The 57,137-nt window shown below is 55.6% G+C and carries 60 protein-coding genes, 1 pseudogene and 1 other annotated feature (1 of these 62 running past the window's edge); of the genes and pseudogenes, 4 read left to right on the forward strand and 57 right to left on the reverse strand.

Going from position 1 to position 57,137, the window contains the following annotated elements:
* The 46 genes and pseudogenes from AP057_RS04575 to AP057_RS04795 all read right to left on the reverse strand — a co-directional run.
* Positions 1–329: pseudogene (locus AP057_RS04575) on the reverse strand (IS701 family transposase); the annotation flags it as partial.
* 491 nt (positions 330–820) lie between these two features.
* Positions 821–1,444 (reverse strand): orotate phosphoribosyltransferase, encoded by a 624-nt coding sequence (pyrE, locus tag AP057_RS04580; protein WP_033016098.1) that lies wholly within the window; start codon positions 1,442–1,444, stop codon positions 821–823.
* Positions 1,441–2,160, reverse strand: coding sequence for an orotidine-5'-phosphate decarboxylase (gene pyrF / locus AP057_RS04585; protein WP_055358165.1), 720 nt, complete (start codon positions 2,158–2,160; stop codon positions 1,441–1,443). The genes pyrE and pyrF overlap by 4 nt, the downstream gene beginning before the upstream one ends.
* Positions 2,132–3,073 (reverse strand): dihydroorotate dehydrogenase, encoded by a 942-nt coding sequence (locus tag AP057_RS04590; protein ID WP_033016100.1) that lies wholly within the window; start codon positions 3,071–3,073, stop codon positions 2,132–2,134. Before AP057_RS04590 ends, pyrF begins: the two co-directional genes overlap by 29 nt.
* The gene (locus AP057_RS04595) at positions 3,070–3,843 is read right to left on the reverse strand and encodes a dihydroorotate dehydrogenase electron transfer subunit (protein WP_049624358.1); all 774 of its coding nucleotides are present in this window, start codon (positions 3,841–3,843) and stop codon (positions 3,070–3,072) included. Before AP057_RS04595 ends, AP057_RS04590 begins: the two co-directional genes overlap by 4 nt.
* The gene (carB, locus tag AP057_RS04600) at positions 3,840–7,037 is read right to left on the reverse strand and encodes a carbamoyl-phosphate synthase large subunit (RefSeq protein ID WP_055358166.1); all 3,198 of its coding nucleotides are present in this window, start codon (positions 7,035–7,037) and stop codon (positions 3,840–3,842) included. Before carB ends, AP057_RS04595 begins: the two co-directional genes overlap by 4 nt.
* On the reverse strand, positions 7,030–8,124 hold the full coding sequence (locus AP057_RS04605) for a carbamoyl phosphate synthase small subunit (RefSeq protein ID WP_055358167.1): 1,095 nt from the start codon (positions 8,122–8,124) through the stop codon (positions 7,030–7,032). Before AP057_RS04605 ends, carB begins: the two co-directional genes overlap by 8 nt.
* A gap of 1 nt (position 8,125) precedes the next feature.
* A complete protein-coding gene (locus AP057_RS04610) occupies positions 8,126–9,412 on the reverse strand; it encodes a dihydroorotase (RefSeq protein ID WP_055358168.1) in 1,287 nt (428 codons plus the stop codon).
* A complete protein-coding gene (locus AP057_RS04615; protein WP_055358169.1) occupies positions 9,375–10,301 on the reverse strand; it encodes an aspartate carbamoyltransferase catalytic subunit in 927 nt (308 codons plus the stop codon). Before AP057_RS04615 ends, AP057_RS04610 begins: the two co-directional genes overlap by 38 nt.
* Positions 10,302–10,471: 170 nt before the next feature.
* A complete protein-coding gene (locus tag AP057_RS04620) occupies positions 10,472–11,773 on the reverse strand; it encodes a solute carrier family 23 protein (RefSeq protein WP_055358170.1) in 1,302 nt (433 codons plus the stop codon).
* A 157-nt stretch (positions 11,774–11,930) separates the two neighbouring features.
* Positions 11,931–12,470, reverse strand: coding sequence for a bifunctional pyr operon transcriptional regulator/uracil phosphoribosyltransferase PyrR (gene pyrR / locus AP057_RS04625; protein WP_055358171.1), 540 nt, complete (start codon positions 12,468–12,470; stop codon positions 11,931–11,933).
* Positions 12,471–12,722: 252 nt separating this feature from the next.
* Entirely contained in the window at positions 12,723–13,637 is a 915-nt protein-coding gene (locus AP057_RS04630; protein WP_055358172.1) for an RluA family pseudouridine synthase, read from the reverse strand.
* Positions 13,638–14,129, reverse strand: coding sequence for a signal peptidase II (gene lspA / locus AP057_RS04635; protein WP_081106623.1), 492 nt, complete (start codon positions 14,127–14,129; stop codon positions 13,638–13,640). It lies immediately after the preceding gene.
* 85 nt (positions 14,130–14,214) lie between these two features.
* Positions 14,215–16,989 (reverse strand): isoleucine--tRNA ligase, encoded by a 2,775-nt coding sequence (gene ileS / locus AP057_RS04640; protein WP_055358174.1) that lies wholly within the window; start codon positions 16,987–16,989, stop codon positions 14,215–14,217.
* 52 nt (positions 16,990–17,041) lie between these two features.
* Positions 17,042–17,262 (reverse strand) — a binding site (T-box leader).
* A 97-nt stretch (positions 17,263–17,359) separates the two neighbouring features.
* On the reverse strand, positions 17,360–17,872 hold the full coding sequence (locus tag AP057_RS04645; protein ID WP_145956599.1) for a DivIVA domain-containing protein: 513 nt from the start codon (positions 17,870–17,872) through the stop codon (positions 17,360–17,362).
* Positions 17,873–17,948: 76 nt separating this feature from the next.
* Positions 17,949–18,722 carry an RNA-binding protein gene (locus tag AP057_RS04650; RefSeq protein WP_044742646.1) on the reverse strand — a complete coding sequence of 258 codons (774 nt, stop codon included), beginning with the start codon at positions 18,720–18,722 and terminating at the stop codon, positions 17,949–17,951.
* A 102-nt stretch (positions 18,723–18,824) separates the two neighbouring features.
* Positions 18,825–19,097, reverse strand: a complete 273-nt coding sequence (locus tag AP057_RS04655) for a YggT family protein (RefSeq protein ID WP_033011295.1) — start codon at positions 19,095–19,097, stop codon at positions 18,825–18,827.
* Between the two features lie 3 nt (positions 19,098–19,100).
* The gene (locus AP057_RS04660) at positions 19,101–19,532 is read right to left on the reverse strand and encodes a cell division protein SepF (RefSeq protein ID WP_033011296.1); all 432 of its coding nucleotides are present in this window, start codon (positions 19,530–19,532) and stop codon (positions 19,101–19,103) included.
* Between the two features lie 12 nt (positions 19,533–19,544).
* On the reverse strand, positions 19,545–20,219 hold the full coding sequence (locus AP057_RS04665) for a YggS family pyridoxal phosphate-dependent enzyme (protein ID WP_033011299.1): 675 nt from the start codon (positions 20,217–20,219) through the stop codon (positions 19,545–19,547).
* A complete protein-coding gene (pgeF, locus tag AP057_RS04670) occupies positions 20,216–21,040 on the reverse strand; it encodes a peptidoglycan editing factor PgeF (RefSeq protein WP_033016140.1) in 825 nt (274 codons plus the stop codon). Before pgeF ends, AP057_RS04665 begins: the two co-directional genes overlap by 4 nt.
* A gap of 151 nt (positions 21,041–21,191) precedes the next feature.
* Positions 21,192–21,434: a YlmC/YmxH family sporulation protein gene (locus AP057_RS04675; RefSeq protein WP_033011301.1), complete on the reverse strand. Its 243-nt coding sequence runs from the start codon at positions 21,432–21,434 to the stop codon at positions 21,192–21,194.
* 94 nt (positions 21,435–21,528) lie between these two features.
* Positions 21,529–22,308, reverse strand: a complete 780-nt coding sequence (sigG, locus tag AP057_RS04680) for an RNA polymerase sporulation sigma factor SigG (protein WP_033016141.1) — start codon at positions 22,306–22,308, stop codon at positions 21,529–21,531.
* A gap of 121 nt (positions 22,309–22,429) precedes the next feature.
* Positions 22,430–23,149, reverse strand: coding sequence for an RNA polymerase sporulation sigma factor SigE (gene sigE, locus AP057_RS04685; protein WP_055358175.1), 720 nt, complete (start codon positions 23,147–23,149; stop codon positions 22,430–22,432).
* A gap of 50 nt (positions 23,150–23,199) precedes the next feature.
* Positions 23,200–24,111 (reverse strand): sigma-E processing peptidase SpoIIGA, encoded by a 912-nt coding sequence (gene spoIIGA / locus AP057_RS04690; protein WP_055358176.1) that lies wholly within the window; start codon positions 24,109–24,111, stop codon positions 23,200–23,202.
* Between the two features lie 211 nt (positions 24,112–24,322).
* Positions 24,323–25,456 (reverse strand): cell division protein FtsZ, encoded by a 1,134-nt coding sequence (ftsZ, locus tag AP057_RS04695; RefSeq protein WP_033011308.1) that lies wholly within the window; start codon positions 25,454–25,456, stop codon positions 24,323–24,325.
* A gap of 26 nt (positions 25,457–25,482) precedes the next feature.
* The gene (gene ftsA / locus AP057_RS04700; protein WP_055358231.1) at positions 25,483–26,751 is read right to left on the reverse strand and encodes a cell division protein FtsA; all 1,269 of its coding nucleotides are present in this window, start codon (positions 26,749–26,751) and stop codon (positions 25,483–25,485) included.
* Positions 26,752–26,942: 191 nt separating this feature from the next.
* The gene (locus tag AP057_RS04705; RefSeq protein ID WP_055358177.1) at positions 26,943–27,305 is read right to left on the reverse strand and encodes a small basic family protein; all 363 of its coding nucleotides are present in this window, start codon (positions 27,303–27,305) and stop codon (positions 26,943–26,945) included.
* A gap of 1 nt (position 27,306) precedes the next feature.
* Positions 27,307–28,023 (reverse strand): DUF881 domain-containing protein, encoded by a 717-nt coding sequence (locus tag AP057_RS04710; protein ID WP_055358178.1) that lies wholly within the window; start codon positions 28,021–28,023, stop codon positions 27,307–27,309.
* Between the two features lie 28 nt (positions 28,024–28,051).
* Positions 28,052–28,756 (reverse strand): DUF881 domain-containing protein, encoded by a 705-nt coding sequence (locus AP057_RS04715; RefSeq protein WP_033011314.1) that lies wholly within the window; start codon positions 28,754–28,756, stop codon positions 28,052–28,054.
* Positions 28,737–29,522 carry a cell division protein DivIB gene (gene divIB / locus AP057_RS04720; RefSeq protein ID WP_033011316.1) on the reverse strand — a complete coding sequence of 262 codons (786 nt, stop codon included), beginning with the start codon at positions 29,520–29,522 and terminating at the stop codon, positions 28,737–28,739. Before divIB ends, AP057_RS04715 begins: the two co-directional genes overlap by 20 nt.
* A gap of 208 nt (positions 29,523–29,730) precedes the next feature.
* On the reverse strand, positions 29,731–30,831 hold the full coding sequence (gene spoVE / locus AP057_RS04725; protein WP_033016150.1) for a stage V sporulation protein E: 1,101 nt from the start codon (positions 30,829–30,831) through the stop codon (positions 29,731–29,733).
* Between the two features lie 52 nt (positions 30,832–30,883).
* Entirely contained in the window at positions 30,884–32,239 is a 1,356-nt protein-coding gene (gene murD, locus AP057_RS04730) for a UDP-N-acetylmuramoyl-L-alanine--D-glutamate ligase (protein WP_033016151.1), read from the reverse strand.
* A complete protein-coding gene (gene mraY / locus AP057_RS04735; protein ID WP_033016152.1) occupies positions 32,240–33,214 on the reverse strand; it encodes a phospho-N-acetylmuramoyl-pentapeptide-transferase in 975 nt (324 codons plus the stop codon).
* Positions 33,199–33,660, reverse strand: coding sequence for a hypothetical protein (locus AP057_RS04740; RefSeq protein WP_055358179.1), 462 nt, complete (start codon positions 33,658–33,660; stop codon positions 33,199–33,201). The genes mraY and AP057_RS04740 overlap by 16 nt, the downstream gene beginning before the upstream one ends.
* Positions 33,657–35,126, reverse strand: coding sequence for a UDP-N-acetylmuramoyl-L-alanyl-D-glutamate--2,6-diaminopimelate ligase (locus AP057_RS04745; RefSeq protein ID WP_033011329.1), 1,470 nt, complete (start codon positions 35,124–35,126; stop codon positions 33,657–33,659). Before AP057_RS04745 ends, AP057_RS04740 begins: the two co-directional genes overlap by 4 nt.
* A 110-nt stretch (positions 35,127–35,236) precedes the next feature.
* Positions 35,237–37,171 carry a stage V sporulation protein D gene (locus AP057_RS04750; RefSeq protein ID WP_055358180.1) on the reverse strand — a complete coding sequence of 645 codons (1,935 nt, stop codon included), beginning with the start codon at positions 37,169–37,171 and terminating at the stop codon, positions 35,237–35,239.
* A 72-nt stretch (positions 37,172–37,243) separates the two neighbouring features.
* A complete protein-coding gene (locus AP057_RS04755) occupies positions 37,244–39,439 on the reverse strand; it encodes a penicillin-binding protein (RefSeq protein WP_055358181.1) in 2,196 nt (731 codons plus the stop codon).
* Positions 39,440–39,445: 6 nt separating this feature from the next.
* Positions 39,446–39,802: a cell division protein FtsL gene (gene ftsL / locus AP057_RS04760; protein ID WP_033011332.1), complete on the reverse strand. Its 357-nt coding sequence runs from the start codon at positions 39,800–39,802 to the stop codon at positions 39,446–39,448.
* 34 nt (positions 39,803–39,836) lie between these two features.
* Positions 39,837–40,778 carry a 16S rRNA (cytosine(1402)-N(4))-methyltransferase RsmH gene (rsmH, locus tag AP057_RS04765; RefSeq protein WP_033016164.1) on the reverse strand — a complete coding sequence of 314 codons (942 nt, stop codon included), beginning with the start codon at positions 40,776–40,778 and terminating at the stop codon, positions 39,837–39,839.
* Between the two features lie 260 nt (positions 40,779–41,038).
* The gene (gene bshC, locus AP057_RS04770) at positions 41,039–42,667 is read right to left on the reverse strand and encodes a bacillithiol biosynthesis cysteine-adding enzyme BshC (protein ID WP_055358182.1); all 1,629 of its coding nucleotides are present in this window, start codon (positions 42,665–42,667) and stop codon (positions 41,039–41,041) included.
* 73 nt (positions 42,668–42,740) lie between these two features.
* Complete coding sequence (locus AP057_RS04775; protein WP_033010250.1) at positions 42,741–43,127, reverse strand: DUF3397 domain-containing protein; 387 nt, start codon at positions 43,125–43,127, stop codon at positions 42,741–42,743.
* The gene (locus AP057_RS04780; RefSeq protein ID WP_055358183.1) at positions 43,120–44,010 is read right to left on the reverse strand and encodes a 2-dehydropantoate 2-reductase; all 891 of its coding nucleotides are present in this window, start codon (positions 44,008–44,010) and stop codon (positions 43,120–43,122) included. Before AP057_RS04780 ends, AP057_RS04775 begins: the two co-directional genes overlap by 8 nt.
* Positions 44,011–44,107: 97 nt before the next feature.
* Complete coding sequence (locus AP057_RS04785) at positions 44,108–44,683, reverse strand: RsfA family transcriptional regulator (RefSeq protein ID WP_055358184.1); 576 nt, start codon at positions 44,681–44,683, stop codon at positions 44,108–44,110.
* Positions 44,684–44,753: 70 nt separating this feature from the next.
* Positions 44,754–45,509: an enoyl-CoA hydratase/isomerase family protein gene (locus tag AP057_RS04790; protein WP_055358185.1), complete on the reverse strand. Its 756-nt coding sequence runs from the start codon at positions 45,507–45,509 to the stop codon at positions 44,754–44,756.
* 147 nt (positions 45,510–45,656) lie between these two features.
* Positions 45,657–45,830: a 50S ribosomal protein L32 gene (rpmF, locus tag AP057_RS16040; RefSeq protein WP_011230605.1), complete on the reverse strand. Its 174-nt coding sequence runs from the start codon at positions 45,828–45,830 to the stop codon at positions 45,657–45,659.
* A 138-nt stretch (positions 45,831–45,968) separates the two neighbouring features.
* Positions 45,969–46,517 carry a DUF177 domain-containing protein gene (locus AP057_RS04795; protein ID WP_033010255.1) on the reverse strand — a complete coding sequence of 183 codons (549 nt, stop codon included), beginning with the start codon at positions 46,515–46,517 and terminating at the stop codon, positions 45,969–45,971.
* 327 nt (positions 46,518–46,844) lie between these two features.
* Here AP057_RS04795 and AP057_RS04800 point away from each other — a divergent pair, with 327 nt between their 5' ends.
* Entirely contained in the window at positions 46,845–48,065 is a 1,221-nt protein-coding gene (locus AP057_RS04800; RefSeq protein WP_047818092.1) for a nucleotidyltransferase, read from the forward strand.
* Here AP057_RS04800 and AP057_RS04805 read toward each other — a convergent pair.
* Positions 48,038–49,057, reverse strand: a complete 1,020-nt coding sequence (locus AP057_RS04805; RefSeq protein ID WP_055358186.1) for a SepM family pheromone-processing serine protease — start codon at positions 49,055–49,057, stop codon at positions 48,038–48,040. The genes AP057_RS04800 and AP057_RS04805 overlap by 28 nt on opposite strands.
* A complete protein-coding gene (locus AP057_RS04810; protein WP_055358187.1) occupies positions 49,054–49,842 on the reverse strand; it encodes a patatin-like phospholipase family protein in 789 nt (262 codons plus the stop codon). Before AP057_RS04810 ends, AP057_RS04805 begins: the two co-directional genes overlap by 4 nt.
* A gap of 132 nt (positions 49,843–49,974) precedes the next feature.
* On the opposite strand from AP057_RS04810, the gene ylbJ reads away from it, so the two are divergent.
* Positions 49,975–51,210 carry a sporulation integral membrane protein YlbJ gene (gene ylbJ, locus AP057_RS04815; RefSeq protein ID WP_055358188.1) on the forward strand — a complete coding sequence of 412 codons (1,236 nt, stop codon included), beginning with the start codon at positions 49,975–49,977 and terminating at the stop codon, positions 51,208–51,210.
* Between the two features lie 139 nt (positions 51,211–51,349).
* Here the strand turns inward: ylbJ and coaD are convergent, their stop codons facing one another.
* Entirely contained in the window at positions 51,350–51,844 is a 495-nt protein-coding gene (gene coaD, locus AP057_RS04820) for a pantetheine-phosphate adenylyltransferase (RefSeq protein ID WP_055358189.1), read from the reverse strand.
* The gene (gene rsmD / locus AP057_RS04825; protein WP_055358190.1) at positions 51,810–52,418 is read right to left on the reverse strand and encodes a 16S rRNA (guanine(966)-N(2))-methyltransferase RsmD; all 609 of its coding nucleotides are present in this window, start codon (positions 52,416–52,418) and stop codon (positions 51,810–51,812) included. Before rsmD ends, coaD begins: the two co-directional genes overlap by 35 nt.
* Before the next feature lie 358 nt (positions 52,419–52,776).
* Between rsmD and AP057_RS04830 the strand changes: the two genes are divergently transcribed.
* Positions 52,777–53,166: a hypothetical protein gene (locus tag AP057_RS04830; protein WP_055358191.1), complete on the forward strand. Its 390-nt coding sequence runs from the start codon at positions 52,777–52,779 to the stop codon at positions 53,164–53,166.
* A gap of 37 nt (positions 53,167–53,203) precedes the next feature.
* Here AP057_RS04830 and AP057_RS04835 read toward each other — a convergent pair whose 3' ends face one another.
* The 7 genes from AP057_RS04835 to AP057_RS04865 all read right to left on the reverse strand — a co-directional run bounded on the left by AP057_RS04835 (position 53,204) and on the right by AP057_RS04865 (position 56,764).
* Positions 53,204–53,473: a YlbG family protein gene (locus tag AP057_RS04835; protein ID WP_050368475.1), complete on the reverse strand. Its 270-nt coding sequence runs from the start codon at positions 53,471–53,473 to the stop codon at positions 53,204–53,206.
* A 17-nt stretch (positions 53,474–53,490) separates the two neighbouring features.
* Positions 53,491–53,937, reverse strand: a complete 447-nt coding sequence (locus AP057_RS04840; RefSeq protein WP_055358192.1) for a YlbF family regulator — start codon at positions 53,935–53,937, stop codon at positions 53,491–53,493.
* 145 nt (positions 53,938–54,082) lie between these two features.
* A complete protein-coding gene (locus tag AP057_RS04845) occupies positions 54,083–54,454 on the reverse strand; it encodes a hypothetical protein (RefSeq protein WP_033010268.1) in 372 nt (123 codons plus the stop codon).
* Positions 54,455–54,494: 40 nt separating this feature from the next.
* Positions 54,495–54,728: a YlbE-like family protein gene (locus AP057_RS04850; RefSeq protein ID WP_033010269.1), complete on the reverse strand. Its 234-nt coding sequence runs from the start codon at positions 54,726–54,728 to the stop codon at positions 54,495–54,497.
* Between the two features lie 12 nt (positions 54,729–54,740).
* Entirely contained in the window at positions 54,741–55,124 is a 384-nt protein-coding gene (locus AP057_RS04855; RefSeq protein ID WP_055358193.1) for a YlbD family protein, read from the reverse strand.
* Positions 55,125–55,205: 81 nt separating this feature from the next.
* The gene (locus AP057_RS04860) at positions 55,206–56,213 is read right to left on the reverse strand and encodes a CAP domain-containing protein (RefSeq protein ID WP_055358194.1); all 1,008 of its coding nucleotides are present in this window, start codon (positions 56,211–56,213) and stop codon (positions 55,206–55,208) included.
* A 125-nt stretch (positions 56,214–56,338) separates the two neighbouring features.
* Complete coding sequence (locus AP057_RS04865) at positions 56,339–56,764, reverse strand: CBS domain-containing protein (protein ID WP_033010272.1); 426 nt, start codon at positions 56,762–56,764, stop codon at positions 56,339–56,341.
* A gap of 175 nt (positions 56,765–56,939) precedes the next feature.
* On the opposite strand from AP057_RS04865, the gene AP057_RS04870 reads away from it, so the two are divergent.
* Positions 56,940–57,137: the 5' portion of a YugN family protein gene (locus AP057_RS04870; RefSeq protein ID WP_055358195.1), read on the forward strand. Its footprint extends 162 nt past the window's final position; only the first 198 of its 360 coding nucleotides appear in the window; it begins with the start codon at positions 56,940–56,942; the stop codon falls past the right edge of the window.

Here is a 57,137-nt window from a genome sequence, read left to right on the forward strand (position 1 = left end):
AGCGTCAGAGTTGTATAAGAGACAGCCAAAAGGGGTTGATTCTTCCGTTTGGCCAGTCGTTCGACCTGGGAAAGGATCCACTCTTGAAGCTTCCCAAGCAGCCTTTCCTCGTTCCAAGGGCTTTTCGTGAAAAAGTGACGGAGCGTCGTTCGATGATTCGGATGAAAGCTCCAGTAATGAATATCAGTCAATGTTCCCGAGAATCCCTTGGTGGTCAAGGCATCGACAATATGAATGAGATGCTTGATGACCGGTTTGGAAAGCTGCAGCGTCAACCCCAGCGTGAAGAAAAACTTGTGGATTCCTTGGTGATGTGCTAATCTATTCATGAGACATGAACCTCCTTGTGGATAGTTGGTGGTACATCTATTCTAACCAAGGAATCGGGTTCATGTCTCCTTTTTTGTTTAGTTGTCAATTTATGTCAGTGAATTTGCTCATCTACAGTAAATTAAACATTATTCGTAACCTTGTCATTCGCGTCATATTCATAGTTGACGGAAGTGCCGTTTGCTAACAACAGCTGTTTGAAGCGATCCGATAAATCATTGTTCCACTCCAATTCGCTGTGGTTCCTTCAAAGCTGCTATTTACAGCTGGGGTGTAGGTGGAAGAAACCTGTGATTGGCTGCTTCATTAAAGATACACTGAATTTTACGGCCATTCGGAACAGACAAAGTTCGACATGTTTTTCCATTTTCTTGTAGAAGCTTGCATGAGTAAAAGATTTGTCGTCAAAATGGAGAAAGAATCCTAGTACTTCGGTGAACTTTCATCAAAAAGGGGCTTTTGCGTCAGCCCCTTTTCGCTTGCGTTGATTTTATTTCCCCCACTCCTCCGGATTCTCCCGCCATTTTCGCAATGTCGCCAGATCGTGTTCGCTGACGGCGCCAAGGCGAACGGCCGTTTCGATGAGGGTGTTGTAGTCCGTAAGCGTGTAGGCAGGCAAATTCTCTTCGGCAAACGCCTGTTTCGCTTTTTCGAGCCCGTATGTGAAAATGGCGGCGACGCCCAGCACCTCGCAGCCCGCCTCTTTCAAGGCGCGGACGGCCGCAAGCGAGCTGCCGCCCGTCGAGATCAAGTCTTCGATAACGACCACGCGCTGGCCCGGTTCGGCTTGGCCTTCAATTTGTTTTCCTTTGCCGTGCGCTTTCGCCTGGCTGCGGACGTAGCACATCGGCAGCTCAAGCCGCTCGCTCACCCAGGCGGCGTGCGGGATGCCGGCGGTTGCGGTGCCGGCGATGAGGTCCGCTTTAGGGAAATGGGTGCGGATGAGTTCGGCGAGGCCGTCGGCGATCGTGCGGCGCACGTCGGGGTAAGCGAGCGTCAGGCGGTTGTCGCAATAAATCGGCGATTTCAAGCCCGAAGACCATGTAAACGGCTCGTTCGGCTGCAGGGCGACGGCCCCGATTTGAAGCAGTTTGGCGGCGATGTCGTGTTTCATTCTCTCTCTCCTCCGTTCCATTCGTGTTGCAGGCGGGCATACGCCCCGAGCGGATCGGCGGCGCGGGTGAGGCTGCGGCCGATGACGATGTAGTCAGAACCAAGCGCACGCGCTTTCCTTGGGGTGACGACGCGCACTTGGTCGTGCGCTGCCTCATCGGCAAAGCGGATGCCCGGGGTGACGGCGAGGAACGAGGCGCCGCACCGTTCTTTGATGAGCGGCGCTTCGTTCGCCGAGCAGACGACGCCGTCAAGGCCGCTTTCGTTCGCCAAGGCGGCGTAATGGGCGACTGTTTCCACAAGCGGGCGGGAAATCCACAGCTCCTCATGAAGCATTCGCTCGTCCGTGCTTGTCAGTTGGGTGACGGCGATGCAGCGCGGTCGGGCGGCGCCGCTTGGCGTGCCGGCGTCAAGCCCCTCGATCGCCGCTTCCATCATGCGCCGGCCGCCGGCGGCGTGGACGTTCACCAAATCGACGCCGACACGGGCGAGCCCTTTCATCGCCTGTTTCACCGTATTTGGGATGTCGTGCAGTTTTAAGTCTAAAAAGACGGCATGTCCTTGTTCTTTGAGAAACGCGACGATGGCTGGACCTTCCTGATAGTACAGCTCCATGCCGACTTTGACGAACAGCGGCGTTCCGGCAAACGGCCGCAAAAACCGCTCCACCTCTTGTTTTGATGGGAAATCAAGCGCGACAATGAACGGCGTGTGCACCGGTCTTCCAGCTCCTTCCTATGCATTCGGAAATGTGGCCGATCCCGAGGTCGTCCAACAGCGCCGGCAGGTCGTTGATGATCGTCGGGCAGACGAACGGATCGACGAAGTTGGCTGTGCCGACCGCAACCGCGCTCGCGCCGGCGTAGAAAAACTCGAGCACGTCTTCCGCCGTTTGCACACCGCCCATGCCGATGATCGGAATCGACACCGCTTGGCTCACTTCATAAATCATGCGAATGGCGATTGGCTTGACCGCCGGGCCAGATAAGCCGCCGGTGCCGTTGGCCAAAACGGGCCGGCCTGTTTTCACGTCGATGCGCATGCCAACGAGCGTGTTGATCATCGTCAAGCCATCGGCGCCCGCTTGTTCAATGGCTTTCGCCATCGCGACGATGTCGGTGACGTTCGGAGACAGCTTCACGTAAACCGGCACGGCGGACACTTCTTTGACAAGCCGCGTCAGTTCCGCTGCCACGTCCGGCACGGTGCCGAACGCAATCCCGCCTTTTTTCACGTTTGGGCAGGAAATGTTGAGCTCTAACGCATGGACATTGGGCGCTTTGGAAATCGCTTCGGCTACCTCGACGTACTCTTCCACCGTCGAGCCAGCGATGTTGGCGATGATCGGTACGTCAAACTGTTCAAGCCACGGCAGTTCTTCTTCGAGCACTTTGTCAAGGCCGGGGTTTTGCAGGCCGATGGCGTTTAACATCCCGCCCGGCGTTTCTGCCACCCTTGGTGTCGGGTTGCCAAAGCGCGGCTCTTTTGTCGTCGCCTTGATCATAATGGCGCCTAACACGCTTAAATCGTAAAACCGGGCGTACTCGCGGCCAAATCCAAAACAGCCGGACGCCGGCATGATCGGGTTTTTGAGCGAAAGACCCGGCAGTTCGACCGCAAGCCGGTTCATAGCACCACCTCCCCGGCCCGAAACACCGGGCCGTCGCTGCATACTTTTTTATACGCCGTCTCGCTCCCTGGCACATGGCAGACGCAGGCGAAACACGCCCCGACGCCGCAGCCCATCCGCTCCTCGAGCGACACGTACACCGGCCGGTTCGGAAACCGTTCCGCCAGCGCCCGAAGCATCGGCTTCGGACCGCAGGCGTACAAGACGTCAAACTCAAGCGAACGCGCTTCGATCACATCGGTGACGCGCCCGGCCGTTCCGTGCGAGCCGTCATCGGTCGCGACATGCGTCTCGCCGAACGCGGCAAATTCCTCTTCGTAAAAGACCGCCGCTTTCGTTTGAAACCCGAGCACGCTCACCACTTTGACGCCGCGCTTTGTGAGCTGTTTCGCCAGTTCATAGAGCGGCGGGACGCCGATGCCGCCGCCGACCAGCAGCGCGCGGCCGCCCGCCGGCGCGGCCTCGAGCGGAAAGCCGTTGCCGAGCGGGCCGAGCACATCGACCGCATCGCCCGGCTGTTTTTGCGCCAACAGCGCGGTGCCTTTTCCTTCCTGGCGGTAGATGATCGTGCACTGTCCGCGCTCCCGATCGATATGGCAAAGGCTGAGCGGGCGGCGCAAAAGCGGATCGGCCGTTGCCGCTACCTTCACATGGACGAACTGGCCCGGCTGTTTCATCTGTTGCACGAGGCGACCAGCAAGCGTCAATTCATACGTCCGCTCGGCGATCCGCCGCTGGCTTGCGACCGTCATTCGTTCGCGGCCGATCATGAGCGCACCAGCCCTTCCGTCATCGCTGTCGTTGAAAACGTCATCGATTCGAGCACTTGCAGCATCGCCCGGGCCGTATCGAGCGACGTCAAGCACGGGATGCCGTTTTCGACCGCTTCGCGGCGGATGCGGAAGCCGTCGCTTTCCGGCTGCTTCCCTTTCGTCAGCGTGTTGATGACGACTTGCGCCTTCCCTTGGCGGATGACATCCAAAATGTTCGGTGACGCCGAGTGGATTTTATTGACGACCGTCACCGGAATGCCGGCCGCTTTCAACGTTTCCGCCGTGCCGTTCGTCGCCAACAGCTGGTAGCCGATGTCGGCAAAGCGGCGCGCCAGCTCGACGGCTTCTTCTTTGTCTTTGTCGGCCACCGTCAACAACACCGCCCCATGCGGCTGGATCTGGATGCCGGAGGCGACGAGCCCCTTATAGAGCGCTTTTTCAAACGTCACGTCTTTGCCGATCACTTCGCCGGTCGATTTCATTTCCGGGCCGAGCGAAATGTCGACGTTGCGCAATTTCGCAAACGAGAACACCGGCACTTTCACGTACACGCCGGGGCGCACCGGGCAGACGCCCGTCTCATAACCCATGTCGGCGAGCTTCGCCCCTAAAATGGCTTTCGTGGCGAGATTCGCCATCGGCACGCCGGTGATTTTGCTTAAAAACGGCACCGTGCGGCTTGAGCGCGGGTTCACTTCCAAGACGTAGACGTCGCTGCCTGCGACGACGAACTGGATGTTCAACAGCCCGACAATATGCAGCCCGCGCGCCAGTTTCACCGTATAGTCGGTAATTTTTGCGATGACGTCATCGCTTAACGTTTGCGGCGGATAGACGGCGATCGAGTCGCCGGAATGGACGCCGGCCCGTTCGATATGTTCCATGATCCCCGGAATGACGACCGTCTCGCCGTCGGCGATGGCGTCGACTTCGACTTCCTTGCCAGTGATGTAGCGGTCGACAAGCACTGGGTGCTGCGGATTGACGCGCACGGCATGTTCCATGTAATGAAGCAGCTCTTCGCGGTTGTAGACAATTTCCATCGCCCGGCCGCCGAGCACGTACGATGGGCGGACGAGCACCGGATAGCCGATTTCTTCGGCGATGGCAACCGCTTCTTCGACCGAAACAGCCGTTTTGCCGGCCGGTTTCGGAATGCCAAGCTCTGAGAGCGCCTGTTCAAATTTGTCGCGGTCTTCGGCACGGTCCAAATCTTCAAGCGTCGTCCCAAGCAAGCGGACGCCGCGCGCTTCGAGTTCCGCCGCCAAGTTGATGGCCGTCTGACCGCCGAATTGGACGATGACGCCGACCGGCTGTTCGAGGTCGATGACATGCATCACATCTTCAGCCGTCAACGGTTCGAAATACAGTTTGTCCGATGTGCTGAAATCGGTCGAGACCGTTTCCGGGTTGTTGTTGATGATGATCGCCTCGTAGCCGGCTTGTTTGATCGCAAAGACGCAATGGACGGTCGCGTAGTCAAACTCAATCCCTTGGCCGATGCGGATCGGGCCGGAACCAAGCACGATGACACTCGGTTTTTCCGTCACGATCGATTCATTTTCTTCCTCGTACGTGCTGTAGTAGTACGGCGTTTCCGACGTGAACTCGGCCGCGCACGTATCGACCATTTTGTACACCGGCACGATGCCTTCCTGGCGGCGCAGCGCGTAAACGTCGCGCTCCGTTTTGTTCCATAATGCCGCTATCGCCGCATCGGAGAAGCCGAGCCCCTTCGCTTTTTTTAACACGTCAAGGTCGTCCGGGTGGTTTTTCAAGACCGTTTCCATCTCAATAATGTTTTGAATCTTATGCAGGAAAAAGCGGTCAATTTGGCTCCATTCATGCAGCGTCTCCACTGTCACCCCGCGGCGGAGCGCCTCGGCGATGTAAAAGAGCCGCTCATCGCCCGCCTTGCGGATCCGTTTTTCCATCACGTCGTCGGCGGCCGTTTTCGCCTCGTTCAATTCCAGATGATGCACCCCGATCTCGAGCGAACGAACGGCTTTTAACAGTGATTCTTCGAACGTCCGGCCGATCGCCATCACTTCGCCGGTCGCTTTCATTTGCGTGCCAAGGCGGCGGTTCGCCGATTCAAATTTGTCAAACGGAAAGCGCGGAATTTTCGTCACCACATAGTCGAGCGCCGGCTCGAAGCAGGCGTACGTTTTCCCGGTGACCGGGTTGATCATTTCATCAAGCGTCAACCCGACGGCGATTTTCGCCGCCAGTTTCGCGATCGGATATCCCGTTGCTTTGGACGCCAGCGCCGACGAGCGGCTGACGCGCGGGTTCACTTCAATGACGTAATAGCGGAAGCTGTCCGGGTCAAGCGCCAGCTGGACGTTGCAGCCGCCTTCGATGCCAAGCGCGCGGATGATCTTAAGCGACGCGTTGCGGAGCAGCTGATACTCGCGGTCGCTTAACGTCTGGCTCGGGGCGACGACGATCGAATCACCCGTATGAATGCCGACCGGATCGATGTTTTCCATGTTGCAGACGACGATCGCGTTGTCGTTGGCGTCGCGCATCACTTCGTATTCAATCTCCTTGTAGCCGGCGATGCTCCGCTCGAGCAAGCATTGGTGCACCGGACTCAGCTTCAGGCCGGTTGACACAATCTCGACAAGCTCTTCTTCGTTCGTGCAAATGCCGCCGCCCGTGCCGCCGAGCGTGAACGCGGGGCGGACGATGACCGGATAGCCGATTTGTTCGACAAAGGCGTACGCTTCCTCCAAGCTGTGAATAATCGCGCTTTCCGGCACCGGCTCGCCAAGCTCGTTCATGAGGGCGCGGAACTGTTCGCGGTCTTCCGCTTTTTCGATTGCTTCAAGCTTCGTGCCGAGAATTTCGACGCCGCACTCCTCGAGCACCCCGGCTTTGGCCAGTTCCACCGCCAAGTTAAGGCCCGTTTGGCCGCCAAGCGTCGGCAAAATCGCGTCCGGCCGCTCTTTGCGGATGATGCGGGCGACAAAATCGAGCGTCAGCGGCTCCATATAGACTTTATCGGCGATTTCCGTATCGGTCATGATCGTCGCCGGGTTTGAGTTCACCAAAATGACTTTGTATCCTTCTTCTTTTAGGGCTAAGCACGCTTGCGTCCCTGCGTAGTCGAACTCGGCCGCCTGGCCGATGACGATCGGCCCCGAGCCGATGACTAAAATCGTTTCAATGTCGCGGCGTTTAGGCATGGATGACTTCTCCTTTCTTGTTGAACTGGCGGATGAGCGCCAAAAACTCGTCAAACAGCGGATTGGCATCTTCTGGCCCCGGCGACGCTTCCGGATGATACTGCACCGTAAACGCCGGGAAATCGAGATGGCGCAGCCCTTCGACTGTGCCGTCATTTAAGGCGACGTGCGTCACTTCAAGACGCGTGCCGGCAAGCGATTCATGCGTGACCGTATAACCATGGTTTTGCGACGTGATGGCGACTTTGCCGGTGCGCAAGTCTTTGACCGGATGGTTCGAGCCGCGATGGCCGAATTTCATCTTCTCCGTATTCGCCCCGCATGCCAAGGCGAACAGCTGATGGCCGAGGCAGATGCCAAAGAGCGGCGCTTTGCCCAAGATCCCGCGGATCATCTCGATCGCTTCCGGCACGTCTTTCGGGTCGCCCGGTCCATTGGAAAGCATGACCCCATCCGGATGCCAGCTCAATACGTCTTCCGCCGTCGCATTGTACGGCAACACGATGACATCGCAGTTTCGCTTGTTCAGTTCGCGCAAAATGCCGTGCTTCATCCCAAAGTCGATCAAGACGACACGCTCGCCGCGCCCCGGGCTTGGGTAGGCGCTTTTTGTTGAGACGCGCCGCACTTGGTCGCGCGGCCACTCCATCGCCCGCAGCTTGGCCGCCGCTTCCGCCGGATGGACATCCAGCCCGCAAATCATTCCTTTCAGCGTTCCGTGCTGGCGGATGACCCGTGTCAGTTTGCGCGTGTCAATGCCCGCGAGTCCCGGAATGTCTTTTTCTTTTAAATACTCATCCAGCGTCAGTTCGCCGCGCCAGTTGGACGGCATGAGGCACGCTTCTTTGACGATGAATCCGTGCACGTACGGGCGGATCGCTTCAAAGTCGTCGCGGTTAATACCGTAGTTGCCGATCAATGGATACGTCATCGTCACAATTTGCCCGCAATACGACGGGTCGGTCAAAATTTCTTGATACCCGGTCATGCCGGTGTTAAAGACGACTTCGCCGGTCGTCTCTTTCGTGCTGCCAAACGCTTCGCCGACAAAAAACGAACCGTCTTCCAAAATGAGCTGCCGTTTCATGTCATTCTCTTCCTTTCTTCCATACGAGTGTTCCGCCGACAAACGTCATCACCGGCCAGCCTTGGCATTTCCAGCCGGCAAACGGCGTATTTTTCCCTTTTGAGGCAAACGTCTCGGGATCAATCGCTTCTTCCGTTTCCAAATCGATGACCGCAATGTCCGCCGGCGCCCCGACGGCAAGCCGTCCGGCCTTAAGGCCAAAACATTGCGCCGGCTTGATCGTCAGCCAGTCGACAAGCTGCTTTAATGTAAACACGCCTGTTTTGACGAAATGGGTATATAAGAGCGGAAACGCCGTCTCGAGCCCGACGATGCCAAACGGCGCCGCCTCGATGCCTTTCGCTTTTTCCGCTGCTGTATGCGGCGCATGATCCGTAGCGATAAAATCGATCGTGCCATCGAGCAGGCCCTCAATGAGCGCCTCGCGGTCCGCGCGGCTGCGCAGCGGCGGGTTCATTTTGTAGTTTGCATCCAACCCTGGAATGTCTTCGTCGCACAAGAGCAAATGGTGCGGCGTCACTTCGGCCGTGACGCGGATGCCCGCCCGCTTCGCGTCGCGGACGGCGCGCACCGACTCTTTCGTACTGATATGGCAGACGTGATAATGGCATCCGGCTGCTTCCGCGAGCAGGACGTCGCGGGCGATGTGCACCGCTTCGCAGACGGATGGAATGCCGGCGAGCCCATGCCGGCGGGCGAACTCGCCGTCATGCACCGCTCCGCCGTTTGTCAGCGTGTCGTCCTCGCAATGGGCAACGATCGCCATATCGAGCGCCGCCGCCTGTTTCATCGCTTCAAACATCATCCCGGCCGACTGGACGCCGACGCCGTCATCGGTAAAGGCGAACGCCCCTGCTTCTTTTAGCGCCGCAAAATCGGTCATCTCCTCCCCTTTTTGCCCAATCGTGATCGCCGCGTACGGAAGCACGTTGACGCGCGCCGTTTCGCGGATGCGGGCTTGCAGCCATTCCATCTGTTCTTTCCGGTCCGGCACCGGATTTGTGTTCGGCATGGCGGCAACCGTCGTAAAACCGCCTTTCGCCGCGGCGAGCGTGCCCGTTTCAATCGTTTCTTTCGCCTCGCCGCCTGGTTCGCGCAAATGAACGTGCAAGTCGATCAAGCCGGGAGCGATGAGACGGCCGCCGACGTCGATCACGTCCTCCCCATCCGCTTCGAGCGGCTGTTCATACAGGATCGCCGCAATGGTTCCGTGTTCCATTTTGAGATGTGTCCGCACCAATTTCCCATCTTCATTGAACGACATGCCATTTTTCAGCCATACGTCCATGCTCCATTCTCCCTTCCATTGCCCGTTTTAAGACAGCCATCCGGACGTAGACGCCGTTTTCCATTTGTTTAAAAATGCGCGATGCCTTCGCTTCGACAAGTTCGCTGGCGATTTCGACCCCGCGGTTGACCGGCGCCGGGTGCAAGATGATGGCGCCCGATTTCATCCGCCGCGCCCGCTCAAGCGTCAGCCCGTACCGCGCATGGTACTCTTCTTTTGTCAGCCCCATCGTTTCCGCATGGCGTTCATGTTGGATGCGTAACAGCATCACGACATCGGCGCGGGCGATGGCCTCGTCGACTTCGACATACGTCCCGTACGGATTCGTTTCATCTTTCCACTCCGCTGGTCCGGAAAACAGGACGTTCGCGCCCAATCGTGTCAACACTTCCGCATTGGAGCGGGCGACGCGGCTATGACGGATGTCGCCGATGATCGCCACCGTCAAGCCAGTGAAGGCGCCAAACTCTTGGCGGATCGTCAATAAATCCAAGAGCGACTGGGTCGGATGGTGCCCGCAGCCGTCACCGGCGTTGATGATCGGAATGCCGACCGTATGGCGGAGCGCTTCGAAATACGCATCTTCGTGATGGCGGATGACAACCGCATCGACGCCGATCGCCTCAAGCGTCCGTACGGTATCGTACAGTGTCTCCCCTTTTTGCACGCTCGAGCGTTCCGGGTCAAATGGAATGACATGAAGCCCAAGCTTCCGTTCCGCCATCTCGAAGCTGCATTTCGTGCGCGTGCTCGGTTCGAAAAACAAGTTGGCGACGTACATCGGCGCCGCCGGGCGCCAAGCGCGGCCGCGGCGGAACGCTTCCGCTTCATCAAGCAGCCGGGTGATGTCGGAAAGCGGCAGTTCGCTCAATGTAAAAAGATGGGTCATTGGCCTCTCTCCCTTTCTTTTTTTTGCAAAAAAACACCTTGCCGGCTGGGCAAGGTGTGACGATCGGCGCATGGCAGAACCGGAGAAGGTGCACTCCGGCCCTGGATGCGCCTGTTTTCACACCTTTTTAAGCCTCACGGGACTTAATTAAAAGGTGTTTTGTATTCGATTTAGGCAACATCGCCGCTGTCGTTTTCAGCTTCAAATAAGTTTTCCGCTTCTTGCGGACGCCCCGGCAGCACTAAGTTGAGCAGGACGCCGACAATGGCCGAGAGCGCCATCCCGGTGATTTGGAAGCTGTCGCTGATTTTCAGCACCGCTCCGCCGATGCCGATGACCAAGATGACCGAGGCGATGACTAAATTGCGCGTCTGACCGAAATCGACGCGGCTGTCGATCAACATGCGCAGTCCGGACGAGGCGATGATGCCAAACAGCAAGATCGACACACCGCCCATGACCGGCGTCGGAATCGAGCTGATCAGCGCCGTGATTTTGCCGACGAAGCCGAAAGCGATCGCGATGACCGCCGCGCCGGCCAGCACGTAGACACTGTAGACGCGGGTGATCGCCAGTACACCGATGTTTTCCCCGTACGTCGTTTTCGGCGGACCGCCAAGCAAGGCGGAGATCATCGTCGCCGTTCCGTCCCCTAAAATCGAGCGGTGCAGCCCCGGTTTTTGAATGAGGTCGCGGCCGACGACTTTGCTTAACACAAGCTGGTGGCCGATATGCTCGGACAAGGTGACGATCGCCACCGGCACCATGAGCATGACGATCTCGGCAGTGATGCGCACCGGATAATCGGCAAACGGAATCAAGAAATCCGGCCATTCGAACCATTTCGCCGCCGCCACTTTCGACAAGTCAACCAGTCCGACAGCGAGGGCGTAAACGTAGCCGACAACGATGCCGACAAGCACTGGAATCAAGCTCAACATGCCGCGCGCAAGCACCGAGCAGACGATCGTGGCCGCAAGCGTCACAAGCGCCACCGAGAAATGAAGCAGGCTGTATTTGCCGTCCGGGCCGTTCATCGCCATCCCGACCGCCGTGCCGGCTAAGCCGAGACCGATGACGATGATGACCGGACCGACGACAACCGGCGGCAGCAGCTTCATCACCCATCGGTAGCCGGCTTTTTTAATGATGAGGGCGACAACCCCGTACACCAATCCGGCGAGGAAGCTGCCAATCATCGCCGCTCCCGGGCCGCCAGCCGTTTTCGCCGCGATGATCGGCGCAATGTAGGCGAACGACGAGCCAAGATACGCCGGCACTTGCCATTTCGTAATGAGCAAAAACGCCAATGTTCCAAGCCCGCTTGTCAGCAAGGCGATCGACGGATCTAAGCCGACTAAGTACGGCACTAAAATCGTCGCCCCGAACATGGCGAATAAATGCTGAAGGCTTAAGGTGATCCATTGCCCAACAGTCGGGCGGTCTTGAATGTCCAACACCGGTTTGTTCATCTTTCGTCACTCCTTTGATCAAATGAGCGAGGCTTGCTTTTTAGTGTGCACAAAAAATCCCTCTTTGCCCGCGAAGACGCAAAGAGGGTGCAGAAACAGCCGAAACGATCCCGCCCCTTTTGCAGCCTCACGGGACTGCGCTTAAAAGGGTGCTTCGCTATTTTTCATGAATGGAGACTTGATCGATGCCGTCCACTTCCGAAAGCTCCACGACGATCAGTTCCGAACGAGAGGTCGGCACGTTTTTGCCGACGAAATCAGCGCGGATCGGCAGTTCCCTGTGGCCGCGGTCGACAAGCACGGCGAGCTGGATGCGCGACGGGCGGCCCAAATCCATGACCGCATCCATCGCCGCCCGCACCGTCCGGCCGGTAAACAGCACATCATCGACTAAAATGACATTCCGCTCGCTCACCGGAAACGGCACATTCGTTCCTTTCACAAGCGGTTCATGGTCGTCCGTCTTCACGGTCAAATCGTCGCGGTACAAGGTGATGTCAAGCTCACCGACGGGAACGGACGCCCCTTCAATTTGCTCGATCCGCTCCGCCAAGCGGCGCGCCAAGTAAATGCCGCGCGTTTTAATTCCGACAAGCACGCAGCCGTCAATGCCTTTGTTTCGTTCGATGATTTCGTGGGCGATGCGCGTCAAAGCGCGGCGAATCGCCTGTTCGTCCATCACGACCGCCTTTTGCATTCCGTCCACCTCCTAACAGCGCATACACGCCGCGGCCAGCGTGTTTCCGCAGGCGGCGCGCCAACCAGGCCGTTCCCGCCTGTTTTCATAAAAAACCCCCCGCCTGTGAAGCGGGGGATGGCGCGCTTATCGCCAAACAAGATGGGCATACATCGCCCTTCTTTGTCATTCCGACCCCTTTTCAGCCTCACAGGACTGAACTTAAAGGTTCCTGTTCACCTGTTTTCATTGTAAAGGGGGCGTGTTCGTTTGTCAATCGTTTTTTCGCAGCCAGTCAAGCAGCTCGGCAAACTCCGGCGGCAACGGCGCTTCGAATTCCAAATACTCGCCGCTTCTCGGATGACGGAAGCCGAGCACCCCGGCGTGCAGCGCCTGGCCGTCGATGGCGAGCGTTTTTTTCGGCCCGTATTGCGGGTCGCCAGCGAGCGGGTAGCCGATGTATTTCATATGGACGCGAATTTGGTGCGTCCGCCCCGTTTCCAGCTGGCACTCCACATACGTATAATGGCGAAACCGCTCGAGCACGCGGAAATGGGTGACCGCTTCCTTCCCGTTTTCTTCGGTGACGGCCATTTTCTTTCGATCGCGCTTGTCGCGGCCGATCGGGGCATCGATCGTGCCATAATCGTGCGGAATGACGCCGTGGACGATCGCCTTGTAGCGGCGCGTCACCGTTTTGTTCACCAGCTGCTCGACGAGCGAGCGGTGGGCGGCGTCGTTTTTCGCCACCATCAATAGTCCTGATGTGTCTTTGTCAATGCGATGGACGATGCCGGGGCGAAGCACGCCGTTGATCCCGGACAAGTCGCGGCAATGGGCGAGAAGCGCATTCACAAGCGTGCCGCGCATATGCCCGGGCGCCGGATGGACGACCATGCCACGCGGCTTGTTGACGACAAGGACATCCTCATCCTCATAATAAATGTCAAGCGGAATCGGCTCCGGCTCGACATGAAGCGGCTCCGGCTCAGGAGGCGAAACGGCGACCGAGTCGCCCGCCTCGCATTTGTAGTTCGCTTTCACCGTCTGGCCGTTCACGGTCACAAGCCCGTTTTTGATCCATTGCTGCACTTGCGAACGCGACCATTCGTCATTTAGCGCCGCGATCACTTTATCGATCCGCTCGCCGTCATATTCGTCTTCGATGTGAAACGTGATCGTGTCCATCTACTCATTCCCTTTCTCTGGTGTCGCGAAAAAAAACATATGGACAAACAGCAAGATGACGCCGACGGTCAGCGCCGAGTCGGCGATATTGAACACCGGAAAACTGTACGTGCCGATGTACGCGTGGATGAAATCGACCACTTCCTTGCGAAAGACGCGGTCGAGAAAATTGCCAATCGCCCCGCCGAGCATCAGCCCAAGCCCTACGCCCGCCAGGCGTTCAGAAGGCTTCAGGCGGCGGATGTAGACCACGATCGCCGCCACGACAATCACCGTAATCAAATAAAAGAGCCAAAACTGCCCTTCTAGCATGCCCCATGCCGCGCCGCGGTTGCGGTGCGACGTAATATAGAGCACATTGTCAATGATCGGGATGCTTTCCCCAAGCCGCATATAGCGGACGACAAGCCATTTCGTCCATTGATCGAGGATGACGACCGCCGCCGCAATCCAATAGTATGCCACCGTGCCAAGTCCCCCTGTCCTTCTCATTCATCCTTTTTGCATTGTAGCATAATTCGCCATGGCAAACAAATGAAGCGGCAAGGCCGCCCCAAGGCAGCCTTGCCGCTTTTTGTTACGCGTAATAATGTTCGTTCACAATGTGCGCGCAGCGCGGACAAAGCGTTGGATGCGACGGATCGGCGCCGACTTCTTTCGTCACCGTCCAGCACCGCTCGCACGTCTCGCCTTCCGCCGGGCGGACGATCACCGCTACATGGTTAAGCCGTTCGGCTTCGGCCGGCGCGGCGTCATACGGCTCATCGGCGATCGAAAAGGCGGAAACGATGAGAAGCTGGCGCAAGTCGGCATCAAGCGACGCCAATAGCTTCCGCGCCTCGTCTTTCGGGTAGACGATGACGCTCGCGGTCAGCGATTTGCCGATCACTTTTTCATTGCGGGCGTTCTCGAGCGCTTTGAAAATATCATCGCGCACGTCCATAAACGCATCCCATTTCGCCAGCAGCGCTTCTTCGCTGTCGATCGCGATCGGCTCCGGCATATCGGTGAGCTGGACGCTTTCGACGTTTTCTCTTCGATTCGGGATATGCTCCCACACTTCATCGGCGGTATGCGGCAAAATCGGCGCGATGAGCTTCGCCAACGCGACGACCGTCTCATAGAGCACCGTCTGCACGGCGCGGCGGGCGCGCGAGTCGGCCGCTTCGATGTACAAAATGTCTTTCGCCATATCCAAGTAAAACGCGCTCAGCTCGACGGTGCAGAAATGGTTCATCTCATGGTACACGGCGGCGAAATCGTAGCGGTCATAGGCCTTTTTCACTTTGGCGATCAGCTTGTTCAACTTCGCCAGCATATAGCGGTCGACTTCGCCAAGCTCCCCAATCGGCACGGCGTTTTCGTTCGGGTCAAAATCGAACAAGTTGCCGAGCATAAACCGGAATGTGTTGCGGATTTTCCGGTACACTTCGGACACTTGTTTTAAAATATGATCGGAGATGCGCACGTCCGCTTGGTAGTCAACCGAAGCGACCCAAAGGCGCAAAATGTCGGCGCCAAACTGTTCCATCACTTTCGTCGGCACGACGACGTTGCCGAGCGACTTGCTCATTTTCCGCCCTTCGCCGTCCAAGACAAAGCCGTGGCTCAACACGCCTTTATACGGCGCTTTGCCGGTGACGGCAACGGCGGTGGACAGCGATGAGTTGAACCAGCCGCGGTATTGGTCGGAGCCTTCCAAGTACAAATCAGCCGGACGCACGAGATCGTCGCGTTCGACCAACACGGCTTGGTGCGACGAACCGGAGTCAAACCAGACATCCATAATGTCCGTTTCTTTCGTAAAGATGCCGTTCGGGCTCGACGGATGGGTGAATCCTTCCGGCAGCAAGTCTTTCGCCTCGCGTTCAAACCAGACGTTCGACCCGTATTGGCGGAACAAGTTCGACACATGCTCAATCGTCTCATCGGTGATGATCGGTTCACCGTTTTCGCCGTAAAAGACCGGAATCGGCACCCCCCAGGCGCGTTGGCGGGAAATGCACCAGTCGCCGCGGTCGCGCACCATGTTGTGGATGCGGATTTCCCCCCACTCCGGAATCCATTTCGTTTCCTTAATCGCTTGAAGCAGCTCGTTGCGGATTTTATCGATCGATGCAAACCATTGCGTTGTCGCCCGGAAAATCGTCGGCTGCTTTGTCCGCCAGTCGTGCGGATACGAGTGGGTGATAAACCCAAGCTTCAACAAAGCGCCGACTTCCTCAAGCTTCTGTGTAATCGCCTTGTTGGCGTCTTCGTAAAACATCCCGGCAAATCCCGGCGCTTCCTCGGTCATGTAGCCGCGCTCATCAACCGGGCAAAGGACCGGAAGCCCATATTTTTGCCCAACGAGAAAGTCGTCTTCCCCGTGGCCCGGCGCCGTATGGACGCAGCCGGTGCCGGCGTCGGTCGTGACGTGTTCGCCGCAGACGACAAGCGAGTCGCGCTCATAAAACGGATGTCTCGCCACGACGTATTCAAGCTCGTTTCCTTTGACCGTTTTGACGACCGACCATGCGTCCCAACCGATTTCTTTCGCCACCGATTCCGCCAAGGCGGCAGCGACGACATACCGTTTTCCGCCGACATCGACAACATGGTAATCCAAATCCGGATGAACCGCGATCGCTAAGTTCGCCGGAATCGTCCACGGCGTCGTCGTCCAAATGACGATTCGCTCATCGCCCTCAAGCACGCCTTTGCCGTCTTTCACCGGGAAGGCGACATAAATCGACGGCGAACGCTTGTCTTTATATTCGATTTCCGCTTCGGCGAGCGCCGATTCGCTTGACGGGGACCAATAGACCGGCTTCAACCCTTTGTAGATGAGCCCTTTTTTCGCCATTTCGCCGAACACTTTAATTTGCTGGGCTTCGTACTCCGGTTTGAGCGTAATGTACGGGTTGTCCCAGTCGCCGCGCACACCGAGCCGCTTGAACTGCCGGCGCTGGTTGTCGATTTGTTCATACGCGTATTGCTCGCACAACTTGCGAAACTCGGCGACGCTCATCGATTTGCGGTCGACGCCTTGCTTCGCGAGCGCCGTTTCGATCGGCAGTCCGTGCGTATCCCAGCCCGGCACGTACGGCGCGCAATAGCCGCTCATCGATTTGTAGCGGACGATGATATCTTTTAAAATTTTATTCAGCGCATGGCCCATATGAATGTCGCCGTTGGCATACGGCGGGCCGTCATGCAGGACAAACAGCGGCCGTCCTTTCGTCCGCTCCTGCACTTTCCGGTAAATGTCCATCTCTTCCCATTTTTTTTGCATTTCCGGCTCCCGCTTCGGCAAGTTGCCGCGCATCGGGAACTCGGTTTGCGGCATAAGCAGCGTCTCTTTGTAATCCATCCTTGCTCCTCCTTCGAACGATAGATTCCAAATAAAAAACCGTTCTCCCCCGGCAAGGGACGAGAACGGTCTCGCGGTACCACCCTTCTTGGCCATGCAAACGACGCACAGCCCACTTTTCATTCGTAACGGGAATGACGCGCCATGGCCTACTGGATGTTCGGCATGGAACTCCAGGGTGATGTTCACTCTTGCGCCGATGCCAGGCTTCCACCATCCCCGGCTCGCTGCGACCGGTCGTTCAAGAGCTACTATCCCTTTCATCGTCGATGACTATTTCACTATTCATCCTGAAAAAAGCCAACCGCCTCCCACGGCGGCTGGTGCAGTGATTTTTGCCAATGATTATACCCGACATGGCCTCGGTTCGTCAAGGCTGAGACAACGGCTCTTTCGCCTCTTCTTCGAGATCAGGCATCTCGTATTCCATCAACTCGTCCCAGTCACGGCTGTTGATCATATCGAGCTGCGCCTCAACGAGCATGCGGAAGCGAGCGCGGAACACTTTCGACTGCCGCTTGAGTTCTTCGATTTCCAGCGCGATTTTCCGCGATTTGGCCAGCGCGTCGCCGATGATGCGCTCCGCGTTTTTCTCCGCTTCTTTAATGATCAGCTTCGCCTCTTTTTGTGCGTTGCGCTTCACTTCTTCCGCTGCTTCCTGAGCCACAAGAATCGACTTATTTAACGTTTCTTCAATGTTGGAAAAGTAATTCAATTTTTCCGTCAGTTCGGCCACTTTTTCTTCCAGCTGCTTTTTTTCACGGATGAGCATTTCGTAATCTTTAATAATTTGATCCAAAAACTCATTCACTTCATCTTCGTCATACCCGCGAAATCCGCGGCTGAATTCCTTATTGTGAATATCCAATGGCGTCAACGGCACAATGGCCACCTCCGTCTCCATCATTCCTTTTCTTCCTTCATTCGACACGATCAGCCCATTTCCTGCTGCGATTCGATTATTTTTGACGGCCCAGCCGGATGCGCCAGCGTTCTTTTTTCGTCATCCCCTCGACGGAAAACAGCTTGCAGCGACCAAACCCGCGCGCCGACAGGACATCGCCCGGCCCGCATACAAAATCGGGCTTGTCCACCACCTTCCAGTTCACTTTGACGAGCCCGCTTTCAATGAGCGTCTTCGCTTTCTCGCGCGCGAGGCGGAACGCCTGGGCAAGCACCGCATCGAGCCTTAGAGAAGACACCGTGACCGTTCCTTCCTCCCACGTTTCGGCAAGCGGCATGGCAGCTGACAGCGGCAACAGCTCAAGCGAAACCGGCGCTTTGCCGATCGTCCCGACATGGAGGCGAATGTAATCGGCCACCTCGGCGGCGGCAAAAAATTGGATCTCTCCTCCTTGGACGAGAATGTCGCCGAACTTGCCCCGCCGCAAGCCGAGCGACATGAGCGCTCCTAAGACGTCGCGGTGTTCAAGGGAAACGAATTTGCCTGGATAGCGGACAGCGAACAAGGCGATGTCATAATCCTCCTCATTCGGTTCGAAATACGGCGGATACAAAAGCGCCCGCTTCCGCTCGACAAACAAAGCGCCGCCGAAAAAGGACACGCGCACGTCTCCGTCGCTGCCGACGATGCTTTGCACGATTTGCTGCTCACGCGGATCAAGAAAATCGGTCAGCTTCGGAGCGTACTGACGTTCTACCATTTCCTTCCATTCTATTACATGATCGATGAATTGATGTTCCTCTTTGCGGAAGTGCTGATACAGCTCCATTCCCATTCACCTTGCCTCATAAAGAAAGGAACCCGGAACGGATTCCTCCCGCTATTCCGCCCGCCTGCGCCTGGGCCAAACGACGCGCGTTCCGTCCGGCTGCTAAAACTGCGCTTCGAGGATGTCAAACAACGCATACAGCCCTCTTGTCGCAAATTCAAGGACAATAAAGGCGATGATCGGAGAGATGTCAATGATGCCAAGCGGCGGAATGACGCGCCGAAACGGTTCCAAATACGGCTCGCAAATGGCGGCAAGCATTTGTCCGAACCGCGTTTCGCGCGCATTCGGAAACCAAGACATCAAAATGTAAATGATCAAAGCGTACGAATATACTTGAATCAAGGTCGTTAAAAACGTAAGCACATAATCCAACGACTACCACCTCTTTATCGGTCTGTCATCCTCGCCGTCAAGCGAAATCGCGCCGCTGACGTCGACGTTGTCCGGGGTGCACAAAAAGATTTTCGTGCCAACTTGCTGAATGTCGCCGCCAATGGCGTACACCGTGCCGCTTAAAAAGTCGACGATCCGCTTCGCCTGCTCATGCTGGATGCGCTGCAAATTGACGATGACCGCCCGCCGGCTTTTTAAATGATCGGCGATTTCCTGCGCCTCCGCATACACCCGCGGCTCAGCGAGCACGACTTTCGCCGATTTTTGCACGCTTTGCAAGCTGACGACGTTCGCCTTGTTTGCCGCCTTCAGCAGCGGCGCCTCCTCTTCCGGCTGCGGCGCTTCGTATTCTTCTTCATAGTCTTCGTAATCTTCTTCTAAAAAATAATCGCGAAATTTTTTCATCAACCCCATCAAGTTCACCTCCTACAATGATCCGACAAGCGCGCTGCCGATGCGCACAAACGTCGCCCCTTCCTCAATGGCGATCTCGTAATCGTTCGACATGCCCATCGACAGCTCCGTGCACGGCGCATGCGGCCAGCGGAGCGCCTGAACGCGCTCTTTCAAGACCCGCAATTGCCGGAAGCAGGCGCGCAATACCGCCTCGTCATCCGTATGCGGGGCCATCGTCATCAATCCGACGACCTCAAGGTGCGAAAACGAACGGAGCTGATCGATGAACGGGACGGTCTCGTCAGGAGAGAGGCCGTGCTTCGTCGCTTCTCCCGATACATTCACTTGCACAAAACATTTCACCGGCCGCACCGCCCGCTTTTCAATTTCTTTCGCCAGCGACAGGCGATCAAGCGAATGGATGTAATCGACTTTATCGATAATGTCCTTCACCTTGCGCGACTGAAGCGTCCCGATAAAATGCCACACCGCCCGGTCCCCGATCCGTTCATACTTTTCAAGCAGCTGGCCGGCGCGGTTTTCGCCGAGGTCGGCAATGCCGGCGTCAAGCACATGAAGCGCCCTTTCGGCATCAATATATTTCGTGACAGCAACGATGCGTACGTCGGCCGGATTGCGGCCGACGCGGGCGCAAGCCGCCTCGATGCGCTGGCGAACGGCTGCCAAGTTGTCGCGTACGGTCATGCTGTTTCCTCCCTTCGGCCGATAAACGCCAACATCCGCCCTGTCGTCCCACGGTCGCGGCGGTGGGAAAAAAACAACGTCTCCTCACAGCTTGTACAGCGTTCCGACACATAAATATGGCAGTCTGGAATCCCGGCGGCCGCAAGCTGCAGCCGGTTGGCCTCTTTTAAATCAAGCGCATACTGCCCTTGGCTTGTTTCGCGCCACGGCAACGGGCCGCCCGCAGGAAGAGTCGGACGCAGGCCATCGATCACCCGGTCATCAACCGTGTAACAGCATGGGCCAATGGCCGGTCCAATCGCGGCATAGATGTCGGACGGGGCAATGTGTTCACGCTCCTGCCAAAGCCGCACCATGTTTTGGACAATGCCGCCCGCCGTCCCCCGCCAGCCGGCGTGGGCAAGGCCGACTAGGCCCGCCGATGGCGCGATAAAATAGACAGGCACACAATCGGCAAAACAAAGTGCGAGCAATACCCCCGCCTTATCCGTATACAGCCCGTCAGCCCCCCGGACCGCTGCAGCGAAGTCGTGCGCCCCGCTCCCCCGATCGCCTTTCGTCACTTTCCGAATCACGGCGCCGTGCACTTGCTCACAACACACCCAATGATCGAGCGGAACAGAAAGCCATTCAGCCAGACGGCGGCGGTTGTTGACGACATGCATGCGATCGTCGCCGACATGCAGCCCCATATTCAGCGAGGCGAACGGCCCTTCGCTTTCTCCGCCTTGTTTCGTTGTCAACCCGGCGACTGCTCCGGCAAACGGGGGCGCCCCGCAGCGGAGCCATCCTTGAGCTTCTTGTTGAAAAATGTCCGGCATTCGCGTCAACCTCACGCTGTTTTTGTAGGTTTTTATCACTTTTTTTCCTATTTTATCATAGTTTGTTTGTTTGTGATAACCTTTATTTGCGATTTTGTCGAAACATTGGTGCAATCCCGCCACTCAATATGCCGCTCATTGCGCGGGCCGCTCAGTCGGCATCATGCAGGCGGACTAAAATGACATCCGCTCCGATTTTGACGATGTTTTGCCACGGAATGACGACCGCTTCTTCACGCCCGAACAACCCGAGCATCTTTCCGGAGCCTAAAATAATGAGCGAACGGATTTTGCCTGTATCTAAATCGATGTCAATATCCCCGATGTTGCCAAGCTTCTTCCCGTTGGCCACATTGACGACATCTTTCGTTTGAAACTCAGAAATTCTCATCACGGTTCAGTCCCCCGCCTTTCCTCTCCTCTTTTTCATCTATATGCACCGCCCAACCGGTTATGTGCCAAAGAAAAAAGGCTGCCCGAGCAGCCGTTCACACTTGGATGTTTTTATTCATTTGCCGGATCGCTGCCTTTTCAAGCCTGGACACTTGCGCCTGGGAAATGCCGATTTCCTCGGCGACTTCCATTTGCGTCTTTCCTTGGAAAAACCGTTTGCGGATAATCATTTTCTCTCGCTCATTCAACCGCCGCAGCCCTTCTTTTAAAGCGATTTCTTCGATCCATTGGATGTCGCGGTTGCGCTCGTCGCTAAGCTGGTCCATCACATAAATCGGATCGCCGCCGTCGTTGTATATCGGTTCAAATAAGGAAACAGGGTCTTGAATGGCATCAAGGGCAAACACCACTTCCTCGTGGGCGACGCCGAGTTCCCGCGCAATATCTTTCGTCGACGGCTCTTTCGCCGTCTCGCTCATGAGCCGTTCCCGCACTTGCAGCGCTTTGTAAGCGATGTCGCGCAGCGAGCGCGAGACGCGAATTGGATTGTTATCGCGCAAGTAACGGCGGATTTCGCCAATGATCATCGGCACCGCATAAGTGGAAAATTTCACATTTTGGTTAAGGTCAAAATTATCAATCGATTTCATGAGTCCGATGCAGCCAACTTGAAATAAATCATCAACAAACTCGCCGCGGTTGTTAAAGCGTTGAATGACGCTTAACACGAGGCGTAAGTTTCCGTTTACCAATTTTTCCCTTGCTTCCAAATCCCCTTCATGCATCCGGCGAAACAGCTCCCGCATTTCCTCGTTGTTGAGGACGGGAAGCTTTGAAGTGTCTACACCGCAAATTTCGACTTTGTTCCTCGTCAAGTTGTTCCCTCCCATCAGGAGATGCTAAGTCGTCAGTTTTCAGTATCTCCCTGGGAGGGAAAAATATGCACAGCCTGTCCGAGCGAAAAAAAAGCGGCGGAGCGTCCACTCCCGCCGCTTGCTACATCATTTTGTTGAACTCTTTGCGCAACCGTTTAATGATCCGCTTCTCGAGCCGCGATATGTACGATTGCGAAATGCCGAGCAAGTCAGCGACATCTTTTTGCGTTTTTTCCTCCCCTCCTGACAAACCAAAGCGCAATTCCATAATCTGCTTTTCACGGTCGCTCAGCTGGCGCAAGGCGTTTAGCAGCAGCCGCCGGTCGACGTCCGCCTCCAAATCCTTTGTAATGACGTCGTCTTCCGTTCCCAGCACGTCGGACAGCAGCAGCTCATTGCCGTCCCAATCGATATTGAGCGGTTCGTCAAATGACACTTCCGCCCGCACTTTATTGTTGCGGCGCAAATACATTAAAATTTCGTTTTCAATGCAGCGTGATGCATAAGTCGCCAGCTTGATTTTTTTCTCCGGGTTAAACGTATTGACCGCTTTGATTAAGCCGATCGTTCCAATGCTGATCAAATCTTCGATGTGAATGCCGGTGTTTTCAAACTTGCGCGCAATGTAGACGACAAGCCGCAAATTGCGTTCAATGAGCAGCGACCGCGCCGTCTCATCACCGGTGGCCAGCCGTTCGATCAACTGCTCTTCCTCTTCTTTCGTCAACGGCGGCGGAAGCGCCTCGCTGCCGCCGATATAGTAAATTTCGTCGGCCTTCAACCCAAGTTTGGCCAGCAGCTTATACAGCCAATACATGAACCGAAGTTTCCATCTTTTCATCAAAATCCCCCTTCTAAACGGATAAAACGCGAGTATGATATAGTAACGACCTATGAAGCGGTCAGCTTTCTTCCCGCCTGCACCATTTTCGGGTGGATGATGCAATCGTATTCTCCGTCGACTGAAAGCGGGTCTGCACTTAAGGCCATAAGCCCATGTTTCACCTCAAGCCACTCGTTTTCGTATGACAGCGCGATGCGGTCTAGTTTTACCGCCATCATCATTTGCGGGCCGCTGCCCACTGCGCGGTATGGAATGAGACGAAGACGATGGGCCCACTGTTCGGGCGGGTCGTCAACCGTCATGGCTGCCATATAGGCCATCAGCTCTTCGGGCAGCACGTCCTTCGCTTTTTCCCGGTCCACGATCATCACCGGCGTTTTGGACACTGGGTCAAACAGCTGGTTGCCGCTGTCGATGAGCCCTCTTAGGGCAAGGGGCAGGCCTTCCCAAACAGCAATGACATCTACAATATGTTCGAAGCGCAATTTTTTCTCGCGAATCTGTTCCACACGGCGGCGGGAAAAAAGCCACAACACCGGAAACCCGACGAGGACAAACAGCCAGCTTACCGGGTCGCCCGCCCCGGGGGGATGCATCATCAATAATCCGTTCTGCACGGACAGTTGCTCGGCGAAAAAATAATGAACCGCCAGCATGCCGCCCCCGACAGCGAACGTGGCAAAGTAAAACGCCAGCATGTTCTCGATCATATAGCGCGGCCGCTTAAAGCCAAAAGCGGAGAGCACAATCAAGATCGAGGCGGCCATTTTGGCAAGCGGGTGCTGGGCGATGGCGGACAACGGGGTGAACAGCAGCACCACAAGCAGCGACCCGATCAACGCTCCGGCCAACAGCCGCCACCAGACGATCGGGCGCTTAAGCATGAGCGCTGTCAGCCAAAGAAGCATTGCATCAAAACAGACGTTCAAAAGCCAAATGACATCAAGATACACAACCAACCGGCAAGCCCCTCCCCCGCCCCATCGGCTTTTGTCTGAAACAAGTATATAGCATATCCCGTTGGAAAGTCTGTCAATTGGTGGTGGTGAAAAACAGAATGTTTTGTCAAAGCGAGGGGAAACGTGCGAACGAGGAAAACCGCCCTTTGAAGCGCGGGGCGAGGGCAAAAAAAGAAGGCATGAACACGGCTTGTTCATGCCCGATAGCTCCTCAACGGCGACGGTTGCGGTTACGCAAGAACGCCGGAATATCGAGCGGGTCTTCCGCCTGCCCGGACCGGAGCGCCGCATAATCTTGCGCCGGTTCTTCGCGCTTTTCCCGCTTCGGCGCCGGCGTCACTTTCGGCGCCGTCCCGATGCCGGCGCGCGGCGGCCGCGGCTGCGAAGCAACGTTTTCGTTAAACCCGGTCGCGATGACAGTGACGACAATTTCGTCTTTTAAGTCTTCGTTGATGACCGAGCCGAAAATCATATTCACTTCTTGATCGGCCGCCGAAGCGACGATGTCGGCGGCCTCCTGCACTTCGTACAAACTTAAGTTCATGCCGCCGGTGATGTTCATGAGCACGCCTTGCGCCCCGTCGATCGACGTCTCCAACAGCGGGCTGGAAATGGCTTTTTTGGCTGCCTCCGCCGCTCGGTTTTCGCCGCTGGCAATCCCGATGCCCATCAGCGCCGAGCCTTTGTTGGACATGATCGTTTTCACATCGGCGAAGTCAAGGTTGATCAACCCCGGCACAGCGATCAAATCGGAAATGCCTTGCACCCCTTGGCGCAGCACATTGTCCGCTTCGCGGAACGCCTCAAGCATCGGCGTATTTTTGTCAACAATCTCAAGCAACCGGTCGTTCGGAATGACGATGAGCGTATCGACCGCCTCTTTCATGGCGGCGATGCCGCTTGCGGCCTGCGTCGCCCGCTTCCGCCCTTCAAACGTAAACGGGCGCGTGACGACACCGACCGTGAGCGCTCCTAATTCGCGGGCGATTTGGGCGATGACGGGCGCCGCCCCAGTTCCCGTGCCGCCGCCCATGCCAGCGGTGACAAACACCATATCGGCGCCGCGAAGCGCTTCTTCAATTTGCTCTTTGCTCTCCTCAGCTGCTTTTTTTCCAACTTCTGGGTTCGCTCCCGCACCCAAGCCGCGTGTCAGCTTCGCCCCGATTTGCAGTTTCGTCGGCGCCTTCGACAAATTGAGCGCCTGTGCATCGGTATTGACGGCAATAAATTCAACGCCTTGCACTCCGTGTTCAATCATCCGATTGACGGCGTTGTTGCCGCCGCCCCCGACCCCAATCACCTTGATCGTTGCCAACTGATCGACTGTTGTCTCAAACTCCAACATGGCCAAATCCTCCTAAATTTCAATCTCTATTCAAAGAAAGAACCGAAAAATTTCTTGACCTTCTTCCCGAAATGGTCTTCTTTCTTTTTCGGTTTCGATGGTTGTTTTGGCGCCGGGCGCTCGGCCGGCTCCGCCGCGGCCGCCGCCGGGACGGTTTTCCCTTGCAGCTGCGCCTGCCGGTAGGCGAACTTGAGCAGGCCGACGCCGATCGTGTATTGCGGGTCGCGCACGCCGATGTAATCCGGCATGGCAACACGGACGCTCGTCCCTAGGACGACGTGAGCCAACTCCAACACTCCCGGCATATTCGCCACGCCGCCGGTCAGCACATAGCCGCCCGGAAGGTCGCGAAAGCCAAGCCGACGCACTTCATGTTGAACCATTTGCAAAATTTCCTCCATCCTCGCCTCAATAATATCGGCGATCTCAAGCTGGCTGAACTGCTGGTGTTGATCGCTGCCTATGACCGGCACGCTGAACACTTCTTCGTCCGAAGCGTGGTCGTAAAACGCATACCCGTGCTTCAATTTGATTTTTTCCGCATCCTCCGTTGTTGTCCGCAGCCCGATGGCCAAGTCTTTTGTAATATGCTCCCCGCCGACCGGCAGTGAAGAGACAGCTTGCAACGCCCCTTGCTCAAAGACAGCGACCGTTGTCGAACCGCCGCCCAGATCGACGAGCGCGGCGCCCAAGTGCCGCTCATCGTCGGATAATGCCAGCAAACCGGCCGCTAACGGCTGGAGGCAAATGTCGCTGATTTCCAAACCGGCGCGTTCCACACAGCGAAGGAGATTATGTAAAATCGTCTTCGCTCCGGTCACCATCGTCCCTTCCATCTCCAAGCGGACGCCGATCATGCCGCGTGGGTCGTGGATGCCGTCTAAGCCGTCGACGATAAACTGGCGCGGAACGACGCTGATAATTTCCCGGTCCGGCGGGATGGAAACGACTTGCGCCGCATCGATGACGCGGGCAACGTCTTCATCGCTGATTTCGCGGTTTTCGCTGGCAACCGCAACGATGCCATGGCAGTCATGCAGCTGAATATGGCTTCCCGCCACCCCGACAATCACGCGGCGGATCGAAAGGCCGACCATCCGTTCCGCTTGTTCGACCGCGCGCTTGATCGATTGCACCGTTTTATCTATATCAACAATCGCGCCTTTTTTGAGCCCTTCTGATTTCACATTGCCGATTCCGATAATGTTAATCGAGCTGCCCAACATTTCCCCGATGATGACTTTGACGCTCGATGTTCCGACATCCAGGCTAACGACGATCTCATTGCTGCTCATCTTTTGGCATCTGCCTACTAAAAACGCGCCGCTGTCAGCCGACGTTTCAGTAAGCAGCGACACCTCCTTTTTCGGCTGAAATTTCCCTGTCCATCTCTTCGTCTATATCCAGCTCGCGATTTTCGCAAGAACATCGCATTTTGTTTTACTCCATATAATTCAACACAGGAAGACACTTTCCTGTCTTCCGCTTAACTTTTTTCGCGATTTTCCCGCCGCTCCACCCATTCGGCAAGCCAAAGGCGACGGATGATGGCAATGTTTTGAAACAGGCGGACGCCAAACGCGAAGACGGCCGCCAAATACAAGTCTACACCAAGATGCACCCCAAGAAAAGTCAAAGTTGTGGCAAGGATGATATTGAAAAAAAACCCGGTTATAAATACTGTTTCGTCGTACGTTCCTTGTAAATGGGCGCGCCATCCCCCTATTAATGTATCAAAGGCGGCCAAAATGGCAATCGACAAATAACTGGAATACTGATCGGGAACTTCCCAGCCGGCCAAGACGCCGACGGCAAACCCGAGCAACAATCCGAGAAGCGGAAGCCACATGCTATTTCTCCTCCTTGCCGGCGCTCGCCGTCTCCATGTATTTTACCTCCAGCCGCTCGGTTGACGGCGGAATGGCGATCATCGGTTTCGGCTTGGAAATCGAAAGCTCCAAGTTTTCGACGATGAAATCATCCCGAATCGGCGAAACCGTCAACCCGCTATACAGCTTGTCCGCATCGTCCGCGACCGCCTTCACCTCAACCGGCAGCTGAAGCGGCCGGCGACCGACTTTCGTCACCCCGTTGACATCGCGAATCGCCGTCTGGTTCGTCAGCCGCTCGCCGCTAATGGCGATTTCCTTTGCTCCATATTTGTTCAATTCATTTACCAACCGCTGCAGCAGCTCCGGCGACACCGTTTGGGCGACCGGACCGACGTAGCCGCCCGCCGCAAACGGCGCGATCGTCAGCACCACGCCGCGCCCTTTCACCTCGGTCAGTCCGGCTTCTTCCCTAAGCTCGGCGACCGTCTCCTCGAGCGCCGCCTCACCGTCTTCCTGCTCCTCGCGCCGGTAATGGCGCAATTTCGCCTCGTAGCGTTCCAGCTCCTCAAGCAGCTGCTGTTCAAGCTTCTGCTCCTTTGTCAAATCGGCGCGCAGCTCCCAAATGTCGCGCGTATCGCGCTCTTCCGAAGGCAGCGTCGTCCGCATCCCGACGGCCAGCATCAATCCGAACACGCCGGCAATCCCGGCAAAATACAGCTGTCTTTTTCGCTCCAATGCGCTTCACCGCTCCTTCCTGCCCGTTTTACGGTCTGGGCGCGAATACCGGATCGAGCGTAATCGCCTCTTGCTTTTCCACTTTTACATCGATATGGTCTTGAACAAGCTCGTCGACGACGCCGCCTGGCAGGACGAGCGCAGACGACAGCACATCTGGGTCGCCGATCGCCGAAATGACAAACGGAGCGGCATGTTGCGTCCCGTCAACCTCAATGACCGGACCGTTGCACACAATGTAGGAGCGATGGGAAATGCGCTGCCCGTTAATGGCGACCGCTTCGGCGCCGGAAATAAGCAGCTCGTGAACGACTTTCCATACGTGCTGTTCGTGAACGATATAATCAGTAGCACTCGCTTCAGAGGGGATGTAAGAGGAGTCGGAAAGCGTGACTGCTACACCCTTTCCTTTCACCCTCGCCTTTCCAACATACATGCGCAGCTGTTCTGCTTCTTTCGCCAGCCCGGCTTCGTTCGTCTGCCGGTCGGCCAGTTTTTTTTCCCAAGCGGCCAGTTCGTCTTGCTTTTCGACAAGCTGTTGCTTTAACGACCGGTTTTCCTTTTGCAAAGCGATCAGCGCCGAGCGAAACTCGTATTCCCTTTTCCACTCGCTGTCGCTCCATTCGCGGCGGGATGGATCGTTTTTGGCATGTTGGTAGGAAAACCCGAGCATGGCGCCGAATAAAAAGCAAATAAAAGTAAGGAGGATGCGGCTATGGGCTTGTTGTCTCATCGTCGTCCTCCTTTTTCGGCGGCTCGTACGGGACAAAGTAGCTGCCGACTTCGAGGTGAATGACCCCTTTGACATTTCGGTCAAGCTCGGCGACAATCGCCGGATAATGCGACAGCTTGTCCGCAAAACGATGAATCGTCGCACTTACCTCATACCCGTCGTTCATGTAGACGATGACGCGGTCTTCATACTCACTGTTCGGCTTGTAGTGAATTTCCGACATGGCGCCAAGCACCGGCGCCGGCAGTTCCGCCAGCTGTCCAGTCATCTCGGCGATGGCGTCGCCGTTTTTCCAACCGACGAGCACAGGCGCATCGCTCGGGGCTGTTTTCACCGCTTCCTGTTTTAACAGCCGTCCGTTCTCAAGCAGCGGGAAAAATGTTTGCCGGTCGTAGACATAAGCGACCCGCCGCCATTCGTGGACGCGGATGACAATCGTGTTCGGCAGCCTCTTTTCCACGGTTGCCTCTTTAATTTCCGGATGGCGGGCGATCCTCGTTGCCACACTTTGTTCGTTCACTTTCCAAAAGCTTGTCCGCTTCGTAATGCCGCTCAAGCTGATGATGCGCTCCGCCGGCAAATGGCGGTTTCCGCTCACCTCCACATGCCTGACGGCGCTTAACGGCGATTGGAAGTAAAGAACGCACAAAATAAACAGAAAAAAGAAGGACAAATACAAAATCAGCCGACGGTTCGCTTTTTGGCGGCGACGCTCTTTCAGTTTTGGGACGCGGTCTTCAAGAACAACAACCTTTCCCTTTTCCATTGTCTCCCCCGCTTTCCTGCCCGCGGGCAGCTCCATGGCTGCGCTCGAATAAAAACAAACGGCATCCGCTGCCGTTTTCTTGTTCTTTGCACTTGTTTTCATTATATCACAAATAGATCGCGAGAGAGACCGTTTTTTATAACATTTGCCGGCACTGTTTGACGGCAAGCCGCCCGAACAAACAAAAACAGCGGACGCCGCCGCCTGCCTAATAGCGGGCGTGTCTGCTAATATTGAGCAGCACACCGATCGCCATCAGCATCAATGTCAACGACGATCCGCCGTAGCTCAAAAACGGGAGAGTAATGCCGGTGACGGGCATCAGCCCGGTGACAACGCCGATGTTGATCATCACTTGGATGGCAATCATCGAAATGATGCCAAGCGCCAAAAAGCTGCCGTACAAATCGGGGGCGCCAAGGGCGATGCGCACGCCGCGCCAAAGAAGAAGGCTGAATAAAAGAAGGACAAGCGATCCGCCAATAAAACCGAGCTCCTCGGCCAAAATGGCGAAAATAAAATCAGTTTGCGGCTCCGGCAAATAAAAAAACTTTTGCCGGCTTTGCCCGAGCCCCAGGCCAAACAGCCCGCCCGGACCGATGGCGTACAGCGACTGGATGATTTGAAATCCGCTCCCCAACGGGTCTTCCCACGGATTCAAAAACGATGTAATCCGCTTGATTCGATACGGCGCCGATAAAACGAGGGCGGCAAACCCGGCAAGCCCCAACACCCCAAGGCCCACAAAATGGCTGAGGCGGGCGCCGGCGACAAAAATCATCGCCACACATGTGCCGACCATCACGGTGCCCGTCCCTAAGTCCGGCTGCAGCATAATCATGCCGAACGCCGCAAACACGAGCGCCAGCGCCGGCAGCAATCCTTGTTTAAACGATGTAATCTTCTTTTGGTTTTCGGATAAATATTTGGCCAAAAACGCGATCATCGCCAGCTTCATAAATTCGGACGGCTGGATGGAAAACGCCCCGACGCCGATCCAGCTGCGCGATCCATTGCGCACCATGCCGACGCCCGGGATCAACACGAGTACAAGCAGCCCGAAACAAACGATGAGCAACACTTTCGACCAGTCGCGCCACGTCCAATAATCGATGTTCATCACAAAAAACATGGCGATAATGCCGACGATGGCAAAGAACAGCTGGCGCTTGACAAAGAAAAACGAATCGTGAAACTTGTATTCCGCCCAAATGGCGCTCGCGCTGTACACCATAATAAGCCCGATGGCCAAGAGCGAAAACGTTAAAAGAATCAACAAAAAATCCGGCGCAGACCTTTTCCGCGGCAATGCCCAACACCTCTATTTTGTAAACTAGAAGGAAAGGGCTGTCCCTTTCCCTCTATTTCAACTTATGCACGGCGTCGATAAAAATGTCCCCTCTCTCCTCGAAAGTTTTGTATTGATCCCAGCTGGCGCAGGCCGGAGAGAGCAAAATAACATCGCCCGGCTCGGAAAGCCGGAAGGCAACCGGGACAGCTTTTTCCACATTATCGACATATTCGATCGTTTCTATTCCCGCCTCCCGGGCGATGCGCCCGATTTTCTCCGCCGTTTGCCCGAACAATACCGCCGCTTTCACCTGCCGCAAGTACGGAAGAAGCTTGTCAAACTCATTGCCGCGGTCAAGCCCGCCGGCCAGCAAAATCACCGGTTCACCGGCAAACGCCGAAAGCGCCTTTTGCGTTGCCAAAATATTCGTCGCCTTCGAGTCGTTGTAAAACCGCCGGCCGTCGACTTCGGCTACATATTGAAGCCGATGTTTTACGCCGGCAAACGTCGTCAACACTTGAACGATCGCCTCGTTGCTGGCGCCGGCCAGCTTGGCAGCCGCCACCGCGGCCAAAATGTTTTCCACGTTGTGCTGGCCGGGGAGGACAATGTCTGCTGTCTTGATGATCGGCTCTCCGTTCCAGCAAACGGCGCCATTGTCGACGTACGCCCCTTCACCGAGCGGCTTCGTCGCCGAAAACAGCACCTTTTGCGATCGAATCGAGGCGGCGATGTCCATCACGGTCTGGTCATCCGCGTTGACGACCGCATAATCTTGTTCTGTTTGGTTGCGGAAAATATTCGCCTTCGCCGCCGCGTATGCTTCTCTTGTGCCATGGTAGTCCAAATGGGCATCAAAAATGTTAAGCAAGACGGCGATCGTAGGACGGAATTGATCAATGCCGGCAAGCTGGAACGAAGACAGTTCGGTGACGAGCCATTGGCCCGGCTTCGCTTCCTTGGCCACCTCGCAGGCGACTAAGCCGATATTGCCGGCAAGCAACGGGTCTTGGCCATCCGCCTTTAACATTTCATAAATCAATGTCGTTGTCGTCGTTTTCCCGTTCGATCCGGTAATGCCGATAAACGACGCTTCGGAAATGTGATAAGCCAGCTCCACCTCGGTCACGACCGGAAGCCCTTTTTCAAGTGCTTTTTTCACTAACGGATTCGTATACGGGATGCCCGGATTTTTCACGACGAGGTCAAACGGCTCATCGAGCAGTTCGAGCGGATGGCCGCCGCAAACAACGCGGACGCCGAGCTCTTCAAGCTGCTTCGCCTCCGCGTTTTCCGCCAACGGTTTTTGATCGTTGGCGACGACTTCCGCCCCTAATTCAACGAGCAGGCGGGCCGCTGCCGCCCCGCTTTTCGCCAATCCAATCACAAGCACACGACGATGTTGATAGAAAAGAGTCGGTTTCAATTACATCCACACCTCGATATAAATTCCTAGCATGGCAAACAACAGGCCGACGGCCCAAAACGTCACGACAACGCGCCATTCCGACCAACCGACGAGCTCATAATGATGATGGAGCGGGCTCATGCGGAAAACGCGCCTGCCGGTCGTTTTGAACGAGGCGACTTGAATGATGACAGACAGCGTTTCAATGACAAAGACGCCGCCAATAATGATCAGCAGCAGCTCGAGTTTCGTTAAGACAGCGACCGCAGCGATCGCCCCGCCAAGCGCGAGCGATCCGGTATCCCCCATAAATACTTTTGCCGGATGGGCATTAAACACTAAAAAGCCGAGCACAGCGCCGACAACGGCGACGCAAAACACCGCCACATCGTACTGACCTTGATTCCAAGCCAACACGGCATACGCGCCAAAGGCGATCGCCGCCGTGCCGGCCAAAAGCCCATCGAGCCCGTCGGTCAAGTTGACAGCGTTGGAGCCGCCGACAAGCATGAGCAAAAGCAGCACCCCATAAGCCCAGCCAAGGTCAAACGACCAGCCGGTCCCGGGGATATGTACTTCCGTCGAAAAGCCGCTTTGCCGGTAGACAAAAAAGAAAACAACGGCAATGATGAGCTGGCCGATAAATTTTTGCCGGCTCGTCAACCCCAGGTTCCGCTTCATCACCACTTTGATCATATCGTCCAAAAAGCCGAGCACCCCGTAGCCAACCGTAACAAGCAGCAATAAATATGTTTCCACCGACAGGACGGACAATCTCGATGTCATCCATAACGTTGTCGCCACGATCGAAAGCAAAATCATAATGCCGCCCATTGTCGGGGTGCCCGATTTTTTTTGATGCGACTTCGGCCCTTCCTCGCGAATGCTTTGCCCAAATTTTAACCGCCGCAAAAACGGGATGAACAGCGGCGACAAAATGACGGTGACCAAAAAGGAAACAGCCATCGCAATGACAATTATTTGTTCTGGCATGAATCGTCACATCCTTTTGCCTGCCGCGCGTCCAGCCACCATTTCTGCAACTCGGCGAGCCGGAGGGGGATTGCTTCATCAGCAGGGACATACTCCCCGCCTTCTTCCGGGAACGAAAACGAAAATTCCGTTCCCCGGCCGCCTTCCCGCAAATACCGCTCAAGCAGCGCGGCGGCCGCCGCAAGCGGCGACGGGACGAAAAAGAGCGGAAACTGATTAGGAATGTAGCGCGGCAATGGCTCTCCGATCGGCCAAAACGAAGCGATCGCCCCGTGCTCGATGGCCGTTTTCAGCGTTTCCGCCGCATCTTCAAGCGGCACGAACAGCCCTTTTTTCACCTGTTCGGCCGGATTGACAAACACCGCGTGAAAACGAATCGTTTCGTCCACAATGCCGCTCGCTTCGTTCGCAATTTTCTGCACCATTCCGTACGTAACCATCGTCATGTTCTCTCCCTCACCGCCGCTCGGGCGACAGCGCGATCGTCAAACTCAATCACATTGCCGCCGATGATTTGGTACGTTTCATGCCCCTTACCGGCAATCAACACAACATCTCCTTCTTGCGCCTGCCGGATGGCGTAGCGGATCGCCTCTTCCCGGTCAGGAATCGTCACGTACCTTCCATCTTGATCACTTACCCCCGCTTCCATATCCCGCAAAATTTGCTGCGGGTCTTCCGAGCGCGGATTGTCGGAGGTGAACACGGCGACATCCGCGTGGCGCACCGCCACCTGCGCCATAAGCGGCCGCTTCGTCCGGTCGCGGTCGCCGCCGCAGCCAATGACGACATAGACGTTCCGCTTCGCAAATTGGCGCACCGTTTTTAGCGCGTTTTCCAAACTGTCCGGCGTATGGGCATAATCTACAATGATAGTAAAATTTTGCCCTTCATCGACCGTTTCAAACCGCCCGGACACCGGCTCGACATCCCTTAAAGCCGCCGCAATCGTTTCAAGCGAAAACCCGGAGGCAAGGCAGGCAGCGGCCGCCGCAAGCATGTTATAGACGTTGAACAAGCCGACGAGCTTCGTTTCCACCACTGCCGATCCGTGCGGCGTGCACAGCCGAAAGGCCATGCCGGATGGGGTCATGGCAATCTCTTCCGCCATCACATCGCTCTTCGTGCGAATACCGTAAGTGATGATTGGTGCTGCTGTCATATGTTTATAATATTGCGAAACAGGATCATCATGATTCAAAACGGCAAATTTCGGCCGCCGCTCGTCGTAGCGGTTGCCGAGCTGGGCAAACAACAGCCCTTTGGCGTTCCGATACTCGTCCATCGTTCCGTGATAGTCAAGATGATCTTGCGTCAAGTTCGTAAACACGGCCACATCGTAATCGCAGCCATGCACCCGTCCTTGGTGAAGGGCATGCGACGACACTTCCATGGCCGCAAACTCCACGCCCTCGTCGATCATCTGTTTAAACGTGCGTTGCAAGACGAGCGACTCCGGCGTCGTATTCGCCGCCGGGTAAGAACGGGCGCCGATTTTGATCCCGACCGTGCCGATCAGCCCCGTTTTTTTGCCGGCCTTTCTCGCGATCTGGTCAATGATATGAGTCGTCGTCGTTTTTCCGTTTGTGCCCGTCACGCCAATTAAATGAAGTCGATGGGTCGGGTGCCCGTAAAACGCATCAGCCAAAATCGCCATCGCCCGCCGGCTGTCCGGCACAAGGACAAGCGGCGCGTCCACCGCGAGCGGACGCTCAGCCACGACCGCCGCTGCTCCGCGCGCCACCGCTTGTTCCGCAAAGTCATGCCCGTCCACCGTAAATCCTTTAAGGCAAAAAAACAGCGAACCGGGCGTGACATGGCGCGAATCCATTTCGAGCGCGACAATATCCGGATTGCCCCCGCGATGCACCCAAAAACCGGGCAAGCGCGACAGCAACGTTTGCAATTTCATCCTTAGTCATCCCTTTCGCTTATAAATAGCTCGCCCTATGAGCGGACAGCGGAAAAAGGGGCGCAACCAACCCGATGAGTCATCGCATCGGCCGCCCCTTGCAAGATCGTTTACCGCTCCTCTGCCGCTTCGCGTTTCGCCAAATAAATGCGAATCGTCGAGCCTTCTTTTACTTTCACCCCGGGCTCCGGCGATTGTTCGACAATGACATCGCCCTCGCCACTAACATCTAATTTTAAGTCAAAAAACTGTTCTTGCAAATCTTTTTTTGTCATTCCGATCAAATTCGGCACCTCAATGACTCTCGGCTCATCCCATCCCCGTTCCTTCTCAAGTTGGTCTTTGCGCGGCTTCACACCCATCACCCGCAGGCTGTCTTCTATGACCTTGCCAACGATCGGCGCCGCAACCGTGCCGCCGAATTGGACCGTGCCTTTCGGATTGTCAACAGCGACGTACACGACGAGCTGCGGGTCGTCCGCCGGCGCAAAACCGATGAACGACACGATATGGTTGTTTTGCAAATAGCGGCCGCCTTGCGCTTTTTGCGCCGTTCCGGTTTTCCCGCCGACGCGGTAGCCTTCGACATACGCCTTTTTCCCTGTGCCTTGGGCGACAACGCTCTCAAGCGCATAGCGGACTTGTTTCGACGTTTCCTCGGAAATGACGCGCCGTTTCGCCTTTGGTGTATTGCGGCGTACGACTTCCCCTGTTTCCGGGTCGATCCATTCTTTGGCGATGTACGGGGTGTATAGAGTGCCGCCGTTGATCGCGGCCGATACGGCGGCGACTTGCTGGATCGGCGTCACCGACACCCCTTGGCCGAACGCAGTCGTCGCCAATTCGACCGGCCCGACCCGCTTTAAGTCAAACAAAATGCCAGTCCCTTCCCCTTGCAGGTCAATGCCGGTTTTCTCACCGAAGCCAAACTTCTTAATATAACGAAACAGCGTTTCCTTTCCGAGCCGCTCCCCCAAAGCGACAAATCCCGGGTTGCACGAGTTTTGTACAACTTCCAAAAACGTTTGCTCCCCATGGCCGCCCTTTTTCCAGCAGCGGAGCGTAGCGCCGGCCACTTTAGCGTAGCCCGGATCAGAGAAGTGGTCTTTAAGGAGGTTGACTTTATGCTCCTCAATCGCTGCAGCCAACGTAATGATTTTAAACGTCGACCCCGGTTCATACGTGCTCCAAATCGGCAAATTGCGGTTGTAAATTTCCGGAGGGACGTTGCGGTAATCGGCCGGGTCAAACGTCGGCCGGCTCGCCATCGCCAAAATTTCCCCCGTATTCGGGTTCATGGCAATGGCGATGATGCCGTCTGGATTGTATTTCGCCTCAGCAATATCGAGCTCCCGCTCTATGATCGTCTGAATGCGTGAGTCAATCGTGAGCACCAAGTTCAAGCCGTCGGTCGGCGGCGTATAGTCATCCGCCATATCGGGCATGCGCCGCCCTTTTGCATCGGAGTAAAACTGCACCGAACCGCGTTCTCCGCTCAGTTCTTTGTCATAATACAGTTCAAGCCCTGTGAGCCCTTGGTTGTCAATGCCAGTAAAGCCAAGCACATGCGATAAGTAGCTGCCAAACGGATAGTAGCGCTTCGTGTCTTCAGCAATGTACACCCCGTCCAAATCGAGCGCGCGCACGTCCGCCGCTTTCTCGTCGGAAATTTTCCGCCCTTCTTTCAAGCGGACGATCGAGGTGTTTTTTGTCATTTGTTTATAAACGGATTCGACCGAAGCGCCCAAAACCGCCGCCAGCTTTTCTGCCGCTTCCGCCGGATTTTTCACTTGCCGCGGGATGACATACACCGTCGGCGCGCTCATATTCGTCGCCAGCGGGACGCCGTTTCGGTCCAAAATTTCGCCGCGCTTCGGCTCAAATGGGATGTTCCGCCCCCACAGCCCTTTCGCCCGTTCCGCTAATAGATCGCCGAGCCAAAATTGGACATAGCCGAGACGGAGATCGATAATGGCAAAAACCAAAACGCCGATCAAAAAGACGATCGTCAACCGTTTGCGCACGGTCACGTACGATACGCGCATATGGCGGAACCTCCTTCATGATGGGCTCGTTCCACTATATGCTTGTACGCTCCGTTATAGAACGGCAAAAAATCACTCGTGAGGCCCGGCCTCTTTCCGTTCAGCCGCCTCTTGTTCTTTCTTTGCCGCCATTTCTTCCCACTGACGCGGCGGAGCCAGTTCGACGATCAAATAATCCCCTTGCCGCACTCGCGCTCCCGGGCGGATGTTTTGGCTGACGACATAGCCGGTTCCTTTCGTGCTTGGCCGCAGGCCGAGTATATGAGCCACTTTCATGGCGTCCCGCAGCGAAAACCCGCGCAAGTTCGGCATCGTCGCCGCTCCATCCGTTTTCAACACGACCCGCTCGCCGGGAAGAAGACGATCTCCGCCGCGCGGAAGCTGCCGCTCAACGTACCGGCCGGTGCCGATGACGACCGGCACATAGCCGTTTTTCTTCAACTGCTCCGCCGCCGTTACGGCTGCCTCGCCGACCAGCGAATCGAGCGCGCGTTGCGCCGCTAGTTTCGTTTCCACCGATTTTTCTTTGCTCGGTTCAATATGCAAATATTGCAGGCTGCTTTTCATCACCGTTGTAAAAATTTGCGAAACAGGCGCCGCTCCGGTTTCCGTCACATCCAACCGCGGCTGCTGAACAGCTACATACATGAGAAGGCGCGGATCATCCGCCGGCGCCATGCCTAAAAACGAGAAAATATAATTTTCCCGTCCGGTCAAATAGCCGCCGGAAGCGGATGGAATTTGCGCCGTCCCCGTTTTGCCGGCGACGCGGTAGCCGTCAATTTGGTACGGGCGGCCGGTGCCGTGCTCTGAGGTGACAACCGTTTCCAAAATTTCCCTAACCTTCCGCGCCGTTTCAGCCGTAATCGGTTCACCGACGACAGTCGGCTCGTGGTCGAGAACGACTTTGCCGCTGTCTGGATCGACCACCTTTTCAATGACGTACGGCTTCATCATTTTTCCGTCGTTGGCGATCGCTGTCGCCGCCTGGATTTGCTGAATCGGGGTCACTGACGTCCCTTGCCCGAACCCGGTCGTAATCCGTTCGATCGGATAACGGTAACGAATTTGCCCTGTCGCCTCACTCGGCAAATCAATGCCCGTTTTCTGATCGAAATGGAAACGATGCAAATACTGCAAAAACCGGTCTTCCCCGAGCTTTTCTTTCACCAAAATGGAAAAAGCGACGTTCGAAGAGCGCTGCACCCCTTCATTGAACGTAATCGTCCCCCAACCGACATCGTTATGGTCGCGGATGGTGTTCGGCCCGACTTTGTATGAGCCGGAACGGTACGTTTCATTGCCGTTGTACACTCCTTCATTAATGGCGGCAGCAAGCGTAAACACCTTCATCGTCGACCCCGGCTCATACGGGTAGGAAATAGCGTCATTTAAAAAGTTCGCAATATCGCGTTTGTTCGGGTCAAAACTCGGGCGAGTCGCCATCGCTAAAATTTTTCCTGTTTTCGGATCAGCCACGATGGCGATGATCTTTTTCGGCTTGTACTGCTTTTCTACGCCGTTCATGGCGTCTTCCAAAAACGTCTGGATTTTCGCGTCAATCGTTAAATACACGTTCGCGCCGTTGTCCGGCTTTGCAATCGTGCGCTCTCTCGCCTCCGGCAGACGGAACCCCTTCGCATCGCTGGCAAACGACACATAGCCGTCTTTGTCGCGCAAATAACGGTCAAGCGATTTTTCTACTCCCATTTTGCCGACCGTTTCGTTTTTCGCATTTTTTTGCGCGTAGCCGATGACATGCGAGGCGAACATGCCATTCGGGTAAAACCGGGCAGTGTCGCGGGTAAAGATGATGCCCGGCAAATGGAGCGCTTCAATTTTCCGCTTCAGCTCGAAGCTGATATTGCGGCCATAGGAGCCGAACTCGACTTGTTTCGCCTTTTTGGTCAAAATGCGCTCCATTTGCTCGACGTCCATGCCAAGCAGCGGAGCGAGCTTTTCCGCTGTTTCCTCTGGATCGGCGACACGGCGCGGATCATCCGGGTCCACAATGGCGGCGACTGTATACGACGGCACGTCTTGGGCTAAAATGACGCCGTTGCGGTCAAAAATCGTCCCGCGTTTCGCTTCAATCGTGCGCGTCTGCTTATGCTGCTGCTGCGCGATCTCCGCCAGCGCTTCGCCTTCCGCTTTTCCCGTCCACTGCACTTGCACAAAGCGGGCAAACAAAAGAAAAAAGGCAAAGCTGAACACGCAAAACAAAATAAACGCCCCGCGATGGGTGTTGCGATGCTTTTTTGCCTCCATCACCCATCAGTCCTGTACGACTTTGACGTGGTTTTCGTTGAGCGACAAACCGAGCTCTTTCGCCTTTTGCAAAATGCGCTCGTACGCGCTCAGCCGCTGCACTTCGACGTACAAGTCATTATTTTCTTTCTTTTGTTCATCAATGGCCGATTCCAACTTTTGGACATCTTTATTAAGCTCATAAATTTGCACTTGGGTTGAGACGGTATGGACCGCCGCGTAAAAGACAAACAGCAAAAACGAAACGATCAACAGCTTCTCAGCCAGCGTCAGCCGAAGGCGCCGTTTTCGCTGCGGCTTCTGGCTCGGCGGCGCGGCCGGATGCTTTTGTTCGCGTGCTACTTTGACTGCCAAATGGTTCACAGCGTTTCCCTCCTGTTTCTCCTCACCTATTTTCTCAGCCGCGCGGCAGTTTTTCAGCAATGCGGAGTTTGGCTGAACGGGCGCGGCGGTTCCGTTCCACCTCTTCAGCAGAAGGAACGACCGGTTTTTTTGTAATAATTTTCAACACAGGACGGTAGTCATTAGGGAGAACTGGAAGCCCTGGAGGCAATGGCGGGTTCTCGCTTGCTTTTTTAAACGTCTCTTTGCAAATGCGGTCTTCGAGCGAATGAAACGTAATGACGCTCACCCGTCCTCCCGGCGCCAACAAGTCAATCGCCTGCTCAAGCGCTTCGCGAAACGCCTCGAGCTCATCGTTGACTGCGATGCGGAGCGCCTGGAAAATGCGTTTGGCCGGATGTCCGCCGCTGCGGCGCGCCGGCGCTGGAATCGCCTCCTTAATGACCTCAACGAGCTCCCCGGTCGTTTCAATCGGCTTCTCGCGCCGCACCTCCTCGATTTTGCGCGCTACTTGCTTTGAAAATTTTTCTTCGCCGTACCGAAAAAAAATGCGCACAAGCTCCTCATATGGCCAACGGTTGACGATCTCCGCCGCCGTCAGCTGTTGCTTGCGGTCCATCCTCATGTCAAGCGGCGCGTCGTGCTGGTAGCTGAAGCCGCGCTCCGGCTCATCGAGCTGCGGCGATGAAACGCCCAAATCAAACAGCACGCCGTCGACGGCAGCGACGCCGCGGGCGGAAAGCTCCTCTTGCAAAAACCGGAAGTTGCGGTGCACAAACTGCACTTGCTGGCCATAACGGGCGAGCCGTTCACGCGCATACGAAATGGCGGTTTCGTCTTGATCAAAGGCAAACAGCTTTCCGCGCTTTGAGAGGCGGGAAAGCAAATAGTCGCTATGGCCGCCGCCGCCCAACGTACAATCGACATAGACGCCGTCCGGGCGGATGTTCAGTCCGTCAACCGCTTCTTTTAACAGCACCGTTGTATGTTCAAACACATGTCCACCACCTTTGCTGCTTCCAAACGCTGCTTCCTTAATTATATCGCAAAGACGGACAAAATTTTAGCTTTTTTTGTAAAAAAACGTCCCTTTTTGTTTATTTTTGTCGGACATCCCCAGATGGAGCCATTAGTTCCAACCCCCTTTTACTTTTATTTCCAAACCCATGGCGATTGTTTTGTTACTATTTCATTTCACAAAAAAAAAATCCTGCTCGAAACAGGATTTTTCTTTTCGACTTTTTCTTTGAAAAAGCTTTATATATATACAATTTTATGCATTCCGTTTCCAGGGGCGTCGATCAGCGAAAGTTTTTTTACAAAATCAAATCCGTAACGATTCACGTAGTAAAACACGTTCCAAACCCGTTCCTGAGGCGCTCCGTTCGGCCGCAGCGCCGTTTCGACGCGCCAAAACTTGCGCCATGTCGTCTCATGTTTGCGCAAAAGCGCCCGCTCCAACGTTTGCTGAAGAAACTCGATTTGTGACTCAATGATGGCGGCATTTTTCGCCACCAATCCTTCCAATCCGCGGTCAATCTCCATGCCAAGCGCGCGCAGCGGCTGATGCGCCGCCTCGATGTCGGCTTTCGCTTTCGCAAACGCCTTGGCAAGCGGAACTTCAGCCGTCTCCTTCCGCCATCGCTCCTTGGCCGCTTCGAGCCGCCCGGCCAATACGTCGGCGGCTTCGAGACCGAGATCAGCGAGATCGGTTTGCAGCGAACGGCCGACGATCGTCGCCTGCAGGCGCGGCGCCAGCGGCGGCATTTCGAATCCGAACAGCGAAAACGCCTCCTTCAACTCCGCCCAATAGGCGATTTCTCCCGGGCCGGCGACAAAAGCGAGCGTCGGCAGCAAATACTCTTGCATAAGCGGACGAGTGACAACATTGTTGCTTAAACAGTGCGGCTTCGTCTCGGCAAGCTCAAGCAGCTGCTGTTTCGCAAAGACGATATGCCCGGCCTTGTCGCGGAACGCGCCGCGCTCTTCGTCATAGTGCAAAAGCAGGCGCTCATGGCCGTTGTAATAAAACAAGTTGGCCGCGTTGGGCGCTATCTCAATGAGCGGCGCATACCCGAGCTCGCGCAGCGCCTCTTGCTGCGCCAACACGGCCGATGTCACGCTGCGATGGCGGTCAATGAGCGCGGCGAAAAAACGGCGCTCAAGAAGGCGCACCGCCGCATCGCCGGCATTCAAGACAACCAATCCGTCAGCAGCAAACAGGCGCAAGACAATCGCCGCAAAAAAGTCGACAAACGTGCTCGCCTCATCCAAACATGTCTTGAGAAAGGAAAGCAGTTCGTTCGTCGCGTCCGTCTCCCCGTACGTTTTCACGACACGTTCGATCCACGCGCCGGCAAGCTCATGATCAAGCGGGACGTCGGCTGCCATCCGCCTTTCCTTCCGCTTGTGCGGATATAGCGCTTTCCTCACTTCGCCGCCCTCTACCACATACACATGGTCGATTTCCGCGATGTCATGATCCTCGCCGGCGATCCAAAACAGCGGCACGACCGGCACGCCAAGCTTCCGTTCCTGTTCTTTGGCGAGCTGGATGATGGTGATGATTTTATAGATCGTATAAAGCGGACCGGTCAACAGCCCGGCTTGCTGTCCGCCGACAACAACGACGCTGTTCTCCTGCCGCAGCTTGTCGATATTGTGCATCGTCGCCCTGCTTGCCGAGAACCGACGGTGATAGGAGTCTAAATAATCGGCAAGCCCGCTCCGGTCGTATGTCCGTTTTTGCAAATGAGACAACCGGCGGCGAAACGCCTGATCATCAGCCCAAACGTAGTCAAACCCTTTCTCAGCCGGAAACGCGCCGGTTATGTAATCGGCCGCCAGCTTTGTCGCCGCCGGCAGCGGAATTTCGTGAACCTCCATGGCGAAAACTCCCTTTCTTATGTATTCTTTCATGAGTATAGCACGTTCGGCGCCAAGAGGAAAAAATGATTGCTCAAAGGACGGCAGCGATGCGCGCCATCATGCCATAGACGAGCAGGCCGGCGTAAAGGGACGCAAAAATGAGAAAACTGGCCCGCCAAAATAGACGAAACACCGCCGCCAGGTGAAAATCCGCCTTTTTCCGCCAGTAGCCGAGTGCGATGGCGGCGTGCAATCCGAGCAAAAAGAGAAGAAGATGGACAAAATATGACTTTCCGAACAGCACGGCAAGCAAAAAATAGACGGCGGCGATGAAAAACGCGGTCGCCGCGTTGACCGCCGCGTAAAACGCCGCCCGTTTCCGCCCGCCAAACAGGCGCATGGCCGCATAGACGAGCCAAAACAGCAGCAGCGGCAGTGTGACGAATGTCGCCAACACCGGCGCGAGCCAGTCACCCATCGCGGCTCCCCCCTTCCTTCCCTTTCAGCGCGCAATACACAAAGCGGACGAGCGGCAACGCAACGCCGCGCGCTTCCCCTTGCTTCAGCACATAGCCTAAAATGGCGTCAATTTCCGTCCGACGCCCGTTTGCCACATCCATATACATCGACGAATAGTTGTCCGCCGTGTTCCGGCATATATGAACGATCCGCTCCCACGCCCGTCCGACGTCACGAAGCGGCAACACCCGCCGCACTTCATCAAACAGCTGCGCCATCATGTCCCGATACGGCGCCACCTCAAGAAGCTCGCCGTTTTTCACTTGCAACAGCGCCGTCAACGGGTTGATGACCGCATTGACGACAAGTTTGTCGACAAGAATGCGCTCCCAATCGTCCGCCCATTCAATGGGAAACTCTCGATCTCCAGCCAGCCCGGCGGCCGCAGCAGGCGACCCATAGAAGGGGGCAAGCGTCAGTTTGCCGGCGCCTGTGTGCGCAACCGTCCGATCGTCAAGCTTGAACGCGCCGTGCTCCACAACGCCGACGACGATGTTTTTGTCAGCAAAAACAGACAGCTGTTCGAGATGGCTCATCCCGTTTTGCAAAAAAACAATCGTGCCGACGCGGCGGAACGAATCACGCTGGGAGCAGACATCCGCCACATCATATTGTTTAACCGTCACAAACACAAGCGGCTCAACGAGTTCCGTCCCGGCAAACGGCCTTGCTTGAACGGCAGTCTCCGTTGTTTTTCCTTCTTTTTTCAGGGCGACGCCGCATTCAGCAAGCTGCCTCGCCTGAGACAAGCGCCTTGTATACACCGTGACCTTATGGCGCCGCCCGAGATAAGCGGCAAGAAGCAGGCCGACCGCCCCGCCGCCGACAATGCCAATGTTCATATGTCTCCCCCGCCTTCCCGCCAAATTGCGTTAGCCTTATTTTAGCAAATGTCCCCGTCATCCGTTAAGAAAAAAAAGCCGGCCCAAAGGCCAGCTTTTATCCTTCCCCGACGCGCTCAGCCGCCGGCTCCGTTTGTTTTTCGGCGCCCGCCACTATTTTCCGCGCCCGCTCCATAATGGCGAGCAACGTTTTATACTCCTCTTGGACGGCCGCCAGCTGCTTTTGCAACGCTTCCTTTTCCATTTGCAACTTTGTCACCATTTGTTGCAGCTGCTCCATATCGTTTTTTAACGCCCGATTTTCATCCGCTGTCCGCCGGGCGTCGCGCGCTTTTTGCCCTTCCGCTTGCAAAAAAGCGAGCACTTCCGTCCATGACAGTTTGCTCTCTGCTGCCGCTTCCATCTCCGTTTGTCCCCCTCCTTCTTTTACCGATGCCGCCTCTTTTTTTCGCGTTTTCCGTTCTTGCTTTGCCTGTTCAATTTCCTCTTTATACTGCTTGCGAACGTACGAATTCCAGCGGAACCCGCACGCTGCCGCTGTCCGCGACAAACGCCGCCCCACCTCAGCAAACGCTTCTAGCTGGGTGCCGCCCTCGCGAATATATTGAAGCACAACGTTGGCCAACAGTTCATCTTCCTCTTTCGTCCAAGCGTCCTGGCGTACTCCGGTCATCTCCCTTCCCTCCTCATCGCCGCTTTGTCATTATATGTATGCGGCTAATAGAAACAGTAGAAGGAAAAAATTACTGCTTGCGAAAAAAAGGATGCAACGCCTGTTCATGTTCAACCGACCCCCATAGTGCGGCGCAACGGTCGATTTCAGCGAAAAATTGCTCACGAAACCAAGCTGTTCGCCATTTTTCGCCCGCTGCCGCCTTATAGGCTTCTAAAACAGCGAGCGACCGCGCGGCATAAAGGGCGAGCCGCGCCTGCCATTGCTCGCGCCAGTGGTCAGCCGCCAAGACCGAATCAGCCCACCCGCACGCTTCCATATCTTCCGCTGTCATCGGTTCAGCGCGCAGCAATAGATCGAGGGCACGCGCGTACGGCAGTTTGCCGAACAGCATCGAGGCGCCGCCCCAGCCGGTTGTGATGCCGAGCCGCCCTTGAATGAACCCGATTCGGCTTCCTTCTTTGACAAAACGGAAATCGCAGGCCGTCGCCAGCTCGCAGCCCCCTCCCATCACGGCGCCATTGACGAGCGCGGCCGTCGGTTTCGGAAACGTCAGCAGCCGGTAGAGCACCTCCCCCATGCGCGTCAGCATCTGTTTCGCCTCAGCGCCGCGCAAAGGCCCGAACTCGTGTAAATCGCCGCCCGAGCAAAAAGCCTCATCGCCAGCGCCCGTGATGGCAAATATTTTGACCCGCTCATCCGCTTCCGCCTCGCTCAGCGCTCCCTCAAGCGCCTCCATCACTGCAAAATTGACTGCATTCCGTTTTTCGGGACGGCAAATCGTAAACAAGGCGACGCCGTCACGCTGCTCCATCATCGCTTCCATCAGCACTCCTCGACAATTGGTCATCGTCCCCCCCTTTTTCCTGCCAGCAGCGAAAAAAACAAACGCGTGGACGTACGTTGTCGATTGTTCACTGCCAATAAAAAAGGCTGCCCGCTTTTCGGACAGCCTGTCGCTTGATGTCGGCCATTATTTGTTGACGACATCTCTTCCTTTGTACGTACCGCATGCTTTGCAGACGCGGTGCGCCAATTTCCATTCGCCGCAGTTCGGGCATTGCACCATGCCCGGCACTTGCAGTTTAAAGTGTGTACGGCGCAGTCGTTTTCTCGTTTTCGATGTTCTTCTAAAAGGTACTGCCATCGTTTTCCACCTCCTTGTCCGGCACATTCAGCGTATCGCTGCCGACGGGCAGCCGCTTGTTCAAGGCAGTCCGCCGGCAGGCAAGGCAGCTGCCGGACGGTGCGCGTTCTGGTCGGCGCCATCGGCCGGCAACGCCGGTCAGCCATCAGTTTCTTTCGTTCCATCAAAAAACTTAGCCAATCCTGCCAGACGAGGGTCGACCTTGTTCGCCGCCCGCTCTTCCAGCGTTTTTTCCCATTGTTCTTCCGTGAGAACGTCCCATCCTTCCCCGTGTTGCGGCGCCCCGTCAGCCCCCGGGTTGTCGGCGATGAGCTGCAACGGGATTTCAAGCAGGATGAGCTCGCGAATAATTGGGTTTAAATCAACCGTGTTTCCAGTTACGATATGGGTGTCTTCATCCGTTTCAGCGACGTCGCCGCCATCAACAAAAAACGTTTCCGTCGTCTTGATGGAAAACGGGTGTGTCACGTCGACGAGCGTCCGCGAACACGGCAATACCATCGTTCCTGACAGCGTCAAATGAAATGTAAACTTTGTCGAACCGACGTCCGCTTTCCCTTGAACGCGGACAAGCGAAATATCACGGATCAACGTGTCGATTTGTTTCAAATCAGACACGTCAACCGTCTCGTCAATCGCCATTTCCTTGTGCTGAAAACGGCGAAGCTGTTGAACCGTCCATTTCATACAATCACCTCAAGGCAACGAATAAAATTATACGTTCCGTTTCTATTTTTGTCAATGTTTTTTCTTTACAACCATCCGGACGCCTGAAAAAAGAAGAGGCAACAGGAAAGGTATACTTCCATTATTTCTAAATTCTGTTACTTGCATGCACATATGCCTCCGGCGGCTCGACGCGTTCCGCCAAAACCGGACGACAACATCACGACGCCCTTCCTAGGTTGATCTTTACCGCCGCATGTTCCATACTAGATGAGAGACAGGAGGTGCGCTTATGACGAGCCATCGTTTCAGCGCCGAGCGACGTCCGTTCCATGGGGGGAAGCGGCCATGAAAGCTGTTGGCGTGATCGTCGAGTACAATCCATTTCATAACGGCCATCGATATCACTTGCAAGAGACGCGTGAAAAGACAGGAGCGGACTGCCTCGTCGCCGTCATGAGCGGAAATTTTCTGCAACGCGGCGAGCCGGCCATTGTTTCAAAATGGGCGCGGGCCAAAATGGCGCTGGCAGCCGGCGTCGATCTCGTCATTGAACTGCCATATGCCTTCGCCGTTCAGGCGGCGGAGCGATTTGCCGATGGAGCGGTGCGGCTGCTCGATGCCCTCGGCTGCGAAGAGCTTTGCTTTGGGAGCGAATCCGGCGACATTGCTGCTTTTTTAGCCGCCGCGAAGACGTTGTTTGCGCAAAAAGAGGAGTTTGACGCCCTCGTCCGCGCCGAACTTCAGCGTGGGCAAAGCTTTCCGAAAGCGAATGCCAAGGCGTGGGATCAGCTCCGCTCCGTCCCGCTTGATTTGGCGCAGCCAAACAACGTGCTCGGATTAGCCTACGTGAAAGCCATTTGGCGGCACAAGCTCTCCATCATGCCGCGCACGATTCCCCGCCTCGCCGCTGGCTATCATGACGAGTCGTTTTCCCATCCATCGATCGCCAGCGCCACAAGCGTGCGAAAGACGCTGCGACAAACTGGGCAGCTTGCGTCGATTGCGCCATACGTCCCTCCAACGACGCTCGAGCAGCTGCGCCAATACCGGCAAACGTATGGGCGCTGGCATGATTGGGAAGCGTATTTTCCGCTCTTGAAGTATCGGCTGCTGACGGCAACCAAGGAGGAACTGCGCCGCACGGCCGGAATCGAGGAAGGCGTGGAGCACCGGTTGAAGGAAAAAATTACCGTTGCCGAAACGTTCGCTTCTTTCATCGCCGCCGTCAAAACGAAACGGTACACGTGGACAAGGCTGCAGCGAATGTGCGCGCACGTGCTGACCAACTTCACAAAGGAAGAACAAACGAAGACATCCGATCCTACGTACATCAGGCTGCTCGGCATGAGCGAAACCGGCCGCCGCTACTTGCAGCGGGTGAAAAAAGAGCTGGCGCTGCCGCTGATTACGAAAGCGGCTAAATTGAACGGCGATCCGCTTTACGAGCAAGAAAAAAGGGCGGCCGCCGTCTATGCAGCCGCCCTTCCTGAGCCGCTGTACAGCGCCGCGCTCAAAGAAGAATACGCAACGACCCCCATTTACGCTTCCGGCATGGAGCGCAAATAACGGATCGCATCTTCAAACGTATCGACCGGGACGATTTTCATGTTCGTCCCGATTTTTTTCGCGGTCTGCACCGCCTCCCGGTAGTTCGATGACGGGGAGCCGTGTTCATTCGGAGCGAAAAACACTTCCGCCCCCGCGCGGTCAGCGGCCACGACTTTTTGTGAAACACCGCCGATCGGGCCGACTTGCCCATGAATGTCGATCGTTCCGGTGCCGGCAATGTTATGGCCTTTCGTCATATCTTCTTCAACGAGCTGATTGTAAATTTCAAGCGAAAACATCAGCCCCGCCGACGGACCGCCGATCTGTTCCGAGTCAACGTCAACCGGCGGGTCGGTGCGGACGTCATAATCGGTCATGAGCGTCACCCCAAGGCCGATTTGGTTTGGATGGTGCGGGAACGGCTTCAGCCGGAGCTCGACCTCCCGCCGCTCCCCCTCGCGGACAAACGCGATGCGGACGCGGTCTCCCTCTTTTTTCTTCCGAATGTAGTCGATGATTTGCTCCGACGTTGTCAACGGCCGGCCGTCGAGCGCGGCGAGGCGGTCGCCGGCCTGCAAGCGTCCCTCCGCCGGCATGTCAGGGAGAACGTTCATCACATACACACCTTTCGGCTCATATGAAACCGGCTTTCCAGCGTGCCGGTAAGCGACGACAATCGCCGCTTCCTTTGACTGTTCCATCAGTTCTAGCTGACGCATCGTATATTCTTTGTCGCTTTCCCCTTCCTGTTTAATCTCTTCAACCGGATGCAGCTCATAAAAAGGGCGGATATGGGCGAGCAAGTACGCGATGACGTTCGCCCGCCCCATGCGGACCGTCGTCAACATGAACGCCCCCGCATCGCGGTCGCCGTGCTCAACATGAACAAGCGGCGTTAACTTTTGCGCGCTTCCCGGCATCGTCACGTAATACGGCAATTTCATAAAAATAAGCAAAACGGCAAGGACGGCGCTAAAGAAAAACGCCGCTATATACGTTCGTTTCTTCATTGGTGCTTTGGCTCCTTCCACTGTTCAATCGCTTGGCGGATCGCCCCGGCTTGTTTCCGCGCTTCCTCTTCGCCGCGGGCAATAATGTCTTCGATATGGGTGAACGCCCGCGAGCTGTATTGCTCTACGCGCGGCCGGATCATCACGTCCGAGGCGAGTTCCCGATGGGCGACGAGCTCGGCTTGCAAAATATCAAGGCTCTTCCAAATGACATCCACAAGCGAGGCAATTTCCGCCTCTTTGTTCAACGGGGCAACATCGACCGCGATGACAAGATCAGCCCCCATCGCCCGAACGACCGATACCGGCACGCGGTCCACGACACCGCCATCAACAAGCAGCCGCCCGTCCACCGCCGCGGGCACAAAAATGCCGGGGATCGAGATGCTCGCCCGCACAGCTTGGGCCGCATCCCCTTGCCGAAACACGACTTTTTCCCCCGTCTGCAAATCAGCGGTGATGACCGCCACCGGCGGAGAAAGCTCTTCAATCCGCCTCCCTTTCGTCAACAAACGAATGAATTCGGTGATGCGCTCACCGGCGATCAGCCCCATTTTCGGCACCGTCCAATCGAGAAAATCGTTGCGCCGGAACGACTTGGCGAGCCGATAAAGGCGGCTGAGGCCGTGGCCGCTCGCATAAAGGACAGCCACAAGCGCGCCGATGCTGCTGCCCGCCAAATAAGAAATAGGGATTCCTTCCTCCTGTAGCACTTTCAATACGCCGAGGTGAGCAAATCCGCGCGCGCCCCCTGACCCGAGCGCCAATCCGATCTTCGGCGGCACGATTCTCCCCCCCTTTGCTGCGGCTCTCCCTCGCTTTCATCTTATGGTCTAAACCGCCCCCCTATGCTCGTATATTAGGTTATATGAGGTTGTACCGCGCAAGGCCGCACGGCAAAAAAAGGGGGGAGAACATTGAAGCGAAACTGGGGAGCGAAACTAAAAACGGCGCTGCTCGCTTCCGCTGTGACGTTATTCGCCTTTTCGCTCATTTGTTATCCAAAACAGTCGCTCCAAGCATCCATTCGCGGGTTAAATATGTGGTGGGAAGTCGTGTTCCCGTCGCTCCTGCCGTTTTTCATTGTCTCGGAGCTGCTCATCAGCTTTGGCGTCGTTAGCTTTCTCGGCGTCTTGCTGGAGCCGCTTATGCGCCCGCTTTTTCGCGTCCCAGGCGTCGGCGGGTTTGCCTGGGCGATGGGGATGGCATCCGGCTACCCGTCGGGGGCGAAGCTGACCGCCCGCCTGTATCAAGAAAAACAACTGTCGACCATCGAGGCCGAGCGGCTCTCTTCGTTCACCAATTCTTCCAACCCGCTATTTATATTTGGGGCTGTTTCAGCTGGGTTTTTTAACAATCCGCAGCTTGGTTTGTTGCTGGCCGTCTCCCATTATTTAGGGAACATTGCCGTCGGACTAGTGATGCGCTTTCACGGCATCCGGAAAGAACGGGGGCAGCCGAAGCGGCGGCCGCGCTCGTTTTCGTTCCCGTATGCACTGCGCACACTCCACAAAACGCGGCTGAAGAATGAACAGCCGCTTGGCAAGCTGCTCGGCGATGCCGTCCACTCTTCCGTTCAAACGTTGTTGATGATCGGCGGCTTTATTATTCTCTTTTCCGTCGTCAACCAATTGTTGTATATGATGCACTTGACCGAGCAGCTCGCCCCCTTGCTGCGCCAGCTGCTCCGGCTCGTCCAGCTTCCGGAGCAGCTTGATATTCCTATTTTTTCCGGGTTGTTTGAAATTACGCTCGGCAGCCAAATGATCAGCCAGACAGATGAAGCCGAGCTGCTGGAAAAGGCGGTGGCCGTCAGCTTCGTCTTGGCTTTCGGTGGCTTTTCCGTTCAAGCGCAAGTGGCCAGCATTCTCGCTGAGGCCAACATCCGCTTTCAACCGTTTTTCATCGCCCGTTTTCTGCATGGAGTTTTTGCGGCTTCATTTACATATTTGCTTTGGGAGCCGTTGTACCTTCGGGCGGCAGGCAACGAAACCGGCAATATTCCGGTGTTTTGGCACGCCGCCGCAGAGAGCGTCTGGCACGAAAGATGGCAATGGCTGCAGCACTATGGGCCACTGGCCACGATGCTGTTTCTGTGCCTTTATATATGGCTCGCCGCCAACGCAAGCAACAAAACGCGCGGACGCTTGTGACTGCCCGCGCTGCCGGCCCCGCGGCGCCATCCGGCCGCCGGGGCGGCTCTCGATGCTTTTGCATCCCGCTTCTCCGCCGGCAAAATAAGGGATCGGCGGATCGGTTCCGCCCTTGGACAGAACAGCCTTTTCCTAGCCGTCAATCGGCGGCCATCGAGGCGAATTTCCGCTTCAGGGCCGCCTCGACAACCGGCGGCACAAGTTCGGAGATGTCGCCGTTATACTTAGCGACCTCCTTGACGATACTTGAACTCAAAAACGCATACTGGCTGTTCGTCATCATAAAAAACGTTTCAATGTTCTCGTCCAAGACGCGGTTCATCGATGTAATTTGCATTTCATACTCGAAGTCAGACACCGCGCGCAAACCGCGCAAAATGGCGTTGGCGTTTTTGCTGCGGGCATAGTCAACAAGCAGGCCGTGAAACGATTCGACATGCACGTTTTCTAGCGTCCGCGTCACCTCGCGCAGCAGCTCCATCCGCTCCTCAACCGTAAACAGCGGCTTTTTCAAGGAATTGTTTAACACCGCCACATAAACTTTGTCAAATACTTTTGCCCCCCGTTTGATAATATCCAAATGCCCGTATGTCACCGGATCAAAGCTCCCCGGGCAAACGGCAATGCTCGCCATCGCGTTCGTCCCCTTTCTGTTCGTCAGTCCGGCGGTAAATAGTGACGCCGGTGATGCCGTATGTTTCCCGCTTCCACTGCTTCAAGCGGCCGACTTCTTCCGGCAGCTCGGCCTCAGCCAAATGTTCGGCAACGACAACGCCATCGTCCTCCAACAAATCGTGGTTGGCGATAAACGATAACAGCGCCGGCCACTTTTTCTCCTTGTACGGAGGATCGAGAAAGATGACGGAAAAGCGCAGGCCTCGCTTCGCCACCGCCCTCAACGCCCGCTCGGCGTCGTTGCGGTAAATTTCCGCCCGGCGCTCAAGTCCACAGGCGGCAACGTTTTTTCGGACCGTCTGCACGGCCTTTCCGTCATGATCGACGAAAATGACGCGCTCAAGCCCGCGGCTAAGCGCTTCGATGCCCAAGCCGCCGCTGCCGGCGAACAAATCGAGGCCGATGCCGCCGGCGAAATACGGGCCGATCATATTAAAAACCGCTTCTTTCACCTTGTCGGTCGTCGGCCGCGTCGACAATCCTGGAACCGCTTGCAGATGCCGACCTTTGCATGTTCCGGAAATGACTCTCATTGCGTTCACCTAATTCGTTGTTTTCATGGTCGTCTTATCATGTTTATTATAGTCAAACTTGAGAATTTTTCATAGCCGCGTGTATAGAAATCAGAAAACCGTCCATAATGAGTAATGGCAACACCGTAGATGGCGTTGTTGCCAATGACGGAGAAGACTTACGTTTCCCCATAAGTTCTTCCTCCGGTTTCTCCTCTCCCTTTTCTTTTTCTTTCCGTTCCCTGTTCCGACCCGCGCGGAGGCAAGGAATTGGAAAGGGCCTTGCGGATCGTTTGTCCGCAAGGTTTTTTTTTGATTGCAATTTCTGCAATGGACCGGTAAAGTTATGAATGGACGATGATCGCAAGGAGGACCGTACATGATCCAGCGTTTTATCGAACTTGGCGAAGGCTATTCCGATATATATGAGCTGATGGAGCTGGCGCGCGCCAACCGCCACCGTTTATCCGGCTTTTTTGCTTTCCATACGGTGAAAAAAGGCCAGGCGGTCGTCTCCTTGGTTGTTGTGCTCCACCCAACCGACCCGGGCGACTTTCAACCGCTTTACATTTGCCGTGAAGGTGTTCCCGATCCCTCCGTCAAACCGAACAAACGGTACGATTTGTTTGCGGAAACCGCGAAGGAGCTTGGCTTTGGCGTCATCCATCTCGACGTCAAGCCGTCAACGATGTTCTCGGAACTCGACTTATATTATCAGCACTTAATCGGCATTATGCGAATGAACCGCTTCATCCCGCCGCTCCAATAGCCAAAAAAAGAGCAGGGCTAAGGCCCGCTCTTTTCTTTCATCCAAGCGGATACGGGGAGTCTTTCTCTTTTTCCCCTTTCGATTCAAACTCCAGCTTTAAAAACGGACGATACGACGGCTCAACGCGTTTGACGAACGGGAGCGCCGCCAGTTTTTTCATCACATGGTCGACTTGCTCCATGTCGCAGTACAGAACGGCATATTTCAGCCGCTTTGAAATATAGTGAATGTTGCCGAATTTGCGCAGTTGCTTCCCGTATTTCAATGAATGAAGCCAAACGATAATCCCTTGCCGTTTTGGAAACATAGTCCTTTCCCCTTTTTCTATGCTCGGCAGCCGCAGCCTCCGCCGGATCTGCAGCCGCCGGAACAGCCGGCTGACAGGAAGTACGGGTTCCCGGTCGGCACTTTGACATGTTCCGAGACAGCCTTGCCGATCAACACGCTAATGTCATCAAGCAGCTGTTGCAGCGCTTTTTCCGACTCTTTAAAGGCGGACACCGTCTCATGCAAATCAAGCTCCCGTTTCGCCTCACGCACTTCTTTCATCACGTTGCGGTAATCGGGATGGTATTTGCCGAAGCGCTGCACCTCCTCATACCGCTCTTTCAGCTTGACGAAACGGGCGATCAGCTGCTGAGCGCGGCGGTCTTGTTTGAGCCGCCGAAACGCGCGGCGGTATTCATCCGCCACCTCCGACTCGACAACCATTTTCGCCAACGATTCTGCTTTATCCAAAATCTCGATGCGCTCGAGAGTAGCGATCCTCACAAATATAGCACCTCCATCTTTCATCATACCATGAATAAAAGGAAAATGGAAAGGGAGGAGATCATGAAGGAAAAGAAGAGCGCAAAAAAAGACTATCCGAAGTCAGAAAGAGACTCTGCCGGATAGCCTTGTCTCCTGTCGAGCTTTACGGGATCGTCACTTCAAATTCATGCATCATGCCGGTCATCTTTCCATCGTTATAGACGAGCTCAAGGCGGATCATATGCTTTCCGCTTGGCAGGCCGCGCACGATAAAGGCGGCCGTATACACTTCCGTCATTTTCTGTCCATTGAGATACACGTTGATATGGCCGCCCCCCTCTCCTTTGCGAAACGGAAATTGCGCGGCCAAACATTCCACGAGCACGTCATGCCCTTTCACTTCATATTTGACATGCCATGGGTGATTCGCTGTCGGCGCATGAACAGCGGCCGCTGCCGTCTCCGGCCGTCCGCCGGCATACGCCCATAACAGCACCACACACCCGAACCATACAAGCCATTTCGGCAAAGGCATCACTCCCTTTCAGAGCTAGTCTTTGCCGTTTGCCGCCAAATTAGTCGCGCAGCGCTTTAAACATTTGCCACATGAGAGAGGCCATCTGCAACGATTGGGAAATTTTTTCTACTTTATCGGGGATCGTCTGCCCGTAATGGCGCAAGGCGGCCAACTGGAGCGCCGACAGCTCGTGCGGACGGCGAGCGAGCAGCCGGTACCAGCGCGGCTGTTCACGCACAAACGCGCGCAACATCGGGTTTGCCTGCACATATTGCCATACATCTCTTCTCATTGCTACCACCCTTTAGTCTTGGCGAAACGAAAACGGATGCTCCTCTTTGTTGGGCCGTTGCGAACTGGCTCCTTGAAATTCAGACAGAATGCCCTGGATCGCAGCGAGGGCCTGTTGGACGCTTGCCAAGTGTTTTTGCACTTCTGCCGCGTCAAGCTGTCCAAGCATCGCCGCGAGCTTATCAAGCCATTTGCTTGCTCCCTTTTCCTCTCTTTTCTCCTTGCCGCCTGCGTCTCGGTACGGTTCCCATATGTCGTCATCCTCTCCGAACAAGTACCAGTCCTCATACACTTGCTTCCACGTCTTTTTGCCGCTGCGCACCTCTTGAATGAGTTTCGGGTGTTTTTTGACAAACTGTTTGAACTGTTCAACGGAAGGATGCAGAGGCTTGGCCATAACCGTTTTCATCCCTTTCATCCACTCATGCCTATCTGCCATATCATATCGCTCCCAGCAGGCAAAGGTGCGCCCAAATTTTCATAGCGGCGTCAGGAAATTTTGCGTATAATAATCGGCATAAACGCCGACGCCAAGGTGGGTAAATTCCGCATTCAGCATAATTTCCCGGTGCTTTTGACTGTTCAGCCACCCAACCGTCGCCTCGACGCCATCTACTTGATGAGCGGCAATATTTTCCCCAGCGAGCTGAAATGAAACGCCCAAGGCGCCAAGCCGTTTGGATAAATCGCCGTATTGCGGCGATTCATGAGAGAAGAACTGGTGGTCATGCATATCCTGGCTATGCTTGGCGGCAGCCATGGCGGCTTTGCTGTCCCAGACAAGGGGGGGAAGCTCATGACGGCGTCGGATCAAGTTCGTCCAGTCAAAAATTTGCTTCGCATTGGCCGCATCGACCTGCCGCTGTTCTTTCTCTGACAACGGAGTAGCCGCGGGCAGGCGGCCGCGGTACACAAGCTCATACGGCCGCAGTTTCACAAACGTTTCTGCGTCCATGAGGCGAACAGCGGCCACACGGCCGGTAAACCGGTCGATGTACAGCTGGGCATACGCCTCTCCCACTTTAACGACCGGTCTTGAGGAATAATCTTGTTCCGACAGCTCAAACCGGTACGTCCCGCTGCTTAGTGTAATCTTAATGTTGGACAGGACGGGCATCGTTTGGAAAATCGTCTGCAGACGCTGGCCAATCGCAAACGGCTCGACGTTCACCTTTTCCCCGCCGACTAAAGCCGTGACGATTTTGCCGCCAAGCACCCCGATTTGGAAATACGATTCAGGGCGGCGGCTGTACACCCACCAATCGTAGCCATAAGCTGACGGATCAATTCGATCCGGCGCGCCGAACTGCTTTTCCGCCTCTTGCGCCGGCCGGCCAATCAACGCAGCGACGCCGGCGGTTGCTTTCGGTTCTTTCAGCGTGTATCCATTTGTTTTGGGCTGCTCCGGAGGGCTTTGCGGCGGCGGACTCGGCACAAAATAGTAAAACCCGATCAATAAGAACAAAAAAAGAAAAAACCATTTCACACGGCAACTCCCGCTTTCTGCAACAATCTCCTTATTGCCATTATAGCCGTTTTTCACAGGCAAAAAAAAGGGGCGTCCAAAAAGACCGCCCTTCCCTTCAAGAAACAATGTCTGTCCGTATTCAGTCAATGGACGCGATGTTGTTCAGAAATCTCGCTCAGCGCACGGCCGGCGCTCTCATCCGAATAACGGTTCGTCGCCAAGTCGCCGAGTGCAACGATGCCGACTAAACGGCCGCCTTCAACGACCGGGAGACGGCGAATTTGATGGCGCGCCATGATGTCCGCCGCTTTTTGCACGGAATCGTCCGGCGACACCGTCACCAGCTCGCGGCTCATCACTTCGGTCACCGCCGTTGAACCCGGATGTTTTTCCGCGATGCCGCGCACGACTAAATCGCGGTCCGTAATCATTCCGACGAGGCGGCCTTGATCGACGATCGGAATGGCGCCAACATTAAATTCACGCATTTTTACAGCCACTTCATACATGTTGTCAAGCGGGGTGCAATATTGCACATCCGTCGACATGATGTCCCGCACCGTTTGCATTGTCCGTCTCTCCTTTCTGCTTTTATTGTGCATCCGGCAGCGAGAAAAAATGCAAGCAAAACAGAAACAATAGCAAACAATTCGTTGAAATGCAAACCGTTTTCGTACTATTATAAATGAAGGGACGATTTCCTTTTTGGCGCTTTACATACCTGCGTTGTTAGGAGGAAGAAACATGAAATTTGACAATAGCGGTCTTGAAAATCAAACGGTTGAACTGTCCCGCCTTGATGACATCATGGCGCGCCACGGTTTTGTACGCGCGGCGCAGTGGGATTACGAACGGGTCACATACGACCGGAAATACGTGATTAAAGAGGGAACATACTATTTGCGTGTTCAAGGGTACGCGATCGAAGGGGATGTCGACTCG

The sequence above is a fragment of the Geobacillus sp. Sah69 genome (assembly GCF_001414205.1).
GTDB lineage: Bacteria > Bacillota > Bacilli > Bacillales > Anoxybacillaceae > Geobacillus > Geobacillus stearothermophilus.

Bases quoted from the DNA above. Each gene is read 5' to 3' on its own strand.
- AP057_RS04750 (WP_055358180.1), bottom strand. From the start codon at position 37,171: ATGCGCGTATCGTACGTGACCGTGCGCAAACGGTTGACGATCGTCTTT.
- AP057_RS04595 (WP_049624358.1), bottom strand. From the start codon at position 3,843: ATGATCGGCCGCGAACGAATGACGGTCGCAAGCCAGCGGCGGATCGCC.
- sigE (WP_055358175.1), bottom strand. From the start codon at position 23,149: ATGAAAAGATGGAAACTTCGGTTCATGTATTGGCTGTATAAGCTGCTG.
- coaD (WP_055358189.1), bottom strand. From the start codon at position 51,844: ATGGCGAGCATTGCCGTTTGCCCGGGGAGCTTTGATCCGGTGACATAC.
- AP057_RS04850 (WP_033010269.1), bottom strand. From the start codon at position 54,728: ATGAGAAGAGATGTATGGCAATATGTGCAGGCAAACCCGATGTTGCGC.
- divIB (WP_033011316.1), bottom strand. From the start codon at position 29,522: ATGGAAAAGGGAAAGGTTGTTGTTCTTGAAGACCGCGTCCCAAAACTG.
- ileS (WP_055358174.1), bottom strand. From the start codon at position 16,989: ATGGATTACAAAGAGACGCTGCTTATGCCGCAAACCGAGTTCCCGATG.
- AP057_RS04855 (WP_055358193.1), bottom strand. From the start codon at position 55,124: ATGGCCAAGCCTCTGCATCCTTCCGTTGAACAGTTCAAACAGTTTGTC.
- AP057_RS04650 (WP_044742646.1), bottom strand. From the start codon at position 18,722: ATGGAGCTGTATCAGCACTTCCGCAAAGAGGAACATCAATTCATCGAT.
- AP057_RS04605 (WP_055358167.1), bottom strand. From the start codon at position 8,124: ATGAAACGGCAGCTCATTTTGGAAGACGGTTCGTTTTTTGTCGGCGAA.
- ftsZ (WP_033011308.1), bottom strand. From the start codon at position 25,456: ATGTTGGAGTTTGAGACAACAGTCGATCAGTTGGCAACGATCAAGGTG.
- AP057_RS04835 (WP_050368475.1), bottom strand. From the start codon at position 53,473: ATGTTTCCAAAACGGCAAGGGATTATCGTTTGGCTTCATTCATTGAAA.
- pyrR (WP_055358171.1), bottom strand. From the start codon at position 12,470: ATGCAAAAGGCGGTCGTGATGGACGAACAGGCGATTCGCCGCGCTTTG.
- AP057_RS04785 (WP_055358184.1), bottom strand. From the start codon at position 44,683: ATGACCGGAGTACGCCAGGACGCTTGGACGAAAGAGGAAGATGAACTG.
- rsmD (WP_055358190.1), bottom strand. From the start codon at position 52,418: ATGAGAGTCATTTCCGGAACATGCAAAGGTCGGCATCTGCAAGCGGTT.
- bshC (WP_055358182.1), bottom strand. From the start codon at position 42,667: ATGGAGGTTCACGAAATTCCGCTGCCGGCGGCGACAAAGCTGGCGGCC.
- AP057_RS04620 (WP_055358170.1), bottom strand. From the start codon at position 11,773: ATGAACAAACCGGTGTTGGACATTCAAGACCGCCCGACTGTTGGGCAA.
- lspA (WP_081106623.1), bottom strand. From the start codon at position 14,129: ATGAGAAGGACAGGGGGACTTGGCACGGTGGCATACTATTGGATTGCG.
- AP057_RS04705 (WP_055358177.1), bottom strand. From the start codon at position 27,305: ATGTGGCTTCCGCTTCTCGGATTGTTGCTCGGGTTTGCCGTCGGCGTC.
- AP057_RS04865 (WP_033010272.1), bottom strand. From the start codon at position 56,764: ATGCAAACGGTGCGGGACATCATGTCGACGGATGTGCAATATTGCACC.
- AP057_RS04745 (WP_033011329.1), bottom strand. From the start codon at position 35,126: ATGAAATTGCAAACGTTGCTGTCGCGCTTGCCCGGTTTTTGGGTGCAT.
- AP057_RS04780 (WP_055358183.1), bottom strand. From the start codon at position 44,010: ATGAACATTGGCATTGTCGGCGGCGGGGCGGTCGGCCTGCTTCTTGCC.
- AP057_RS04590 (WP_033016100.1), bottom strand. From the start codon at position 3,073: ATGAACCGGCTTGCGGTCGAACTGCCGGGTCTTTCGCTCAAAAACCCG.
- AP057_RS04830 (WP_055358191.1), top strand. From the start codon at position 52,777: ATGATCCAGCGTTTTATCGAACTTGGCGAAGGCTATTCCGATATATAT.
- AP057_RS04805 (WP_055358186.1), bottom strand. From the start codon at position 49,057: ATGAAGAAACGAACGTATATAGCGGCGTTTTTCTTTAGCGCCGTCCTT.
- pyrE (WP_033016098.1), bottom strand. From the start codon at position 1,444: ATGAAACACGACATCGCCGCCAAACTGCTTCAAATCGGGGCCGTCGCC.
- rpmF (WP_011230605.1), bottom strand. From the start codon at position 45,830: ATGGCAGTACCTTTTAGAAGAACATCGAAAACGAGAAAACGACTGCGC.
- mraY (WP_033016152.1), bottom strand. From the start codon at position 33,214: ATGCCAGAACAAATAATTGTCATTGCGATGGCTGTTTCCTTTTTGGTC.
- AP057_RS04615 (WP_055358169.1), bottom strand. From the start codon at position 10,301: ATGACCCATCTTTTTACATTGAGCGAACTGCCGCTTTCCGACATCACC.
- AP057_RS04790 (WP_055358185.1), bottom strand. From the start codon at position 45,509: ATGGAAGCGATGATGGAGCAGCGTGACGGCGTCGCCTTGTTTACGATT.
- carB (WP_055358166.1), bottom strand. From the start codon at position 7,037: ATGCCTAAACGCCGCGACATTGAAACGATTTTAGTCATCGGCTCGGGG.
- AP057_RS04630 (WP_055358172.1), bottom strand. From the start codon at position 13,637: ATGGACACGATCACGTTTCACATCGAAGACGAATATGACGGCGAGCGG.
- AP057_RS04610 (WP_055358168.1), bottom strand. From the start codon at position 9,412: ATGGACGTATGGCTGAAAAATGGCATGTCGTTCAATGAAGATGGGAAA.
- AP057_RS04775 (WP_033010250.1), bottom strand. From the start codon at position 43,127: ATGGGTGACTGGCTCGCGCCGGTGTTGGCGACATTCGTCACACTGCCG.
- AP057_RS04845 (WP_033010268.1), bottom strand. From the start codon at position 54,454: ATGCCTTTGCCGAAATGGCTTGTATGGTTCGGGTGTGTGGTGCTGTTA.
- AP057_RS04665 (WP_033011299.1), bottom strand. From the start codon at position 20,219: ATGACCGTACGCGACAACTTGGCAGCCGTTCGCCAGCGCATCGAGGCG.
- AP057_RS04755 (WP_055358181.1), bottom strand. From the start codon at position 39,439: ATGGAGGCAAAAAAGCATCGCAACACCCATCGCGGGGCGTTTATTTTG.
- pgeF (WP_033016140.1), bottom strand. From the start codon at position 21,040: ATGCCGGACATTTTTCAACAAGAAGCTCAAGGATGGCTCCGCTGCGGG.
- AP057_RS04800 (WP_047818092.1), top strand. From the start codon at position 46,845: ATGAAAGCTGTTGGCGTGATCGTCGAGTACAATCCATTTCATAACGGC.
- AP057_RS04660 (WP_033011296.1), bottom strand. From the start codon at position 19,532: ATGGGGTTGATGAAAAAATTTCGCGATTATTTTTTAGAAGAAGATTAC.
- ftsA (WP_055358231.1), bottom strand. From the start codon at position 26,751: ATGAGCAGCAATGAGATCGTCGTTAGCCTGGATGTCGGAACATCGAGC.
- AP057_RS04795 (WP_033010255.1), bottom strand. From the start codon at position 46,517: ATGAAATGGACGGTTCAACAGCTTCGCCGTTTTCAGCACAAGGAAATG.
- AP057_RS04715 (WP_033011314.1), bottom strand. From the start codon at position 28,756: ATGAGACAACAAGCCCATAGCCGCATCCTCCTTACTTTTATTTGCTTT.
- AP057_RS04740 (WP_055358179.1), bottom strand. From the start codon at position 33,660: ATGACGATGGTTACGTACGGAATGGTGCAGAAAATTGCGAACGAAGCG.